General features: G+C 60.0%; 52 protein-coding genes and 1 pseudogene (2 of these 53 cut by a window edge). 22 read left to right on the top strand and 31 right to left on the bottom strand.

Going from position 1 to position 56740, the window contains the following annotated elements:
- The 3 genes from ACIF4X_RS04380 to ACIF4X_RS04390 form a co-directional block, all read left to right on the top strand.
- Window positions 1-66: the end of a hypothetical protein gene (locus ACIF4X_RS04380; RefSeq protein WP_134177877.1), read on the top strand. 168 nt of this gene lie to the left of the window's left edge; 66 of the gene's 234 nt are visible here — the last part of the coding sequence; its start codon lies beyond the left edge, outside the window; it ends in the stop codon at window positions 64-66.
- Window positions 67-234: 168 nt separating this feature from the next.
- Window positions 235-2622, top strand: coding sequence for a DUF3772 domain-containing protein (locus ACIF4X_RS04385; RefSeq protein ID WP_397481088.1), 2388 nt, complete (start codon window positions 235-237; stop codon window positions 2620-2622).
- 108 nt (window positions 2623-2730) lie between these two features.
- Window positions 2731-3192: a DUF3574 domain-containing protein gene (locus tag ACIF4X_RS04390; RefSeq protein ID WP_397481089.1), complete on the top strand. Its 462-nt coding sequence runs from the start codon at window positions 2731-2733 to the stop codon at window positions 3190-3192.
- Between the two features lie 153 nt (window positions 3193-3345).
- Here ACIF4X_RS04390 and ACIF4X_RS04395 read toward each other — a convergent pair whose 3' ends face one another.
- The 21 genes and pseudogenes from ACIF4X_RS04395 to ACIF4X_RS04495 all read right to left on the bottom strand — a co-directional run bounded on the left by ACIF4X_RS04395 (window position 3346) and on the right by ACIF4X_RS04495 (window position 25204).
- Window positions 3346-4416, bottom strand: coding sequence for an APC family permease (locus ACIF4X_RS04395; RefSeq protein WP_397481090.1), 1071 nt, complete (start codon window positions 4414-4416; stop codon window positions 3346-3348).
- A gap of 94 nt (window positions 4417-4510) precedes the next feature.
- Window positions 4511-4744, bottom strand: a pseudogene (locus tag ACIF4X_RS04400) (amino acid permease); the annotation flags it as partial.
- Complete coding sequence (locus ACIF4X_RS04405) at window positions 4734-7121, bottom strand: TonB-dependent receptor plug domain-containing protein (protein ID WP_397481091.1); 2388 nt, start codon at window positions 7119-7121, stop codon at window positions 4734-4736. The gene ACIF4X_RS04405 and the pseudogene ACIF4X_RS04400, both read right to left, overlap by 11 nt.
- 418 nt (window positions 7122-7539) lie before the next feature.
- Window positions 7540-8205, bottom strand: coding sequence for a sulfite oxidase-like oxidoreductase (locus ACIF4X_RS04410; RefSeq protein ID WP_397481092.1), 666 nt, complete (start codon window positions 8203-8205; stop codon window positions 7540-7542).
- A gap of 163 nt (window positions 8206-8368) precedes the next feature.
- Window positions 8369-9424, bottom strand: a complete 1056-nt coding sequence (locus ACIF4X_RS04415; protein WP_397481093.1) for a substrate-binding domain-containing protein — start codon at window positions 9422-9424, stop codon at window positions 8369-8371.
- 23 nt (window positions 9425-9447) lie between these two features.
- The gene (locus ACIF4X_RS04420) at window positions 9448-10473 is read right to left on the bottom strand and encodes an ABC transporter permease (RefSeq protein ID WP_397481094.1); all 1026 of its coding nucleotides are present in this window, start codon (window positions 10471-10473) and stop codon (window positions 9448-9450) included.
- Window positions 10466-12022, bottom strand: a complete 1557-nt coding sequence (locus tag ACIF4X_RS04425) for a sugar ABC transporter ATP-binding protein (RefSeq protein ID WP_397481095.1) — start codon at window positions 12020-12022, stop codon at window positions 10466-10468. Before ACIF4X_RS04425 ends, ACIF4X_RS04420 begins: the two co-directional genes overlap by 8 nt.
- 8 nt (window positions 12023-12030) lie before the next feature.
- Window positions 12031-12702, bottom strand: a complete 672-nt coding sequence (locus tag ACIF4X_RS04430) for a methionine ABC transporter permease (RefSeq protein WP_397481096.1) — start codon at window positions 12700-12702, stop codon at window positions 12031-12033.
- Entirely contained in the window at window positions 12699-13499 is an 801-nt protein-coding gene (locus tag ACIF4X_RS04435) for a methionine ABC transporter ATP-binding protein (protein ID WP_397481097.1), read from the bottom strand. Before ACIF4X_RS04435 ends, ACIF4X_RS04430 begins: the two co-directional genes overlap by 4 nt.
- Window positions 13496-14305 (bottom strand): MetQ/NlpA family ABC transporter substrate-binding protein, encoded by an 810-nt coding sequence (locus ACIF4X_RS04440; RefSeq protein ID WP_397481098.1) that lies wholly within the window; start codon window positions 14303-14305, stop codon window positions 13496-13498. Before ACIF4X_RS04440 ends, ACIF4X_RS04435 begins: the two co-directional genes overlap by 4 nt.
- A gap of 27 nt (window positions 14306-14332) precedes the next feature.
- Window positions 14333-15379: an isopenicillin N synthase family dioxygenase gene (locus ACIF4X_RS04445; protein ID WP_397481099.1), complete on the bottom strand. Its 1047-nt coding sequence runs from the start codon at window positions 15377-15379 to the stop codon at window positions 14333-14335.
- 360 nt (window positions 15380-15739) lie between these two features.
- A complete protein-coding gene (gene catA, locus ACIF4X_RS04450) occupies window positions 15740-16657 on the bottom strand; it encodes a catechol 1,2-dioxygenase (RefSeq protein ID WP_397481100.1) in 918 nt (305 codons plus the stop codon).
- 182 nt (window positions 16658-16839) lie between these two features.
- Window positions 16840-17130: a muconolactone Delta-isomerase gene (catC, locus tag ACIF4X_RS04455; RefSeq protein WP_397481101.1), complete on the bottom strand. Its 291-nt coding sequence runs from the start codon at window positions 17128-17130 to the stop codon at window positions 16840-16842.
- Window positions 17131-17145: 15 nt separating this feature from the next.
- On the bottom strand, window positions 17146-18267 hold the full coding sequence (locus tag ACIF4X_RS04460; RefSeq protein WP_397481102.1) for a muconate cycloisomerase family protein: 1122 nt from the start codon (window positions 18265-18267) through the stop codon (window positions 17146-17148).
- Window positions 18268-18289: 22 nt separating this feature from the next.
- On the bottom strand, window positions 18290-19051 hold the full coding sequence (locus ACIF4X_RS04465; protein ID WP_397481103.1) for a 1,6-dihydroxycyclohexa-2,4-diene-1-carboxylate dehydrogenase: 762 nt from the start codon (window positions 19049-19051) through the stop codon (window positions 18290-18292).
- 19 nt (window positions 19052-19070) lie between these two features.
- Window positions 19071-20084, bottom strand: a complete 1014-nt coding sequence (benC, locus tag ACIF4X_RS04470; RefSeq protein WP_397481104.1) for a benzoate 1,2-dioxygenase electron transfer component BenC — start codon at window positions 20082-20084, stop codon at window positions 19071-19073.
- A 20-nt stretch (window positions 20085-20104) separates the two neighbouring features.
- A complete protein-coding gene (gene benB, locus ACIF4X_RS04475; protein ID WP_397481105.1) occupies window positions 20105-20593 on the bottom strand; it encodes a benzoate 1,2-dioxygenase small subunit in 489 nt (162 codons plus the stop codon).
- On the bottom strand, window positions 20593-21948 hold the full coding sequence (benA, locus tag ACIF4X_RS04480; RefSeq protein ID WP_397481106.1) for a benzoate 1,2-dioxygenase large subunit: 1356 nt from the start codon (window positions 21946-21948) through the stop codon (window positions 20593-20595). The genes benB and benA overlap by 1 nt, the downstream gene beginning before the upstream one ends.
- A gap of 150 nt (window positions 21949-22098) precedes the next feature.
- Window positions 22099-23055 (bottom strand): AraC family transcriptional regulator, encoded by a 957-nt coding sequence (locus ACIF4X_RS04485; protein WP_397481107.1) that lies wholly within the window; start codon window positions 23053-23055, stop codon window positions 22099-22101.
- Between the two features lie 882 nt (window positions 23056-23937).
- Window positions 23938-24861, bottom strand: coding sequence for a GNAT family N-acetyltransferase (locus ACIF4X_RS04490; RefSeq protein ID WP_397481108.1), 924 nt, complete (start codon window positions 24859-24861; stop codon window positions 23938-23940).
- Between the two features lie 67 nt (window positions 24862-24928).
- A complete protein-coding gene (locus tag ACIF4X_RS04495; RefSeq protein WP_397481109.1) occupies window positions 24929-25204 on the bottom strand; it encodes a hypothetical protein in 276 nt (91 codons plus the stop codon).
- 137 nt (window positions 25205-25341) lie between these two features.
- Between ACIF4X_RS04495 and ACIF4X_RS04500 the strand changes: the two genes are divergently transcribed.
- On the top strand, window positions 25342-26178 hold the full coding sequence (locus tag ACIF4X_RS04500; RefSeq protein ID WP_397481110.1) for an AraC family transcriptional regulator: 837 nt from the start codon (window positions 25342-25344) through the stop codon (window positions 26176-26178).
- Between the two features lie 55 nt (window positions 26179-26233).
- On the top strand, window positions 26234-26830 hold the full coding sequence (locus ACIF4X_RS04505; RefSeq protein ID WP_397481111.1) for a LysE family translocator: 597 nt from the start codon (window positions 26234-26236) through the stop codon (window positions 26828-26830).
- A gap of 68 nt (window positions 26831-26898) precedes the next feature.
- On the opposite strand, the gene ACIF4X_RS04510 is transcribed toward ACIF4X_RS04505, so the two are convergent.
- Together ACIF4X_RS04510 and ACIF4X_RS04515 are read right to left on the bottom strand one after the other, a co-directional pair.
- Window positions 26899-27153 (bottom strand): hypothetical protein, encoded by a 255-nt coding sequence (locus ACIF4X_RS04510; protein ID WP_397481112.1) that lies wholly within the window; start codon window positions 27151-27153, stop codon window positions 26899-26901.
- Window positions 27154-27220: 67 nt separating this feature from the next.
- On the bottom strand, window positions 27221-27988 hold the full coding sequence (locus ACIF4X_RS04515; RefSeq protein ID WP_397481113.1) for a helix-turn-helix domain-containing protein: 768 nt from the start codon (window positions 27986-27988) through the stop codon (window positions 27221-27223).
- A gap of 230 nt (window positions 27989-28218) precedes the next feature.
- Here ACIF4X_RS04515 and ACIF4X_RS04520 point away from each other — a divergent pair, with 230 nt between their 5' ends.
- From ACIF4X_RS04520 to ACIF4X_RS04550, 7 genes are all read left to right on the top strand, one after another.
- On the top strand, window positions 28219-29844 hold the full coding sequence (locus ACIF4X_RS04520; RefSeq protein WP_397481114.1) for an APC family permease: 1626 nt from the start codon (window positions 28219-28221) through the stop codon (window positions 29842-29844).
- 22 nt (window positions 29845-29866) lie between these two features.
- The gene (locus ACIF4X_RS04525) at window positions 29867-30793 is read left to right on the top strand and encodes a 4-hydroxyproline epimerase (RefSeq protein WP_397481115.1); all 927 of its coding nucleotides are present in this window, start codon (window positions 29867-29869) and stop codon (window positions 30791-30793) included.
- A 56-nt stretch (window positions 30794-30849) separates the two neighbouring features.
- Complete coding sequence (locus ACIF4X_RS04530; protein ID WP_397481116.1) at window positions 30850-31797, top strand: dihydrodipicolinate synthase family protein; 948 nt, start codon at window positions 30850-30852, stop codon at window positions 31795-31797.
- 71 nt (window positions 31798-31868) lie between these two features.
- Window positions 31869-33461, top strand: coding sequence for an aldehyde dehydrogenase (NADP(+)) (locus ACIF4X_RS04535; RefSeq protein WP_397481117.1), 1593 nt, complete (start codon window positions 31869-31871; stop codon window positions 33459-33461).
- Window positions 33451-34713 (top strand): FAD-dependent oxidoreductase, encoded by a 1263-nt coding sequence (locus tag ACIF4X_RS04540; RefSeq protein WP_397481118.1) that lies wholly within the window; start codon window positions 33451-33453, stop codon window positions 34711-34713. The genes ACIF4X_RS04535 and ACIF4X_RS04540 overlap by 11 nt, the downstream gene beginning before the upstream one ends.
- A gap of 172 nt (window positions 34714-34885) precedes the next feature.
- Entirely contained in the window at window positions 34886-35719 is an 834-nt protein-coding gene (locus tag ACIF4X_RS04545; protein WP_397481119.1) for an oxidoreductase, read from the top strand.
- Between the two features lie 11 nt (window positions 35720-35730).
- Window positions 35731-36669: an AraC family transcriptional regulator N-terminal domain-containing protein gene (locus tag ACIF4X_RS04550; RefSeq protein ID WP_397481120.1), complete on the top strand. Its 939-nt coding sequence runs from the start codon at window positions 35731-35733 to the stop codon at window positions 36667-36669.
- Window positions 36670-36753: 84 nt separating this feature from the next.
- Here the strand turns inward: ACIF4X_RS04550 and ACIF4X_RS04555 are convergent, their stop codons facing one another.
- Entirely contained in the window at window positions 36754-37680 is a 927-nt protein-coding gene (locus ACIF4X_RS04555) for a Gfo/Idh/MocA family protein (protein WP_397481121.1), read from the bottom strand.
- 185 nt (window positions 37681-37865) lie between these two features.
- Between ACIF4X_RS04555 and ACIF4X_RS04560 the strand changes: the two genes are divergently transcribed.
- Together ACIF4X_RS04560 and ACIF4X_RS04565 are read left to right on the top strand one after the other, a co-directional pair.
- Window positions 37866-38915, top strand: a complete 1050-nt coding sequence (locus tag ACIF4X_RS04560) for an NAD(P)-dependent alcohol dehydrogenase (protein WP_397481122.1) — start codon at window positions 37866-37868, stop codon at window positions 38913-38915.
- A gap of 139 nt (window positions 38916-39054) precedes the next feature.
- Complete coding sequence (locus tag ACIF4X_RS04565) at window positions 39055-39750, top strand: tRNA (adenine(22)-N(1))-methyltransferase (protein WP_397481123.1); 696 nt, start codon at window positions 39055-39057, stop codon at window positions 39748-39750.
- A 350-nt stretch (window positions 39751-40100) separates the two neighbouring features.
- On the opposite strand, the gene ACIF4X_RS04570 is transcribed toward ACIF4X_RS04565, so the two are convergent.
- From ACIF4X_RS04570 to ACIF4X_RS04590, 5 genes are all read right to left on the bottom strand, one after another.
- On the bottom strand, window positions 40101-40364 hold the full coding sequence (locus tag ACIF4X_RS04570; protein WP_397481124.1) for a PAAR domain-containing protein: 264 nt from the start codon (window positions 40362-40364) through the stop codon (window positions 40101-40103).
- A gap of 107 nt (window positions 40365-40471) precedes the next feature.
- Window positions 40472-40804: a hypothetical protein gene (locus ACIF4X_RS04575; RefSeq protein WP_397481125.1), complete on the bottom strand. Its 333-nt coding sequence runs from the start codon at window positions 40802-40804 to the stop codon at window positions 40472-40474.
- On the bottom strand, window positions 40805-45466 hold the full coding sequence (locus tag ACIF4X_RS04580) for an RHS repeat-associated core domain-containing protein (protein ID WP_397481126.1): 4662 nt from the start codon (window positions 45464-45466) through the stop codon (window positions 40805-40807).
- Window positions 45463-48387 (bottom strand): type VI secretion system tip protein VgrG, encoded by a 2925-nt coding sequence (locus ACIF4X_RS04585; RefSeq protein ID WP_397481127.1) that lies wholly within the window; start codon window positions 48385-48387, stop codon window positions 45463-45465. The genes ACIF4X_RS04580 and ACIF4X_RS04585 overlap by 4 nt, the downstream gene beginning before the upstream one ends.
- Before the next feature lie 124 nt (window positions 48388-48511).
- Window positions 48512-49027 carry an Hcp family type VI secretion system effector gene (locus ACIF4X_RS04590; protein ID WP_397481128.1) on the bottom strand — a complete coding sequence of 172 codons (516 nt, stop codon included), beginning with the start codon at window positions 49025-49027 and terminating at the stop codon, window positions 48512-48514.
- Window positions 49028-49459: 432 nt separating this feature from the next.
- Here ACIF4X_RS04590 and ACIF4X_RS04595 point away from each other — a divergent pair, with 432 nt between their 5' ends.
- The 4 genes from ACIF4X_RS04595 (at window position 49460) to ACIF4X_RS04610 (ending at window position 52101) form a co-directional block, all read left to right on the top strand.
- A complete protein-coding gene (locus tag ACIF4X_RS04595; protein ID WP_397481129.1) occupies window positions 49460-49675 on the top strand; it encodes a 4-oxalocrotonate tautomerase family protein in 216 nt (71 codons plus the stop codon).
- Complete coding sequence (locus ACIF4X_RS04600; protein ID WP_397481130.1) at window positions 49672-50328, top strand: DsbA family oxidoreductase; 657 nt, start codon at window positions 49672-49674, stop codon at window positions 50326-50328. The genes ACIF4X_RS04595 and ACIF4X_RS04600 overlap by 4 nt, the downstream gene beginning before the upstream one ends.
- A gap of 48 nt (window positions 50329-50376) precedes the next feature.
- Complete coding sequence (locus ACIF4X_RS04605; RefSeq protein ID WP_397481131.1) at window positions 50377-51087, top strand: SDR family NAD(P)-dependent oxidoreductase; 711 nt, start codon at window positions 50377-50379, stop codon at window positions 51085-51087.
- Between the two features lie 93 nt (window positions 51088-51180).
- Window positions 51181-52101: a LysR family transcriptional regulator gene (locus tag ACIF4X_RS04610; RefSeq protein WP_397481132.1), complete on the top strand. Its 921-nt coding sequence runs from the start codon at window positions 51181-51183 to the stop codon at window positions 52099-52101.
- Between the two features lie 75 nt (window positions 52102-52176).
- On the opposite strand, the gene ycaC is transcribed toward ACIF4X_RS04610, so the two are convergent.
- Window positions 52177-52809, bottom strand: a complete 633-nt coding sequence (ycaC, locus tag ACIF4X_RS04615) for an isochorismate family cysteine hydrolase YcaC (protein WP_007916011.1) — start codon at window positions 52807-52809, stop codon at window positions 52177-52179.
- 128 nt (window positions 52810-52937) lie between these two features.
- On the bottom strand, window positions 52938-53534 hold the full coding sequence (locus tag ACIF4X_RS04620) for a TetR family transcriptional regulator (protein ID WP_397481133.1): 597 nt from the start codon (window positions 53532-53534) through the stop codon (window positions 52938-52940).
- Window positions 53535-53673: 139 nt separating this feature from the next.
- Between ACIF4X_RS04620 and ACIF4X_RS04625 the strand changes: the two genes are divergently transcribed.
- The 4 genes in view from ACIF4X_RS04625 to ACIF4X_RS04640 are tightly spaced (at most 60 nt apart) and all read left to right on the top strand, a layout consistent with a single transcriptional unit that may run on beyond the window.
- Entirely contained in the window at window positions 53674-54774 is a 1101-nt protein-coding gene (locus ACIF4X_RS04625; protein WP_397481134.1) for an alkene reductase, read from the top strand.
- Window positions 54775-54834: 60 nt separating this feature from the next.
- Window positions 54835-55617: an SDR family NAD(P)-dependent oxidoreductase gene (locus ACIF4X_RS04630; RefSeq protein ID WP_397481135.1), complete on the top strand. Its 783-nt coding sequence runs from the start codon at window positions 54835-54837 to the stop codon at window positions 55615-55617.
- Between the two features lie 5 nt (window positions 55618-55622).
- Window positions 55623-56462, top strand: coding sequence for an alpha/beta fold hydrolase (locus tag ACIF4X_RS04635; protein ID WP_397481136.1), 840 nt, complete (start codon window positions 55623-55625; stop codon window positions 56460-56462).
- A 56-nt stretch (window positions 56463-56518) separates the two neighbouring features.
- Window positions 56519-56740, top strand: the 5' portion of a protein-coding gene (locus tag ACIF4X_RS04640; protein WP_397481137.1) for an NADP-dependent oxidoreductase. 777 nt of this gene lie beyond the right edge of the window; only the first 222 of its 999 coding nucleotides appear in the window; the start codon lies at window positions 56519-56521; its stop codon lies off the right edge, out of view.

Consider the following 56740-nt stretch of genomic DNA (forward strand, 5'->3'; position numbering starts at 1 on the left):
CCACTGTTCAGCGACGCAGTCGCCGAAGGCGGTTCAGACCGTTTGCTCGAACGCCGCGCCGTCTGAATGCTGCGCTTCAGCGCAGTCACCGAAGAAAGGCCCGACCTCACCCGTCGGGCTTTTTTCGTCTGGAAGCGCTGCGCAGCTGCCATGCTCTGCCGGAAAGTTTTCCTCGCCGATCGGCTCGATCACCTAACCTCATAGACTGTGTGATCCATTCGAGCCGCCGCACCCATGCGCAACACATTGAAGTCGTTGTTTTTTGTCGCATTCATGCTGCTGGTTGGCGGCAGTTCGCCGCTGTGGGCAGCCGATTTGCCGGCGCCGGCCACCACTAACGCCGCCGCGCCGCTGCCGGTGATTTCGCAAAGCGATCTGCAGGCGCTGCAACAACGCCTCGACGGCCTCAAACAACAGATTTCTGCAGCGAACAACTACAACCAGCTCGAAGGTCCACAGGATCGGGTGCAGGCGTTCATTCTGGATGTCGATCGGTTATCGGCGGCGTTGTTGCCGCAGCAGGCGCAACTGGCGGTGCAGTTGGGGGTGTTGGGGGCTGCGCCGGATGCCGATCTGGCGGCTGAGCAGGCAGACATCGTCGCGCAGCGGGCGTCGCTGGCCGAACAAAAGAGCAAGGTCGACGGCACGTTGAAGAGCCTGGCGGCGCTGAAGCAGAGCGCGGCGGATCTGATTACGCAGATCGCCGGTATTCGCCGCACACTGCTTGAAAGTGAGCTGACGCTGGGCACTGACAGCGTGTTGAGCCCGAGTTTCTGGTCGCCGCTGGTGAGTCCGAGTGACGACGACCGTCAGCGTTTACGCTTTTTCGTCGCCCAGGTGCGCGATACCTGGGCCACCGTGTGGGCACCAGGGGAACGTTTTTACACCAGTGTGTTGATGGCGTTGGCGCTGATCATCTGGACATTTGGGCGCAGGCTGGCCGAACGCGGTCTGACCTGGGTGTGCATTCACCGCATGCCCGAGGGCCGCCTGCGTCGCAGTGCATTGGCATTCGCCTCGGCGCTGGCAACCATCGCTACCACCGGCATTGCCTTGCAATTGTTGTTCTACGCCTGCACCCGCCATCAACCCTTGCCGCCAGTGCTGGAAACCTTCTCCGAAGAGTTCGAGAAGGTCGTGTATGCCTGCGTGCTGCTCACCGGGTTGAGCCGCGCGTTGCTGTCGACCGAACACCCCTCGTGGCGCCTGCCGGCAATTGCCGATCAGGTGGCGCTGGCGCTCAGGCCCTACCCGCGTATTTTGTCCTGCACGTTATTGGTGCTGGTGACGCTGGTGCAGGTCAGCAATGCCACGGGCATGAGCAGCCAGATTGTGATTGCCGGGCGCGGGGTCATTTCAATCGTCGTGCTGGCGATCGTGACGGTCCTGCTGCTGCGCGTCGGCAAGGTGCGCAAGGCACTGGTCGCGGCCAATGATGCGGCGGCGGCCAACAGTACGTTCGCCGGGGTGATTTACACCATTGCCAGCCTCTCGATGTTCGTCTCGGCGATCGCTTTGCTCACCGGGTATGTGTCGCTGGCGCGGTTCATCAGTTATGAGCTGGTGTGGGCGTACATTGTCTTGTCGGGTTTCTACCTGCTGATTCAACTGGTCAAGGACGCCTGTGAGCATGTGTTTTCACCCCGACATGCGAGCGGCAAGGCGCTCAAACAGCTGCTCGGCATTGGTGATCGACGACTTGGTCAGATCGAGATTCTGCTGTCGGGTTTCAGTCGGGCAGCGCTGCTGTTGCTGGCGGTCATCGCCCTGTTTGTCGGCGGCATCGGCACGACGCTCGGGCAACTGACGAGCAACATCATGGCGATCCTCGGCGGCGCCGGGCTGCGCAAACTGAACATCGTCCCCGGCCACCTGCTCAATGCCGTCCTCGCACTGATGATCGGCATCTGGCTGATCCGCGCCCTGCGCCGTTGGCTCGACAACGAGTTCCTGCCTAAAACCGACATGGACCCGGGCATGTGTGCCTCGCTGAGCACGCTGTTTTCCAACATCGGTTACGCCTTCGTGATTCTGCTGACGTTGTCGTCGCTGGGGGTGCAGTGGACCAATCTGGCGTGGATTGTCAGTGCGCTGTCGGTGGGTATCGGTTTCGGCCTGCAGGAAATCGTGAAGAACTTCGTCTCCGGCCTGATTCTGTTGACTGAGCGGCCGGTGAAAGTCGGCGACTTGATCAGCATCAGTGGCGTCGAAGGCGACATCCGCCGCATCAACGTGCGCGCCACGGAAATCCAGCTCAGCGACCGCTCGATCGTCATCGTGCCCAACTCGCAACTGATCTCGCAGAACCTGCGCAACGTGACGTTGGGCGGCAGCGCCCAAGGCGTGGCGGGGCTGGAACTGGTGTTCCCGCTGGACATCGATCCTGAAGAGGTCAAAGACCTGTTGCTCAACACTTATCGCGAGAACGAAACCATCCTCGATAAACCCGCACCTTTCGTGCGTTTCAGCAAGTTGTCGCCGGACGGGATTACCTTGTCGGTCACCGGATATGTAGGCAGCCCGAGGATTGTCGGGGTGACCAAAAGTGACTTGTTGTTTGAAATTCTCAAGCGCCTCGGAGCGGCCGGAATCGCATTGGCGAAACCGCCGGGAACGACGTAAGCGGGTTATTCCCGAAGCGCCTAAATGCCTGCCTTTTAGGTCTTTATTGGCGGTCAGACAGCAACCTTATACTCGAGCGGTTTACTCATCGTTCAATAAGGATGTTCCATGCCTCGACGTCTTCTACTGGCGGCGCTGTTCGTCGCCGTCGCCGGTTGTGCCAGCCCTCCTCCTGCCTCCGTTCACACCCATGATCCCGCCAGTTCGACCCTGCAAGGCGATGCTTCGCGGCCGGCGCAGGCGCAGTGGATTCGCACCGAGTTGTACTTCTCCGTGGGCTCGATTGATGGAAAGGAAGGTGCGGTCAGCCCGGCGCGCTGGCGCGAGTTTCTTGATCAGGAAGTCACGTCGCGCTTTCCCGATGGTTTCAGTGTGTTGGATGCTTATGGGCAGTGGCGGGACAAGGGCGCGAAAGAGCCTGAGCGCTTGAGCACCAAGGTGATTGTGATCTTGCATGAGAACAGTGCGAAGAATGGGGCCAGCATCGAAGCGATTCGACTGGCTTACAAGCGTATTACCGGGGATCTGTCGGTGCTGCGGTTGTCGCAGCCGGCGGAGGTGTCCTTCTAGAATCAGAAGCCCCTCACCCTAGCCCTCTCCCCGAGGGAGAGGGAACTGATTGGGGGATATTGGAGAAGTACGCCGACCTGAACGTGGCTCACTGAATCCATAATCGACCTCGACCTGTGCTTGCCTCACTGAATCCATAATCGACTCGGTCTTTCAGGTCGATGTATCACCCAAGACACCTCGGTCGGCCCCCTCTCCCTCTGGGAGAGGGCTGGGGTGAGGGTCCGCTTTCAAACGACTTAATCCAGCCAAAAGCACAGCCCCCACCAGCAACACCCCAATCCCGAAAAACGCCCCAACCCCCACCACCGTCACGCTGGAATACAGCATGTACAGGCACAACCCGAAAAACAGCAGCGGCAACAGCGGATACAACGGCACCTTCACCGGCCTCGGCACCTCGGGGAAACGCCGTCGCAGAATGATCAGCGCCACACTGCTCAAGCTCAAGAACAGCCAATACACCGGGGTCAGGTATTCGACCATGGTGTTGAAGCCACTCTGGGTAAAACTGCCGAACAGCACTAGCAACAACGCCACCGCGCCTTCTGCCAGCAACGCTTTGCGCGGTACACCGTCGCGGTCGTCCCAGTCGCCGAAACTGCGCAGTGGCGGCACATCGCGCGCAGCAGCGTAGGTGGTGCGCACGCCGACCAGCAGGGTCGAGTTGATGGTCGCAATCGCGGCAATGCCGACCATCAGCAAAATCAGCATGACACCCGGTGCACCGAAGGCCCGGTTCAACAACTCAACCGCTGGTGCATTGCTGGCGGCCAGTCCAGCGAATCCCAAGCCCTGAACGAACGCCCAGTTGAGCGCCAGATAGATCGCCATCAACACGCTCAGCGCACCGAGCATGGCGATGAAAATCCCCCGCCGGCCATCACGCACTTCCGCCGACAACGTCGCCGCATCGCTCCAGCCGCCGAACGCCAGAAAGACGAAAATCATCGCCGCCGAAAACCCGGCCATCCCGGTGTTTTCCGCGACGGGCGAGAAATCCGGCGCAGGCGCTTCGATGCCTTGCCAGGCCAAAAACACGCCGGCACTGGCAATGCTCAAAAAACCCAGTGCCAACAGCCCCACCAACAAGGTCTGGGTCATAAAACCAATGTGCTTGCCAGTGAGGTTGAGCAGCACCAGCGCCGTAATCACCGCCCCGGCAAACAGCCCCGAACCGTACTGCCCCAATGGCACCACCGCATTGACGTAATCGGCAAACATGAACGCCGAAGGCTATCCACCCGGTGTGCATCACCGAAAACCGCGACCAGGCGAACAGCAATCCCATGCGTTCGCCGTACGCAGTGCGCAGAAAGTGATAGTCGCCGCCCGGGTGCGGAAACGCTGTGGCCATCTCGGCAAAACACAGCGCGCCCATCATCGATGCGACACCGCCCAGCACCCACACCAGGTAGAAATGCTCCGGCCCAACGTTGAGGGCCACGGTCGGCGCGGTTTTCAGGATATCGGTGGTGATCACCATGCCCAGCGTGATCAACAACGCCTGAAACACCGGCAGATGCCGCCCCGGCCCCGCGTCAGAAACCATAGGTAGCGCGGGCGTAGTAATAGGCGCCGTTGGTGCCGATGGGCGAGAGCACGTCGTACGGCAGATTGCCGCCGTAGTTGATCGCCGAGCCGGAACGTTCCGGGTAGTTGTCGGTGAGGTTGTTGCCGCCCACGGCAAGGTTAAATTTCGGGGTGAATTTGTAAGCCACCTCGGCGTCCAGTTGCCACACCGCGCCGTAGGTTTGCTCTGGTTGCGAGTCGCCGAAATCGAACACACGGGTGGTCTCGCCCTGGCGCGTCAATCGCCCGAGCAGGCCCCAGTGTTCGCTGGCCCAGTTGGCGGAAAAGATGAAGCGATCCTTCGGCGCTGCATCGGTCAGGGTGTTGGTTTCCTCGACGCCAACCAGGGCGTCATTGCCGATACCCAGGGCCGTCAGTTGCGACGGCGTGCCTTTGGTGCTGGTGACTTTGGTGTGGTTGTAGGTATACGCGGTGGTCAGGCCCAGTTGCCCTTCGTAGAACGGCTGATGGTAGTTGAGCACCAGTTCGGCGCCGTGGGTGCTGGTGTCCGCAGCGTTGGTGAAGAAGTTGACGTCGTGCACGCCAGCAACGCCGAAGTTGTCATTGATGTAGTTTTCCAGGGCATCGCTGCCAATGCGTTGCGACAGGGTGATGCGGTCTTTGACGTCAATGCGGAACACGTCCAGCGAGGCGTCGAAGCGCTCGTTCAACTGGAAAGTCAGGCCGAGGCTGAAGTTCTTCGAGGTTTCCGGATCGAGCTTCTCGGCGCCGAGTGCACGGGCGATCGGATCGTTGACCGAGAGCACGCGGATGTCAGTCAGCGTGCCGCCATCGCCAAAGTTGCTGGTGGTGTTCTGAAAGCCGCTTTGGGCCAGCGACGGCGCGCGGAAGTTATTCGAGACCGCACCGCGCAGGGCCCATTGCTCGGTGAGTTTGTAGCGACCACTGAGCTTGCCGGTCAGTTTGCTGCCGGCATCGTCGTAATGCTCCCAGCGGGTGGCGGCGTCGACGAAGAAGCGGTCGGTGAGATCACCGGACAGCTCGGCATAAGTACCGAACACGTTGCGATCCAGATCCGACTCTTCGCTCGGGCGCAGGCCATTGGCGCCGTCGGCACCGGAGCCGATGTAGGAGGCCTCGTCACCGGCGTAGGTCAGGTAGTTTTCGTAGCGGTATTCACCGCCGACCGCCAGTACGAACGAGCGCTCGCCGAGGCGCAATTCGCGGCTGAAATCGAGGTTGGTGGTGGTCTGGCGCAGCTCGTAATCGCCGGTGTCGAACTTCGTGGGTGAGTCTTCGCCGAGGCTGGCGTTAAGCGTGCGCCGGGTCGAGCCATCGAAGCGGTTGCGACCGTGGGTGACGCTGCTGTCGAAGTCCCACTCGTCACCGATCAGGCCTTTGAAACCGGCGGTGGCGGAGACGTCTTTATTGTCGCCGAGCGATTGTGGCAAGTAGCCGTTGGGGTAGAACTGCGGCTGTTCGGACGGGTAGCGATAGAACTCGGCGCCGGTGGTGTGGCGCTGATTGTAGGTGCCGAAGCTGTAGGCTTTGCCGCCGGCCAGCGGCAATTCGCTGTTGAACCAAAGGTTGACGTCCCGCGCGACGCCGTCGCCCATCACATAGTTGCGCTGGCCGGGGCTGTCGGCAAAACCGTCGAAACCGGCGCGGTTGGTCGGATTGCGATCCTTGTATTCGGTGCCGCCACGGATAAACCCGCCCTCTTCGCCCAGGCGCGTACCGATCTTCGCGGTGGTGACGCTGTTCTGGCCGTCGGTGGTGGTCTTGTCGATGGCGTCTTGATGCGTGTGATAGGCGCCATAGCTGGTGGACACTTCGCCGCCCTCGGGCGCGTCGTCGAGAATGATGTTGATGACCCCGGCGATCGCATCGGAGCCGTACTGCGCACCGGCGCCGTCACGCAGCACTTCGATGCGTTTGATCGCGCTGATCGGGATCGAGTTGAAGTCCACCGGTGCTGTCCCGCGACCAATCTTCGAGGAGTCGTTGACCACCGCTGACGTGTGGCGGCGCTTGCCGTTGACCAGCACCAACACCTGATCCGGGCTCATGCCACGCAGTTGCGCCGCGCGCACGTGGTCGGCGCCACCGGAGTTGGATTGGCGCGGCAGGCTGAAGGACGGCAATAACGTCTGCAACGCCGCGCCCAATTCACCGTCAGCGCCGCCGGCGGATTTGAGGTCTTCGGCGGTGAGCACGTCGACCGGCACCGGCGAATCGAGCACGGTGCGCGAAGTGCCGCGAGTGCCGGTGACCAACACGGTGCCGAGTCGGGATTCGCTGTCGGCGCTGACGGAGGTTTCTTCGGCGTTGGCCGGAAGTTGCCAAATGGCGGACACGACGGCAGCCGCCAGTAATGAACGGGAACGGTAATGCATATAACAGCTCCTTGAATCGCAGTTAATATCCGGCCGTTACCGACAATAAAGTTCGGCAAGCAATGCGCGGCAATGTCTGCTGTAGTTTTGGATTTCTGGAAGGCAGTGAAGGCTTTTTTACGGCGAGTTGCAGTTTCCCCAGCGTGAGTCGTTTCCCCTTGAAGCCCGATGCTAGACGAGCTGCCACAGGTCGTAAAAGAACCAATAACGCTTAGGTTAGATCGCTCTAAAGGAGTGTTCTTAGTTCAGCACAAGTGTTGCTGAGCCAACACTTAAACCAACTAACAAACTACTAAATCAACTGTAAACACGATTCCTGTGGGAGCTGGCTTGCCAGCGATGACGGTGTATCAGCCAACAAAGATATCGACTGACAGGACCTCATCGCTGGCAAGCCAGCTCCCACAGGATACGAGGCTTAATCGAACTCTTTTGCCAGCCAGGCATCCTCGGCAATATCCAGTTCATCACCACTGAATCGCTGCTCGGCAAACGGATCAGCGTGCAGATGAAAGCCGTTCTGCTCCCAGAACCCCGGGTGTTCCTGCTCAACGAATTCAAGCCCGCGCAACCACTTCGCGCTCTTCCAGAAATACCGCCCCGCCACCACCAGCCGCAGTGGCCAGCCATGTTGCGCGGTCAGCGGCTGACCGGCGTAATGAGTGGCCAGCAGACTGTCAGGGTGCAGCAAATCCCCAAGTCGCAAGTTGGTCTGGTAATCGTGGTCGGCATGGGCCATGACGAAAGCCGAAGTTGGCTGAATATCGAACGCCTGCAACAGATCCTGCAGATGCACCCCGCTCCACTCGGTGTCGAACTTCGACCAGCGTGTCACGCAATGGATGTCACAGCGCAGTTGTCGTTGCGGCAGTGCCTGCAGGTCGGCGTAACGTAATTCGATCGGCCGTGCGAGCGTGCCGGACAGGCGCAGTGACCAATCGGCGAGGTTGTATTGCGGTATTTCGCCTTCGTGCAGGATCGGAAATCGCTCTGTCAGCACCTGGCCTGGGGGCAGTCGCTCACCGAACGCCGGATCGACTTTCGGCGAACGGCTTTTGCGTAAGCGCGACGCTTTGTTGTGCATGGCAGCTCCAGAATTCTACGTGGCACCTCGTCCGTGTGGGAGCTGGCTTGCCAGCGATGAGGTCATTCCAGTCAATATCTCTGCTGACAGACACTCCGCCATCGCTGCGATGCGGCGACCCGACAAGCCAGCTCCCACAGGTTCCTTTGTTGGATTTGATGATTCAGTTAGCCACCGGAATCCACGACGCCCGCGCGACATTCGCGGTATCACCGAAGCTCGGAAGTTTCTGCGCCAGGTCGCGAACGTTCTTCACATCCAGATCCAGCAACTGTTGACGGGTAATCAGCGTCGGTGGCACCAGCACCTGATGCCCCGGATTTTCACCGGCAATCAACATCGCCAGACTGCGCACGCTGATCGCCCCCGCCACTTGCGGATTGACCGCGGCCGTTGCCGCCCAGGCGCTGTCCGGTTCTTTCATGATCTGAATATCGGCGGTGGAAATATCGGCGCTGTAGATCTTCACCTTGCTCGTCAGCCCCGCTTCATCCACGGCGATTTTCGCGCCTTTGGCGAACTCATCGAACGGCGCGAAAATCACGCTGATGCCAGGGTTTGCCCGAAGCACAGCACTGGCCTGATCGGCGACCGAGTTGGCGATCGGTGGATTCAGCGTGCCAAAGCGGGCCTTTTCGACAATCCCCGGATTGGCTTTCTTCACCTGACTCCAGATCTCGTCACGCCGCTCCATCGGCGTAAAACCGCTGATGTACACATAGCCGGCATCGAACTTCGTGCCGTTATCCTTCACGGCTTGATCAAGGGCCAGACGTGCCAGCGCATGGTGATCCTGCTCGACCTGAGTCACTTGCGGCGTGTTCAGATCGACGTCGAAAGCGACGACTTTGATGCCTTTGGCAATGGCCCGGTCAATCGGTGCTTTCAGCGTTTCCGCCAAGCCGAGCTGGACAATGATGCCGTCGACGCCCAGATCGATCGCCTGATCGATCATCTCGCCCTGACTCGCTGCCTGCTGCCGGGCATCGAATACGCGCAGATGGGCGCCGAGGGCTTCGGTCTGTTTTTCGACGCCGCGCAAATACGCCTCGGGGAAATCCCCGGAAAACAAATACCCCACCAGCGCGATCTGTACCTGTCCTTTGTCGAACGGCGCTGGCGCACCGGGCAAGGCGCTGGCCTGAGCGCTCAGCGCCATTGCCGAAAATAACGCCCCGGCGAAGCAGTGACGGGCGAACTGGGTGATTGAACCGTGCATACAACATCCTTGAATGAAGTGGCTCAACGCGCCCGATGCGCGAGGCCGAACGTGAACATCAGGGCCAGCACCAACACCAGTCCCTTGACGAAATCCTGCGCGTAATACGGTGCGTTGAGCATGGTCAGACCGTTGAGCAGCGCCGCCACCAGCAGCGCCCCGACCAGGGTGCCAAAGGCGTTGGGTTTTTTCGCGCCGAGTACGGCAAAACCGATCAGCGCCGCGCCGAGAGCATCCAGCACCAGACCGTTGCCCGAACTGACGTCACCACGGCCCAAGCGCGCCGCAAGCAACAATCCGCCCAGCGATGCGAGCAACGCCGAAAGCACGTAAGCCAATAACTTGAAGCGCTGCACCGGCGCGCCGGCCAGTCGCGCCGCTTGTTCGTTGCCGCCGATGGCATAGAACAGCCGACCAATGCGCGTGCGTTCGAGAAACAGCCACACCGCCATCGCGATCACCGCCGTGATCAACACCGGAATCGGCACCACCTCCCACAATCGCCCACGCCCTAGTGCGAGAAACGCAGCACTGAACGTACCTTCGGTTTCCTCACCGCTGGGCAGGGTCATGCCGACTGCAATCGAACGCCCGCCCGTGGGAATCAACTGCACGCCGATCACCAGAAACATGCTCCCTAGCGTCGCAAGAATGTCCGGCACCCGTAATTTGACGATCAGCCAGCCGTTGAGCAGGCCGACCAGCGCCCCACCCGCCAGACTGATCAACACCGCCGGCACCGCGCCCCAGCCGAGCACGACCATCACGTAACTGGCGATCATCAGGCTCATCGCCGCCACCGCGCCAATCGAAAGATCGAGGCCGCCGACGGCCATGGTCAGCGTCACGCCCAGCGCCAGCAGCGCGACAATCGACACCGATTGCAGGATGCTGAACAGGTTGCCGACGCGCAGGAATGCCGGCTCGGCAACGCTGAAAAACACCACAATCAGCGCCAGCAGCCACAGCAGGCCGTAGCGGATCAATACGTGCAGCAGACGTTCGGCGCGTGCCGGCTCGGTCGATAACAGTGAACTTGAATCAGGCACTCGCTCTGCTCCTTGGCGTGGCTTGAGGGGAATGTTCGGTCACGTCGCTGCCGGCCAGTGCGGCCACCAGATCAGCACGATTGAGGCCGGCGCGCGGGTACTCGGCAACCACGGCGTGATCGCGCACCAGCAGGATACGGTCGGCGATTTCCAGGGCTTCATCGACGTCGGCGCAAATCACCAGCGTCGCGCGGCCCTTGGCGCTGTCGCGCAGCCGTTGGCCGATGTCGCGGCGGGCACGCACATCGACGCCTTGAAAGGGTTCATCGAGGATCAATACCCGCCCTTCGCCGAGGAGCCAGCGGCCGAGCACGACTTTCTGTTGATTGCCGCCCGACAGCGCGGTCATTGGTTCATCGATGCCGGCAGTCTTGATCCCGAGCGCTGCTACTTGCGCCTTGACCGCTGCTGCTTCAGCGCGGTTGCGGATGAAACCGCCGCGGGTAAAGCGTTCAAGAAACGGCAAAGTCAGGGTGCGACGCAAAGAGAAATCAGGTACCAGCGACTGACTGGCGCGATCTTCGGCCGCGAAGAAAACCCCGCTTTGAATAGCTTGGCGCGGTGAGTCTGCATGCCAGTTAGCGTTATCCAGTTGCACGCGGCCCGAGGTGGCTTTACGCAGGCCGAACAGCACCTCGGCGATTTCACTTTTGCCGGCGCCCAACAGCCCGGTGAGCACCACCACTTCGTTTTCGTGCAGGGTCAAATCGAACGCAGCGGATCGCGGCAGGATTTGCATGGCGTTGAGCTTCAACACCTCGCGCCCGGCCACGCACGGCTGGTAAACATGCTCGGCCAGCGCCTGCCCGAGCATGGCGCTCACCGCGTCGGGTAATTGCCGTGCCGTGAACTCGCCCGCGAACTGGCCATCGCGCAGAACGATGGCGCGATCCGCCAAGCGCTGCAGGTCGGAGAGTCGATGGGAGATGTACAGAATCGCCACCCCGCGACTGCGCAAGGTGTCGATCAAACCAAACAAGCGCTGCGTCTCGGCATCGGAAAGCGCTGCCGTCGGCTCATCCAGAATCAGCAGGCGCGGCTGCAAGGCCAAGGCCCGAGCAAGCACCACCAATTGCCGTTCGGCCTGACCGAGATGTTCGATCGGCTGCTCCAGCGGCAATGTCAAACCCAGCCCCGCGGCGATGCTCGCGGCGCGTTCCAGCAGGCGTTTGCGATTGAGCCAGAAGTCCGCGTCCGGTTTGCACAGTTCATCGAGCAGGAGGTTTTCCGCAACGCTCAAACCCGGTGCGATGCCCTCGTTGATCTGCTGGTGTACCGCGACAATGCCCAAGCGCCGCGCCGACAGCGGCGAACTGAAATGCCGTGGCGCGCCCTCCAGCCAGATCTCGCCAGCGTCGGCGGTCTGGCTGCCCGCCAGGATCTTCACCAGGGTCGACTTGCCCGCGCCATTGGCACCGAGCAGCGCCACCACTTCGGCGGGATGGATGTCCAGGCTGACGGCATCCAGCGCCCGACTCGCACCAAATATCTTGCTCAACTCACGCACACGAATCAGTGGCTCGCGAACTACAGCGACCGGCACACTCATACAATTCCTTAGCGGCGATGCGCCAGCGAACGAACCAATCGATCGCCCAGGCTTTGCACGCCCTGAACGAGGATCACCAACACCACCACCGTGGCGACCATCACTTCATTGTTGAAACGCTGATAACCATAACGAATCGCCAGATCACCGAGTCCACCGCCGCCAATCACTCCAGCCATCGAGGAAAACCCGATCAGCATCACCAGCGTCAGCGTGATACCCGCAAGCAATGCCGGCAGCGCTTCGGGCAACAGCACTTTGAAGATCACATGACCGATGTCACCGCCCATGGCGAGGATGGCTTCGATGCGGCCCTTGTCGACTTCGTCGAGGGCGTTTTCGACAATGCGCGCGAAGAATGGAAACGCGCCGAGGGTGATCGGCACCACAGCGGCGGTGCTGCCCAGCGTTGTGCCGACCACCAGCCGCGTCAGTGGAATCAGGGCGATCAACATCACCACGAACGGCAGTGAACGGCCAAGGTTGACCACGCCACCCAGCGCCGCATTGAAGCGTGGCATCGGCAACAGTCCGTCGCGACGACTGATGAACAACAACACGCCCAGCGGCAATCCGATCAGCAGCGTGAACAGCCCCGCAAGCAGGACCATGTACAGGGTTTCACCGGTGGCATTGAACACCAGTTGCAGGATTTCATCCCAGTTGACCGTGCGGTTCATAAGTGCGCCGCCCGTACGCCGTATTGCTTGAGAAAACTAAGGCCCGGTGCATCGTGACCCAACGGCAATCCGCAGGTCGGTCGCAGTGAGGCGCCCAGTTGCGATTGCGGATCGGCCAGCAGCCGTGGCACCGGCCCGGCTTCGACCAGACGTCCGTTGACCATGAACGCGGCGTGGTCGCAGATCGATTTGACCACGTCCAGTTCGTGGGTAATCAACACGACGGTCACGCCCAGTTGCCGATTGATGTCGCGCAGCAGTTCGAGGATCGACGCGGTGGTTTCCGGGTCGAGTGCACTGGTGGCTTCGTCCGAGAGCAGGTACGCCGGCTCTGCGGCGAGGGCGCGGGCAATGCCGACGCGCTGTTTCTGCCCGCCGGACAATTGCGAGGGAAAGGCCTGCGCCTTGTCACTCAAACCGACCAGTTCCAGTAATTCGCGAACCCGCACATGGCGCCACGGCTTGCCGACATTGGCGATCTCCAGCGGCACCGCGATGTTGTCGAAAACGGTGCGCGAATGCAGCAGGTTGAAGCCCTGGAAGATCATGCCGATGCGCTGGCGTTGTTTGCGCAAGTCCCTGTCGGACAGCGTCAGCAGATCCACACCGTCAATCAGGATCCGGCCGCTGTCCGGTCGTTCGAGCAGATTGAGGCAGCGCAGCAGCGTCGACTTGCCCGCCCCGCTACGCCCGAGAATCCCGTAGACCGCGCCGTCGGGAATGCTCAGCGAGACTTGATCAAGCGCCGGTTGCGTGGCCGACGGGTAGGTCTTGCTCAACTGCTCGACGGCGATCATGGTTTGCCGCCCGCCACTGGAATCACCGAACCGGCGAAGTTGTCGGTGATGTACTTGGCGACCTCGGGCGACGTCAGGTCCTTGGCCAGTTGCGCGATACGCGGGTCGTGCGCAAGCTTCGGCGTGGTCACCAGAATGTTCGCGTAAGGATTGTGCTCGGCTTTCTCCAGGCCCAAGGCATCCTTGGCCGGCACCAGGCCGGCGTCGAGCGCGTAGTTACCGTTGATCACCGCCAAATCGACGTCGTCGAGCGAGCGCGGAATTTGCGGCGATTCGATTTCGAGGATTTTCAGCTGTTTTGGATTTTCGGCGATGTCCTTGGGCGTTGCCTGATCGGCCGCCGGATCGTTGAAGCCGGGTTTGAGTTTGATCAGACCGTTGTCCTGCAACAGGTACAGCGCGCGGCTCAGGTTGGTGACGTTGTTGGGCACGGCGACGGTGCCTTTTACCGGCACATCAGCGAAGCTTTTATGGCGATGCGAGTAGATGCCCAAGGGTTCGATATGCACCGTGGCGGCCACCGCGAGTTTTTCGCCGAGGGCCTGTTCCTGAGATTTCAGGTACGGCAGGTGCTGAAAGTAATTGGCGTCGACATCGCCGTGTACCAACAGCTCGTTGGAGTTCACCCCGTTGGGGATCTCGATGACTTTGAGGTTCAGTTGCGGATCGATTTTCTGGATGTACGCAAGAATCTGCGCGTGGGGCACCGGGTCGGCGGCGACGCGCAGCGGCTCCAGCGCCTGCGCACCAAACGATGTCACCAGCACGCCGAGCACGGCCAGGGTCAAACCAGCTTTCTTGATCATGTGCGGAGTCCTTGAGCGAGTGATGAGTCAGGCGGATTGACGAACGGGCGGTGGCGGCAGCAGCGCATCGGCGTAGTAGCGCTGGGCGACATCGGGATGCGAGCGCAGACGCCCCTTGAGGTAGTTCCAGCCGACATCGCGAAACAGCGGATTGAGCGGATCACTCGCCGGCCCGCGCGCCTCGCGCAACAGTGCGGTGGGCAACGGATACAGCGGCACCACGGCGTCCAGTTGCGCGCCGAGGAAGAACGCGACAGACAGGCGTTCGCTACCCGCCGGTGGCGAAACCACGCGATGCACCGTAGCGCGCAGATAACCGTTGCTGGCCAGCTCGAGCAGTTCGCCGATGTTCACCACCAGGGTGTTCTCGCGCGGCAACGCATCGATCCAGCGCCCCTCTTCGATTTCGACCTGCAGACCGGCCTGTTGGTCTTGCAGCAGGAAGCTGAGGAAACCGGAATCCTTGTGCGCGCCGACGCCCTGGTGGCTCGACTCGCTGGACTGGCCGGGATAGCGCATCAGTTTGATGTGTTCGTTGGGTTTGTCGCCGTACAGCTGATCAAACGCATCGGCGCGCAGCGACAACGCCTGAGCGAACGCACGCAGCAGGCGCAACGACATGTGCGTCATCGCCTCTTGCCACTCGAGCAGCAAGGGCTTCAGTTCAGGCAGTGCCGCCGGCCATTGGTTGGGGCCTTGCAACCGCGCCCAGAACGGGCTGTCCGCATCTAATGGCAACGCCTCGCGCTCGGCACCCAGATCGAACTGCTCACGCAGATCAGGCTGGCCACGGGTGATCTCAGAAGCGGCACGGTTATAACCGCGAAAGTGCGCTGAATTGATCATGCCGACGGCGGTTTTTTCGCTGTCGGGCAAGGCGAAGAACTGCCGGGCGTGGGCCTGCACCTGCTTGAGCAAAGCGCTGTCGATGCCGTGGCCCGTCAGGTAGAAGAAGCCCACGTCGCGGGCGGCGTGGCGCAGGTTTTCAAGAAATTCGTAACGCTGCTGTGCCGTGCCTTCGAACAGCGACAGGTCCAGCGTCGGTAATGCGGTGATATCGAGGGTATGCGGCATGATTCACTCCCGTGTGAATCAAACCTGAAGAACCTGTGATCGATTCAGCGTGTGCCGTCATGGCAATCGGGGGTCTATCGGTTTGATGCGTTTTGATTCGTCGTTAAGACAAAACTAAACGATCTTAAAAACGCTGAGCCAATATCTTTTTCGCATTACCTTAGGCCTGATTTCCCCTCACCCCAGCCCTCTCCCGAGGGAGAGGGAGCCGACCGCGTTGTCTTGGGGTACACATCGACCTGAACAACCGGGTTCGATTCGGCAAATATCGTTCAGGTCGACGTAGCACTCAAGATCATCTCGGTCAGTCCCCTCTCCCTCCGGGAGAGGGTTAGGGTGAGGGGCACAGACGACTCGGTATCAAGCCTCCTGCAACGCTCGCGGTCGCTGACTGCGTTGTTCGGCGATGGCGTCCGGCGCCGGTTGCAACTGGAAGTCGAACTTCAGCTCGGCATAACGCCCCGACACCGCGTCCTCGCGGAACACCACCTCCCCAACCAACCCTTCGCGGGTCGCATAGGCGAAGTCATCCCACAGGTATTGATCACCCGACAGGTTGATCTGCGTGGTCAGGTGTCGATGCCCCGGCGCGCTGATGAAGAAGTGCACATGGGCCGGGCGCTGGCCATGGCGGCCGAGTTGGTTCAGGCACTCCTGAGTCGGGCCTTGCGGGTCGCAACCATAGCCAGACGGCACGATACTGCGAGCGCGGTAACGGCCCTCGGCATTGGTCACGATGCGGCGGCGCAGGTTGTATTCGGACTGGCTCGGGTCGAAAAACGAGTAGGTGCCCTTGGTGTTCGCATGCCACAGATCAACCGTGGCACCGGCCAGCGGCTGACCGTGCAAATCGAACACCTGGCCTTCAAGGCGCATCACGGTGGCGGCACCCTCCTCGCTGCCGTCGTCCATGCGGCACTCGCCTTCGCACAGGGGCGCGCCGGCCACGTACAGCGGGCCTTCGATGGTGCGTGGCGTGCCGCCGGTCAAGCCGACCTGTGCGTCTTTGGCGTCCTGGAGCAGATCAAGGAAATGTTCGAGACCGAGGCCCGCAACCCATAAACCTGCTTCCGAGCGAGCGCCCAAACGATTGAGATAGTCGACCGCTTTCCAGAACTCGTCATCGCTGATTTCGAGGTCTTCGATGATTTTCGCGCTGTCCTGCAAGATGCGCAGGACGATGGTTTTCAGCCGGGAGTTACCGTCGTCGTTGGCAAAACCGGCGGCTTCTTTGAAGAAGGCTTGCAGTTCGGCGGTGTGGGCAATTTTCACGGTCATGGTGGTTACCTCATCTTGTTGTTTTGTGGTTCACGCGAATCTTCAGGACAGACAACCTTCCCCTGTGGGAGCTGGCTTGCCAGCGATTGCGGTGTGTCACCCAGCATTGATGGCGGCTGGTGTATTGCTATCGCTGGAAAGCCAGCTCCCACAGTGTTGAGGGATGGATTCGAAACCCTGGGTCAGCGGTCGTCGCTGTGGATCGACGACGGATGCCGGCAGAGCCCGTCAATCTCGATGTCCATGTAGGGAAACAGCGGCAAGCGCATCAGCGTGTCGTGCAGGGCCTCGACGCTCGGCACATCGAAGACGCTGTAATTGGCGTAGTGCCCGGCGATGCGCCACAGGTGTCGCCACACGCCTTCGCGCAGCAGCCGTTGGGCCAATTCCTTTTCGTCCGCCTTGAGCCGGGTGGCCAATGACGGGTCCATATCGACGGGCAATTTCACGGTCATTTTTACGTGGAACAGCATGGTGACTCTCCTGATTCAGTGGCGGCGAAAACGCGCCAGACGCTCTTCATCCAGCGTCAGGCCAAGACCCGGGGTTCGCGGGATGTGCAAGTGGAAATCGCGGTACTGCGGCGCTTCAGTGACGATGTCTTCGGTCAGCAACAACGGGCCGAACAATTCGGTGTCCCAGGTCAGTTGCCTTAACGTGAGGAAGGCGTGCGCCGAGGCCAGCGTGCCGACGGAGCCTTCGAGCATCGTGCCGCCGTACAGCGCGATGCCGGCGGCTTCGGCGATCTGCGCGGTTCTGAGCACGGCACGCGGGCCGCCGTTCTTGGCGATTTTCAGGGCGAACACACTGGCAGCGCCGTCAGCAGCAAGACTGAAAGCATCCTCGACGCTTTCGATCGATTCATCGGCCATGATCGGTGCCGGGCTGCGCTGATTCAGGCGAATCTGCCCGGAGCGGTTGACCCGCGAGATCGGCTGTTCAATCAGGTCGATGCCGTTGTCACCCAATACCTGGCAGCCGCGAATCGCCTGGGACTCATCCCAATACTGATTGACGTCGACCCGCACACTGGCGCGCTCGCCCAAGGCTTTTTTGATCGCCACGACATGCTTGAGGTCCTGCTCCAGCGGATTGGCGCCGATCTTCAATTTGAAGATGCGATGACGGCGCGCGTCGAGCATCTGTTCGGCTTCGGCAATGTCGCGGGCGGTGTCGCCGCTGGCCAGGGTCCAGGCCACTTCAAGGCTGTCTCGCACGCGTCCGCCAAGCAACTCGCTGACCGGCAGACCCAGGCGCTTGCCCTGGGCATCGAGCAATGCACTTTCGATGCCGGACTTGGCGAAGGTATTGCCCTTGGCGATCTTATCGAGCCGCTGCATCGCCGCGTTGATGTTGTTGGCTTCCATGCCCACCAGCGCCGGGGTGAGATGCGCATCGATATTGGCTTTGATGCTTTCCGGACTTTCGTAGCCGTAGGCGAGGCCGCCGATGGTGGTTGCTTCGCCGATGCCTTCAAGACCATCGCTGCAACGCAGACGCAGGATCACCAGAGTTTGCTTCTGCATCGTATGCATCGCCAGTTTGTGCGGGCGGATAGTCGGCAGGTCAACGATGATCGTCGTCAGGCTTTCAATCAGAATTCGCTGCATGTCTGTGTCCCTTGAAAAGTGCTCAACCGAGGTCACCGCCACCGACTGGCAACGTCACGCCGGTGATGTAAGAGGCGTCGTCGGAGGCCAAAAACAGGATCGCGCCGACTTGTTCGTCGAGGCTGCCGTAGCGTTTCATCAGGCTGCTGTCGAGGGTTTGCGCGACAATTTCCTGATACCAGGCCTGCTCCTGCGCTGACTGTTCGCCGGTATTGCGCGGGATGCGTCGCGGCGGAGCTTCGGTGCCGCCCGGTGCGGTGGCGTTGACGCGAATGCCGCGCTCGGCGTTCTCGAACGCCAGGCACGCGGTCAGTGCATTGATGCCGCCCTTGGCCGCGCCGTACGGCACGCGATTGACGCTGCGGGTGGCTATTGATGAAACGTTGACGATGGCGCCGCGCCCTTGCTTGAGCATGTACGGCAGCGCGGCGTGGCAGCACCACAGCGTCGGGAACAGCGAACGGCGTACTTCGGCTTCAATCTGCTCGACTTCGTAGTGCTCGAAGGGCTTGGCCCAGATCGTGCCGCCGACGTTATTGATCAAGATGTCGAGGCGGCCGAAGGTGTTGATGGCTTCGGCCATGACCCGTGCGCAATCGGCGTATTGCTCAAGGTCAGCGGTCAGCGCGAGTACGCCCTCGCCTTGCAGTTCGTGAACCAGTTCGGAACGGTCAACGGCGACCACTTGTGCGCCTTCGTCCAGCAGGCGTTCGCACACACGGCGGCCGATACCCTGCGCCGCGCCGGTGACCAGCGCGACCTTGTTGGAGAATCTGTTGTTCATGACAACCTCGAAAAGGGGTTCAGGCAGCCGCAGCGGCAAATTTTTCGTAGTAGAAGTTCGCGGGGGTGATGCCCTGTTCACGGATGTATTGGCTGACGGCTTCAACCATCGGCGGTGGGCCGCACAGGTACACGTCGACATCGCCTTCGTTGAGGTGACGCGGTTTGATGTGCTGGGTGACGTACCCCTTGAGCGGGTGCACGCTTTGCGGATTGGCCACGCAGGCGCCGAAGCTGAAATTGGCGATGCGTGCGGCAAAGGACTCCAGCCGATCAAGTTCGACCAGATCGAAGTCATTGGTGACGCCATAGATCAAATGCACTGGGTGCGCACTGCCCTGCTCGGCGATCTTTTCCAGCATCGCGGTGAACGGTGCCAGGCCCGTGCCGCCCGCGAGCAACAGCAGCGGCCGTTTGATTTCGCGCAGGTAGAAGCTGCCCAAAGGACCGGCCAGGTTCATGCTGTCGCCGGCCTTGGCCAACCCGGAGAGGAAGCTGCTCATCAAGCCACCGGGCACGTTGCGGATCAGGAAGCTGACCTCGCCGTTCTTCTGCAACGAGCTGAAGGAATAGGCGCGAGTCTGCTCGCTGCCAGGCACTTGCAGGTTGACATATTGACCCGGCAGAAACGCCAGTTTGCTCAGTGCCTCGCCCTTGATCGACAGCGCGATGGTGCTCTCGGACAACTGCCGGACAGCGCTGATCGAGGCCTGGAAACTGGCCTGTTCGGTCTTGCACAGCTGCGAGCCGGCCGGCACGCGGACGACGCAATCGCTGGCGGCGCGCATCTGGCAGGTCAGCACATAACCTTGCGCGAGTTCGTCAGCACTCAGGGCGTCTTCAATGAAGTTATCGCCCATGTCGTACCGCCCGGCTTCGGCGAAACATTTGCAGGTGCCGCAGGCGCCGTCGCGGCAGTCCAGCGGGATGTTGATGCCTTGGCGATACGCCGCGTCGGCCACGGTTTCATGGTCGCCAGCCTCGATGAAACGGGTAACGCCGTCTTCGAAATTAAGCGCAATCTGGAAATTCATGGTGCACCTCGTCGTGTCGACTAGATGTGGTAGATGTCGATGACCTGACGGACGTAATCGTTTTTTAGCACGACTTTCTTGGCCTTGATCAGCGGCTGTTCGCCACGCAGATCGAGGGTGTAGAAACTGCTGCCGAAATAGCCGTCGGTAACCTGGTAGCGGAAGCTCAGGGTGTGCCAGTTAAAGCGCACCTGGCACTGGCCCTCGCCCTGCTCGACGATTTCAATGTTGCTCAGGTTGTGCGAGGTGCGGGTGTCCGGGAGGGTTGCGCTGGAGCGCTCGGTCTTGATCCGGAAGATGCGGTCTTCGAGGCCGCCACGGTTGCCGTACCAGATCAGCGAGATTTCGCTTTGCGGGTCTTCCGTGAGGGTGTCGTTGTCGTCCCAGGCCGGCATCCAGAAGGTCGCATCGGCGGCGTACAGTTCCAGCCACTGATCCCACTGGCCGTCATCGAGATAGCGCGCTTCGCGATAGAGAAATTCACGCACGGAGTCGTAGAGGTTGCTCATCACACGGCCTCCACGGGGATCAGTTGGGGTTCGGCGGCAGCGGCTTTGAGCATGGTTTCCTGCCAGTACTTGTGTTGCAGCACGAACAGGCCTTCGTCCTCGGTACGCATGCCGGAGAGCAGTGGTTTGAGATCGATTTCCCCGGCGGCGGCATCGGCGCCTTCAACCCAGTGGGTCGCGCCCCGGGACATGTCGTTCCAGCCGCGCCCGGCGCCGTAACCGGTCTGGCACGAGCGGAATTCTTCCAGGTCATCGGGTGTGGCCATGCCGCTGACGTTGAAGAAGTCTTCGTACTGACGAATGCGCTTGGCACGGGCCTCGGCGCTCTCGCCTTTGGGGGCGATGCAGTAAATGGTGATTTCGGTCTTGTCGACCGAGATCGGCCGGGCGATACGAATCTGCGAGCTGAACTGATCCATTAGATAGACGTTCGGGTACAGGCACAAATTGCGTGAGTTCTCGATCATCCAGTCGGCGCGAGCCTGACCGAAATCCCGGGCGAGTTCGTCGCGACGCTCGTAGGCAGGACGGTCTTCGGGGTTGGCCCAGCGCGTCCAGAGCAGCAGATGGCCGTGATCGAACGAGTAGAAACCGCCGCCCTTCTTCGCCCAATTGCCGGCACTCATGGTCTTGATCGCCTCACCCGCTTCACGCTGTTGGCGCTGGTTCTGGGTGGCGGCGTAGTTCCAGTGCACCGAGCTGACGTGGTAGCCGTCGGCGCCGTTTTCAGCGGTGAGTTTCCAGTTGCCTTCGTAGATGTAGGAGCTGGAACCGCGCAGCACTTCCAGACCTTCTGGCGACTGATCGACGATCATGTCGATGATCTTCGCTGACTCGCCCAGGTGTTCAGCGAGGGATTTCACATCAGCATTCAGGCTGCCGAACAGGAAGCCGCGATAGGACTCGAAACGCGCGACTCTGGTCAGGTCATGCGAGCCTTCGCAGTTGAAGCCTTGCGGGTAACCGGCTTCGCTCGGGTCCTTGACCTTGAGCAGTTTGCCGCTGTTGTTGAACGTCCAGCCGTGGAACGGGCAGGTGTAGCTGGAGCGGTTGCCGGACTTGTGCCGGCAGAGCATGGCGCCGCGATGGCTGCAGGCATTGAGGAACGCATTGAGTACACCATCCTTGTTGCGCGCGATGAAGATCGGCTGGCGCCCCATGGTGGTGGTCAGAAAATCGTTGTTGTTGGGCAGCTGGCTTTCGTGGGCGAGGTAAATCCAGTTGCCTTCGAAGATGTGCGCCATCTCCAGTTCGAACAGACGCGGATCGGTGAACATCTCCCGCTTGCAGCGGTAGGCACCTTTCTCCTTGTCTTCTTCAAGCATGGCATTGAGGTAGTCGATTCCCAGGGACATGGCCGGGGCCTCCATTGTTATTGTTCAGGCCAGGTCAGATTAGGGAGGCGATGCACGGGGCAATAGCCGAATCCTGCAGATCGCTATCCGTTTTGTGCAGGATGGCGCGGCAGATGATTCAGCGTGTTTCGGAGGGGTTGGCGCAGTGTTTTAGTGGCGGCGTTTGAAGGTCTGCGACGGCAGTTCGCCGAACTGTTGGCGATAGCTTTCGGAGAAACGGCCCAAGTGCAGAAAACCGTAGTCCAGCGCCAGTTCGGTGAGATTGCGCACCGGGCAGCTGGGATCGCTGAGGCAAGCGTGAATGCGCGCCAGCTTGCGCTGGCGGATGTATTGCATCGGCGTGACGCCGAGTTGACGTTCGAACAAGCTGTACAGCGAGCGCAGGCTCATGCTCGCCTGCGCGGCCAGATGTTCGGCGGGCAAGTCGAGTTTCAGATTGCGTTCAATGTAATCGAGGATGCGCTCGAAGCTGACACTCGGTGCGCTCAGGCACTCACGGCTGACGTTGGTGTTCATCAGCGAGATCAGTTTGCTGCCGATGATCTGCGCGTAATGCTCCTGCACGCGCAGCAACGGATCGCTGGCCTCGGCTTCCTGGCAGATCATCGCCAGCAGGTGGGTGAAGCCTTCCAGCTCATCCAGCCGATAGTGATTGCGCAGGAAACGGATACCGCTTGCCGGACGCTGCCAACGCTGCTCGTCGCACACCGATTCGAGCACGCTGACCGGCACCTTGAGGATGAATTTCTCGCAATCATCCGAGTAAGTCAGGTCGACCGGATCATCCGGGTTGATCAACAGCAACTCGCCGGGCACCAGATGCTGCTCGCGCTTGTGCCCGCGCCACAGGCAATTGCCTTGCAGCAGGACTTGCAGGTGGTACACGGTCTCCAGCGCAATGGAGGTCACGCGCACGCTGCCGCCATAACTGATGCGGGCCAGATCGAGATCGGCGAGTTTGCGATGGTTGAGGCTGGCTTGCGGGTGGGTGGTTCTGGACAGGCCGATGAAGTGCTGACCGACGTGCTGATTGACGTAGTCGGAGACGGCATAAGGATCAGCGTGACGAAACACGCTGCTGCGATCGCTCAGCAGATGGCTGTCCATGGGGCATTGCTCGTTGTTGTCGTTATTTTGGGGTCACGGGTTTTCAGGCATCACGACTCACAGTACGCCGGAGTGTCGGGGTGGGCAATTGGACGAAGGTTTGGGTGCTCGATAATCGAACGTTTTTTTGCGGATTACAGAGTGGTTTGAACAATGCCTACATTTGCCGAAGAAAGGCCCTATAGGCCAAAAAACCTGACGTGGAAAATTCCTACTTATGACAGTTTTACGAGCCAAAAAAAGCCCGTTCCAGTCGAAACTGAAACGGGCTTCTCCCACCTCAACGGTCGTTACTTCAGGTCGTCAAAGTGGTCTCGCAGGAACTCGTAAAAGCGAAATGCTTTAAACAATCTCCATACAAGGCTCAGCGTACGCAGCAAAAGCTTCATACGTTTTGGCCTCCAGGGCTGGGGGCCAAACCTCCGGCAAACTTACCGGACCATGCTTGCCTTCAGCTGGCATGTCATAGCAGCTAGTGAGGCGGCCGGTTGAAAGCCCTCCGAAGTATCATCCCGGCACGGGTGCAAAACCGTGTCAGAGGGAATGAAACCGTTGAGTTGCCAGCCAAACCTCATCGCTGCACAGACATCTGAGCGTCGGCATCATAACCTTCAATCAGCCGATACCTTACAAAGTCATTCAGCGGCTTTGTAAACCGTTATTTCTGTCAGCCTACTCTTTCAAATATCGATATCGGAAACAGGTACCTGAAACAAAATATTAGTGTTGCGACGGTGCGTAAAAATTCATAACATGGGCGCGGTCATAGCAGCTAGTGAAGCAACAAACCTCGGTCGCAAACCAAGGTTTACAAAAGAACCGCCCCGCAAAGGCGGTTTTTTTTCGTCTGCCTTTTCACTGCAACCGATAACGCAAAACAAATCACAGCGCCCGCGCCCACGTCTGACTCACCAGATCCTTGCCAAAGCTGTGAACCGCTTCTTCCTCCACCAGTTCAAACCCGGCCTGCTGATAAATCTTGCGTGCAGCCGTCAGGTTACCGGTCGTCCACAAGGTCATTTTCTGGTAGCCAACCTGGCGGGCGAAACGCAGGCACTCCTCGACCAGACGGCTGCCAATGCCCAAGCCCCGCGCGCTGGCGTCGACGTAGAGCATGCGCAGTTTGGCCGTGGTGGCGTCCTGGCGGACGATGAACACGGAACCAATGACATTGCCGTCCTTTTCCGCAATCCAGCAGCGCTCACAGGTGGGGTCGTAATCACGCAGGTACTTGGCGACCACCTCGGCCACCAGCGCCTCGAACTCCGAGTTCCAGCCATATTCGCGGGTATACAGCGCGGCTTGCTGCTGCATCACCGTGCCCATGTCACCGGGCTGCGGATCGCGCAATACATAGCTCGAATCCTTGTTGCCTTGCAGCAGTGTCTGAATCAGCGTCATGGCGCCGATCAGTTGCTTCTGCTGCGGTTCAGGCAATCGCTCGAGCATGGCGACGATCTGTTCGCGGGAAGCCTTTTCCAGCGGGATCAGAATTTCACGGCCCAAATCGGTTAAGTGCAATTGCGCAGCGCGGGCGTCCGTAGGCGACGGCACTTTCTGGATCAAGCCGCGCTTTTCGAAACCGCTGATGATGCGGCTCATGTAGCCGGCATCGAGGCCGAGCATCTGCCGTAGATCGGCGCTGGTCAGGTCGCCGCGCGAGGCCAGTTCATACAAAATGCGTAGCTCGGTCAGCGAATAGTCGCTTTGCAGCAGATGCTCCTGCAGTACGCCGATCTGATGGGTGTAGAAGCGATTGAAGCCGCGCACGACGTCTGCTTGCTCAAGGAGATCGATTCTGGACATGGCAACTGCTCATTTAATTGCTTAAGGCAACTATATATTTGCCAAAGGCAACCATGTCAACTGAAAGCTATCGGCACTTGGCCAACACCACCTGACAGGTATTCGGCGTGCCTCCAGAGCGACCGGCATAGCGGATGCAGTTGTTCATCGACTTCTGCCGAGCCATGTTCAAACTGGAGCCCCAGGCCAGACCGCCCTCGCCGACCGACGGCAAGGCCTTGGCGTAGCAGGCATCGCCAACACCCGACGGTGGATAGTGTTTTCGGCTGGAGCAGCCTGCCGTCAGCGTAAGGCTGAGGGCGATGAGGGTGAGCGAGACCGTTAGCAGGCATCGGTTGATCATCGTATTTCACCTGCCGCTAAATGGGTCGTAAGCTGCTGAGTCTAGCCCCCTCACCTGCACAAATCTTCTAAACGTCGATGGCCATTGCGCGGTATTTTATGGGGCCGTACCTTTTAACGCCGAACATTGGAGCCCACGTGGATAAACGCAACTGGATCGAGCTGTCCCAGGATGTCGACACCGGGATTGAATCGATTCGTGCGCATTTTCAGGGGCATGCCTACGATCCGCACTGGCATGACAGTTTCCTCGTCGGCGTTACCGAACAAGGTGTGCAGCAATTCAATTGCCGCCGAGTACGCCATCGCAGTACGCCAGGCAACGTGTTCCTGCTGGAGCCGGGGGAAATCCACGATGGGCAAGCGCCGACCGAGGAAGGCTTTACCTATTCGATGCTCTACCTCGATCCGCACTGGCTGGAGCGTGAAATGCATGCGCTGTTCGAAGACGCCCCGGCCGACAGCCAGCCCGGTTTTACCGACACGCTAAGTCAGGACCCGCGTCTGGCCACAGCGATCAGTCACGCTTTCCATGCGTTGCATGACGGCGATCTGCGCATCGTCCGCCAGACCGCCATCGATGGTTTGCTGGGTTCGCTCACGCGCCATCTCGACTGGCGCAAACGCCAGGATTTCGATCCGCGCCTGCCATTGGTGGCGCAAGTGGCACGGGATTATCTGCACGCGCACACCTATGAAGATATCGGCCTTGATGACCTGGCCCGAGTCTGTGGGGTGGACCGTTTTCGCCTGAGCCGCGCGTTCAAGACAGCCTTTGGCCTGGCGCCGCACGCGTACTTGATCCAGCTGCGGCTGGCCAAGGCGCGACAGTTGCTGGCCCGGGGTGAAACGCCGGCGCAGGTCGCCAGCGTGCTCGGTTTTGCTGATCAGAGTCATCTGGGCCGCTGGTTCCGGCGCGCCTACCAACTGACGCCGGCGGACTACCGCAAGCGCTGCTCAAACCTTCCAGACTGATGCACGCCGACTGGCGATCATGGATACCTGTTTTGATTTTCAGGAAATCCGGATCATGGCGTCATTACTGCCCTTTCTGCTGTTTGCTTTCGTTGCCTCGATCACCCCAGGGCCGACCAATATTCTGGTGTTGAGCCACAGTTCGCGCCAAGGCTTGCTCGCCACTCTTCCAATCATTTTTGGCGCCTGCGCGGCGGCGGCGTTGATCGTGCTGGTGGTCGGCCTCGGTGCCGGCGAAACCTTGCTGCGCTATCCGCGCGTACAACAAGCCATGGCCTGGGGCGGTGTGATTTGGTTGAGTTGGCTGGCGTGGCAGATTTTTCGCAGTGCGCCGCCGTCGCTCGACCCGACGGATACGCAGGACGAAAGCTTCAGCGTGCTGGGCGCCGCCATGCTGCAACTGGTCAATCCCAAGGTGTGGATGATGGCGGTGGCGGTGGTCAGCGTGTTTGTTGGTGGGGGTGACAAGACCCTGCGGCTGGTGGTGTTGTCGTTGGCATTTCTGCTGGTGTCGTTGCCGTGCATGACTTTCTGGGCGTTGCTGGGTGTGGGCAGTGCGCGGTTGATGGGATCGCCGAAAGCGTTCAAGCGGATGAACGCGACGCTTGCCTTGTTACTGCTGCTCTCGGCATGGCTGAGCGTATTGGCCTGACAACGCTGTCCTTGCAGGAGCAGCCTGCGGCAGCTCCTGCATCGATGTCGCGATATTGTCGTGCAGCATTACTCATCGTTCTGGCTGGTGTCCCAACCGCGATCCCGATAGCTGGTTTTATCGTGCTCTGGAAAATCGGTCGTCCATACTCCCCAATCCATGTATGCGAAGTACTTGGTCATCGCTTCAAAATAGCTGTCGGCGGTGACTTCCCAGACCAGTTTCGACCCCGGAGTAAGAAGCGCTCGCGCCTCATCGCCATGAGGCCCGGACACCACAAACAACTCTAAGCCATCAGGCTCCAGCCACAGTTCATGATTCAACATTCATCCTCGCTTCTCCAGATCAGGCCAACAGTACTCGAAAAACCGTTTGCGCCTCAGTCAGTCTCTATCCCGTCGCCTGCCGATACTCGCGCGGCGTAAACCCGGTCGAGGCCTTGAACTGGCGCGTGAAGGCGCTGTGATCGGTGTAGCCGCATTGCAGCGCCACATCGGTAATCGGCAGGTCGGTGTGCAGCAATCGATGAGCATGTTCGAGCCGCACTTTCTGGATCATCTGCCGAGGCGTCAGGTGGAACACGCGTTTGCAGTAGCGCTCCAGTTGCGCCACGGAAATACCGGCGATTCGGGTCAACTCGCCTAACGTGACCCGACGATTGAAATGGGCGCGAATGTGCTCATCGACAGCCGCCAGCCGTTCGAATGCCGGGTGCGTTTCACTGGCCGATTGCAGGTCCACCGAAATGCCCGCCAGACCAATGATCAGCCCGTCACGGTTGTACAACGGTTGCTTGTGCGTCAGGCACCAGCCCGGTTCGCGGCTGCCGTACAGATGCAGTTCGAGCTGATCCTCCAGCACCAAGCCCTCCTCCAGCACCTTGCGATCCTGTTCGGTGTAGCCCGGTCCGAGTTGCGCCGGGAACACCTGCGCGCTGGTTTTGCCAAGCAACGGACGCAGATCCTTCAAGCCACAGCGCTGCACCAGCGTGCGGTTGGCGAGCACATAGCGGGCCTGCACATCCTTGATAAAAATCGCCGCATTGGGGATCACGTCAAGCATCGGCAACAGCAGCGCGGCGCCGGCCAAGAGTTCCTCAAGGGTCTGTGGACGATGCCCATCAATGCTTTGAGACAGGATCGAGAACGCCTGTTGCATCAAACAATCCCCTCGTTAGTGGATGGACGAAGCGCCCGCCATACGGGCTTCGCCTGCAGATTGCAGCATGGCTCAAGACATGTCGAGGGCCACGTTTATCCAGCGCGACTGTGCTGATTTCGTCATCGATGCCGCCGCAAAACATCAATCGCCACAGCGTCGCCCCGTTCAAAGTCTGGCCGTCCCAGTGACACAACTGCCTATCCAATAACTCACAAGAAGGCGATGCCATGTCAGGCCAAGGCAAGTTCAAAAAACAGCTTTCACTGATCGACCTCACTTTTATCGGGCTCGGGGCGATCTTCGGTTCCGGCTGGTTGTTCGCGGCCAGTCATGTGTCCGCCATCGCCGGGCCGGCGGGGATTTTTTCCTGGCTGCTGGGCGGTTTTGCCGTGTTGCTGCTGGGTATCGTCTATTGCGAACTCGGCGCCGCATTACCCCGTGCCGGCGGCGTGGTGCGTTATCCGGTTTACTCCCACGGGCCACTGCTTGGCTATCTGATGGGCTTCATCACCCTGATTGCGTTTTCCAGTCTGGTGGCGATCGAAGTGGTTGCCTCGCGCCAATACGCGGCAGCATGGTTTCCCGAGCTGACCAAGGCTGGCAGCGGCGACCCGACAATCCTCGGCTGGATGGTGCAGTTCGGTCTGCTTTGCGTATTCTTCCTGCTCAATTATCGCAGCGTGAAGACCTTCGCCAAGGCCAACAATCTGGTCAGTGTGTTCAAGTTCATCGTGCCGTTGCTGGTGATCGGCGTGCTGTTCACCTTCTTCAAACCGGCCAACTTCCACGTGCAAGGTTTCGCCCCGTTCGGCTTGTCCGGTATCGAAATGGCGGTGTCGGCGGGTGGCGTGATTTTCGCTTACCTGGGGCTGACACCGATCATCTCGGTGGCCAGTGAAGTGAAGAATCCGCAGCGCACTATTCCTATCGCTTTGATCCTCTCGGTGCTGCTGTCGACCTTGATTTATGTGCTGCTGCAAATGGCCTTTCTCGGCAGCATTCCGACCGAAATGCTCGCCAATGGCTGGGCCGGCATCAGCAAGGAGTTTTCCCTGCCGTACCGCGACATCGCCCTGGCATTGGGCGTGGGCTGGCTGGCCTATCTGGTGGTCGCCGATGCGGTGATCTCGCCGAGCGGCTGCGGCAACATCTACATGAACGCCACCCCGCGCGTGATCTATGGCTGGGCGCAGACCGGCACGTTCTTCAAGATCTTCACTCACATCGACGAAAAATCCGGCATCCCTCGTCCGGCGCTGTGGCTGACCTTCGCCCTGTCGGTGTTCTGGACCTTGCCGTTCCCGTCGTGGGAAGCGCTGATCAATGTGGTCTCCGCCGCGCTGGTGTTGAGCTACGCCGTGGCCCCCGTGTCCGTCGCAGCGCTGCGCCGCAATGCGCCAGACATGCCTCGACCGTTCCGGGTCAAGTGCATGGGCGTGCTCGGGCCGGTGTCGTTCATCATCGCCGCGCTGATCGTCTACTGGTCGGGCTGGAACACCGTGTCGTGGCTGCTCGGCCTGCAAATCCTGATGTTCGTGGTCTACCTGCTCTGCGGTCGTTTTGTGCCGACCGCTCACCTGAATCTGGCGCGTCAGGTGCGCTCCTCGGCGTGGCTGATCGCCTTCTATGCGGTGACCATCGTGCTGTCGAAACTCGGCACCTTCGGCGGCCTGGGCATTCTCGCTCACCCGTTCGACACCATCGTCGTCGCTGCTTGCGCCACCGGTATTTATTACTGGGGCGCGGCGACCGGTGTGCCGGCGCACCTGCTGCGTCTGGAAGAGGATGACGAAGAAAGCGAAGTCACCGCCCCTGCCTCGACCGTGGCTGCGCGCCCTGCCGGCGCCTACTGAAATCAGCTAAAGGGATCTATTCATGAAAGAACTACACGTCATTGATTCCCACACCGGCGGTGAACCGACGCGCCTGGTGATGAACGGCTTCCCCGATCTACCCGGCAACACCATGGTGGAAAAACGCGATGCGCTTCGCACTCAGCATGATCAATGGCGCCGCGCCTGCCTGCTGGAACCGCGCGGCAACGATGTGCTGGTCGGCGCGTTGTATTGCGAGCCGGTCTCGCCGGACGCCACGTGCGGCGTGATTTTCTTCAACAACGCCGGTTATCTGGGCATGTGCGGCCACGGCACGATTGGCCTGATCAATTCGTTGCAGCACTTGGGAAAAATCCAACCGGGCATCCACAAAATCGACACGCCCGTCGGCACCGTCAGCGCCACGCTACATGACGACGGAACCGTCACCTTGGGCAACGTGCCCGCTTATCGCCACCGCAAACAGGTGCCGGTGGAGGTGCCGGGATTCGGTCAGGTATTGGGCGACATCGCCTATGGCGGCAACTGGTTCTTCCTCGTTTCCGAGCACGGTCAGACACTGACGATGGACCATGTCGAACACCTCACCGCTTACACCTGGGCGATGCTCAAGGCCCTCGAAGACCAAGGCATTTACGGCGAGGACGGTGCCGTCATCGATCACATCGAACTGTTCGCCGATGACGATCAGGCCGACAGCCGCAACTTCGTCATGTGCCCCGGCAAAGCCTACGACCGCTCGCCGTGCGGCACCGGCACCAGCGCCAAGCTCGCCTGCCTCGCCGCCGACGACAAGCTGCAACCCGGCGCGACCTGGGTGCAGGCGAGCATCACTGGCAGCCAGTTCGAAGGCCGCTTCGAATGGCAAGGCGAACGCATTCGCCCGTACATCACTGGCCGCGCCTACATGACCGCCGACAGCACCTTACTGATCGACGAAGCAGACCCGTTCGCGTGGGGCATCTGAGCCACCGCGCGGGCTTTTCACCTCAATTTGAATGATGTGCCAAGGAGTTAAAAACAATGAGCGACAACATCTTCACCGGTTGCATGCCGGCCCTGATGACCCCGTGCACCGCCCAGCGCAAACCGGACTTCGATGCCTTGGTGGCCAAGGGTCGCGAATTGATCGATATCGGCATGAGCGCTGTGGTTTATTGCGGCTCGATGGGGGACTGGCCGCTGTTGACCGAAGCCCAGCGTCAGGAAGGCGTGGCGCGTCTGGTCGCTGCCGGGATTCCAACCATTGTCGGCACCGGCGCGGTGAATTCCCGTGAAGCGGTTGCCCATGCGGCGCACGCGGCGAAAGTCGGCGCGCAGGGTTTGATGGTGATTCCCCGCGTGCTGTCTCGAGGCGCTTCGGTCACGGCGCAAAAGGCCCATTTCGCAGCGATTCTGCAAGCCGCGCCGAACCTGCCGGCAGTGATCTACAACAGCCCTTACTACGGCTTCGCCACCCGTGCCGATCTGTTCTTTGAACTGCGCCGCGAGTACCCGAACCTGATCGGCTTCAAGGAATTCGGCGGTGGCGCCGACCTGCGTTATGCCGCCGAAAATATCACCTCCAAAGACGATGACGTGACCCTGATGGTCGGTGTCGACACGCAAGTGGTGCACGGTTTCGTCAACTGCAACGCCACCGGCGCCATCACCGGTATCGGCAACGCCCTGCCCCGCGAAGTACTGCAACTGGTGGCTTTGAGCAAACAAGCGGCCAAGGGTGATGCCAAGGCCCGTCGTCAGGCGCGGGAGCTGGAGGCGGCGCTGGCGGTGTTGTCGTCGTTCGATGAAGGCTGCGATCTGGTGCTGTATTACAAACACCTGATGGTGCTTAACGGCGACAAGGAATACACCCTGCACTTCAACGAAACCGATGCGTTGAGCGACTCGCAGCGTCGCTATGCCGAGAAGCAGTATTCGCTGTTCCGTCACTGGTACAAGAACTGGTCGGCGGAACAGAACTTCACCTGATCAACTCCCCCTCACCTGCCGCGATGCGTTGTACAACGCGGCAGGCATTTACCTTTTATCAGGAAGACACCATGACTCTGACGGGCCACATGCTGATCGGACAGCACACGGTTGCGGGCAATCGCGCCGCCATTCACGGGATCAATCCGGCTACCGATGAAGCGCTGCAACCGGCGTATGCCGGTGGAGCGGCCGAGCATGTCGAACAGGCCTGTGCTCTGGCATGGGCAGCGTTCGATGATTATCGCGAGACAACCCTGAATGTCCGCGCCGAATTCATTGAAAGCATTGCTGAGGAAATCGAAGCCCTCGGTGATGAACTGATCGACCGGGCTCACGCGGAAACCGGCCTGCCGCGACCTCGACTGCTGGGTGAACGCGGGCGTACTTGTCAGCAATTGAGAATGATCGCCCGCACGGTGCGAGCCGGTGAATGGCTGGACGTGCGCGTCGATAGTGCGCAGCCGCAACGTCAACCGCTGCCGCGTGCGGATCTGCGTCAACGGCAGATTGCGCTCGGGCCGGTCGCGGTGTTTGGCGCGAGCAACTTCCCGCTGGCATTTTCAGTGGCCGGCGGTGACACCGCGTCGGCATTGGCCGCCGGTTGCCCGGTGATCGTCAAGGCGCACAGTGCGCATCCCGGCACCAGCGAACTGGTCGGTCGCGCGGTGGCTCGGGCCATAAAAAGCTGTGATTTGCCGGAGGGCGTGTTCTCGTTGCTGTACGGTTCGGGCCGCGAAGTGGGCATTGCGCTGGTCACTGATCCACGGATCAAAGCGGTGGGCTTCACCGGTTCGCGCGGCGGTGGCCTGGCGCTGATTCAAGCCGCGCAGGCCAGGCCCGAACCGATTCCGGTGTACGCGGAAATGAGTTCAATCAACCCGGTGCTGCTGTTTCCAGCGGCGCTGGACGACCGCGCGCAGGCATTGGCTGAAGGGTTTGTGGCCTCGCTGACGCTGGGCGCGGGCCAGTTCTGTACCAATCCGGGTTTGGTCATTGCCTTGAAAGGACCGGCGCTGGACAGGTTTATTGCCGCCACCAGCGAGATCATTCAACGCAGTCCGGCGCAGACGATGCTGACACCGGGCATCTTCAACGCCTATGAATCTGCCGTGAATGCGCTGGCCGAGAATGCCAGGGCGAACATCGCAGGTGTTGGTCAGAGCGCCAACGGCCCGAACCAATGTCAGACCCGTGTATTCGTGACCGAGACCGCCGACTTTCTGACCGATCACCGCCTGCAAGCCGAAGCCTTCGGTGCAGCTGCGCTGATCGTGCAATGCGAAAGTGAAGCTGAAATCCGCCAGGTGACCGAACATCTGGAGGGCCAGTTGACCGCGACATTGCATCTGGATGACCAGGATCTGCAACAGGCGCGTGCATTGCTGCCGACGCTGGAGCGCAAGGCCGGCCGCTTGCTGGTCAACGGCTGGCCAACCGGGGTCGAGGTGTGTGATGCAATGGTTCACGGCGGGCCGTTCCCGGCCACGTGCGACTCGCGCACAACATCCGTTGGTACCGCGGCGATCCTGCGTTTCCTGCGCCCGGTCTGCTATCAGGACTTCCCGGACAGCTTGTTGCCGACCGCACTGAAGCGAGCCAATCCGCTGCAATTGCGTCGTCTGCTCGATGGCCACAGGGAAGCGCAGTGCCATGACCAATAACGTCTCCCACGACATCGCCGTGGTCGGCGCCGGCATCATCGGCGTCGCCTGCGCACTGCGTTTGGCTCGTCAGGGTTTGCGCGTGGTGGTCATCGATCAGCAGCAACCCGGCCACGGTGCCTCGTTCGGCAACGCCGGGCATCTGGCGACCGAGCAGGTGTTTCCGATTGCCGACGCGTCCATCCTCAAGCGCCTGCCAGCCATGCTGATGGACCCGATGGGGCCGCTGCGGCTGGACTGGAAATACCTGCCGCGCGCCTTGCCGTGGTTTACGCGGTTGTTGCTGAATCTGCGCCCGACGCCTTTTCAGAACACCGTAGCGGGTTTGCGTGCGCTCAATGAAAGCAGTCTGGAAGCCTGGCAGCGCTTGCTCGCCGACATCCGGCGGCCGGACTTGCTGAAGATCGATGGTTCGTTGCTGGTGTTCGAACGCCCCGAATCGCGTCAGGCCATCCAGGCATTACAGGGCCGATTGCACCAGCAGCAAGTGCCGGTCGATTACTGGCAGTCCGGCGTCATACGCGAAACCGCGCCGCAACTCAGCGAACAGATTCAGGGCGGCTTGTTCTTCCCGCGCACCGGGCACTTTATCGATCCGTATCGCGTGGTGTGTGAACTGGTCGAAGCAGCCAAGGCCAGTGGCGTGAGTTTTGTCCAGCAACAGGTTCAGGGCGGCCATGTGCAGGAACACGGTGTTGCACTGACCACCAGCAATGGTGGTCTGACTGCACGACGCGTGTTGATTGCCTGCGGCGCACATTCGGCGAAACTCACCGCCGCCCTCACCGGCAAAAAAGTACCGCTGGACACCGAGCGCGGTTACCACCTGATGCTGCCGCAGGAACACGACCGACTGCCCTTCCCCGTGACCTCGCTGGAGCGCAAGTTCATCATGACGCCGATGTCCGAAGGGTTGCGCCTGGCCGGCACCGTCGAGTTCGCCGGACTGGAAAAACCACCGAGCATGGAGCGCGCGTGGCAGTTGCATCGGTTGAGTCAGGGTTTGTTTCGCAAGGATTTGAATGCTGAAGCGGCGACGCCGTGGATGGGTTTTCGACCGTCGTTGCCGGATTCGCTGCCAGTGATTGATCAGGTTTGTGAGGGCAAGGTGTTGCTTGCGTTTGGGCATCAGCATCTGGGGCTGACGCAGGCGGCGGTGACGGCGGAGATGGTGGTGCGGCTGGCTGGCGCAGATGCAATCCCGGCAACGGCTTTGCCAAGTGGCGCGCCCTATCGGCTGGAGCGTTTCTGACGGCCACAGAGCAGCAACATCGACGGTGAGCATGCTCAGCGGCGCTGCCACCGTTTTTTCTGAAAATCTCTAGCGCCTGATAGGAATAGGCAATCTTCCAAGATAATCCGGCATAGGTCACCGGTTGGGTGATGGCTACCATGACACCACACTCGAGTCATTGGAGACTGTCATGAAACCAAGCAAAACCTTGTTCATCACCGGCGTCAGCAGCGGTTTCGGCCATGCGCTGGCCAAGGAAGCTATCGCTACAGGCCACCGCGTCATCGGCACCGTACGCAGTGAAGCCGATCAGCAAAGCTTCCAGGCGCTGTCCCCGGATAAGGCTTACGGGGTCATTCTGGACGTCACTGATTTCGAGCGGATCGACAGCGTCGTTGCGCAGGTTGAAGCCACTCACGGCCCTGTCGATGTGCTGGTCAACAACGCCGGTTATGGTCACGAAGGCGTCTTCGAAGAATCATCGCTGCAAGACATGCGTCGTCAGTTCGACGTCAATGTGTTCGGTGCGGTGGCAGTGACTAAAGCGTTCCTGCCCTTCTTCCGCCAGCGCCGTGCGGGGCACATCCTCAATATCACCTCCATGGGCGGCACCATCACCATGCCGGGCATCGCCTATTACTGCGGCAGCAAATTTGCGCTCGAAGGGATCTCCGATACCCTGAGCAAGGAACTGCGACCTTTCAATATCTTCGTCACCGCCGTCGCACCGGGTTCGTTCCGCACGGACTGGGCGGGTCGTTCGATGCAGCGTACCGCCCGCAGCATTGCCGACTACGACGCCGGTTTCGATCCGATCCGCATAGCCCGCGAAGAAAAAAGCGGCAAGCAACTCGGCGACCCGCAAAAGGCTGCCCAGGCGATGCTGCAGATCATCGCCAGCCCGACACCACCGGCGCATTTACTATTGGGCAGTGATGCCTTGCGTCTGGTCCGTGACAAACTGCAGAGTGCGGCCAGTGAGATTGATCAATGGGAAGCGCTGAGCCGGTCCACCGACCATTGAGAGAGGATGTGATGACGCAGGTCGACGCAAGCACGGCGCGCATGGTGCAGCTCATCAAAGCCCTCACACCCGCCGAGGGCTACAACCTCAGCGCCCTCGACGGCGTGCGTTTCCTGCGTTCGAATCGCCCGCTGACACGCACCCCGGTGCTGTATGACCCCGGTATCGTGATTCTCTGCCAGGGCCGCAAACGCGGCTATCTGGGTGAGGACACCTACGTCTATGACGCTCAGCATTATCTGGTGGTCTCGGTGCCGATCCCCTTCACCATGGAGACCGACGCCACCGAGGCCGAGCCGATGCTGGCGATCTACATGCACCTCGACTTTCAGCTCGCCAGCGAGTTGATGCTGCAAGTGGATGATGTGCATGGCCCAAGCGATGCTCCGCCCCGAGGCATGTACGCCTCGCCCATGGATGATTCGCTACGCGCAACGACCCTGCGTTTTCTGCAGGCCATGAGCGTTGCCGGCGAAGCGCAAATCCTCGGGCCGTCCCTGCTGCGGGAAATCTATTACCGCATCCTGACTGGTGAGCAAGGTGGCTCCATGCGCGCCGCGCTCAACCGGCAGGGACATTTCGGCAAAGTGACTCGCGCGATCCGCAAGATCCATAGCTGTTATCAGCAGCGACTCGATGTCGAGCAACTGGCCCATGAAGCGAGCATGAGCGTGCCGAGCTTCCACCTGCATTTTCGCAACGTGACCGACACCTCACCCATGCAGTATTTGAAGTCGACGCGGTTGCATCAGGCGCGCCTGTTGATGTTGCGCCAGGCCATGAGTGCTTCGGCAGCCGCCTTCAGCGTTGGCTACGAAAGTGCTTCGCAATTCAGTCGTGAGTTCAAACGCTTCTTCGGCAGGACACCACAGGCAGAGATTGAATGGATGAAGGCGACGTATGCGCTGCCATTGCCGACCACGCCTTCGGAGTATGTTTCATCGCATTAACGGACAAGCCAAAAACGAAAAAGCCTGCTTTCAGGGCAGGCTTTTTTCGTTTCGCTTCGTGTAGCAGTGAGCGGTGGAGGTGCACTAATCGTAAAACGCCTCAACCAACACCCGACTGCCGACAAAGAAACTGTCCGCCACCAACCGCAACGGCTGCACATCCAGATCGCTGGCCTTGTCGCCAATCAACTGCTGAAAATGCCGATACACCGCCGCGTACTCGCCCTCTTCCGAAACGGCCTGGCGCACACCATCAATGCTCAACAACGCGCCGCCGTTATCCAGGCGCAACACGCCTTCAGCGCAGCGAACCTCAATACTCCACAGCTCATCGTGCCCATGGTCAAAATCAAACTCCGCGCGCACATCGAGGCGGCGGGCGTCAGACATCCGGATCGACGCGGCAATCGGCGACTGGCAATTGTTTGGCACGCGCAGTTCGGCCGATTCGACAAACAGCGGTAGCTTCAGCAAATGGGTGACGATCGACAACGCATTGATTCCCGGATCGAACACGCCGAGGCCGCCGGGCTGCCAGATCCAGGTCTGGCCGGGGTGCCATTTGCGTGCGTCTTCTTTCCAGTCGATCTGCACGCTTTGCAGCGTGCGCGAGGCGAGCCAGTCGCGGGCGGCCTCAATACCGGGCGCGTAGCGTGAATGCCAGGCGAACAACGCGCTGACGCCTTGCTCTGCCGCCTGTTCGACCAAGGCCAGCGCTTCGCCCAATGTGGCACACGGCGGCTTCTCCACCAGCACGTGTTTGCCGGCGGCCAACGCTTGCTGCACCAGCGCAAACCGACCTTGCGGCGGTGTGCAGAAGGCAATCGCATCCACCGGTGGACCGTTCTCCAGCAATTCACTCAAGGACTGGAAATTCTCCACACCCGCGCAGGGCTTGCCTTGAGTGGCGACGGACACCAACTGGAAAGCGGGATTGGCGTTGATCGCCGGGACGTGTTGATCCTGGGCAATCTTGCCGTAGCCCACCAGACCGAGACGGATTGGTTGCATCAATGACTCCGCTTTTGTTTTGTTTTAGTCAGAGCGGGAGATTACCTGCAAACGCCCCGAGCGTCTGTCCGCGCAATGTCACAACAACGCACAGGATCAGGCAAGGATCGCACAGGAATGCACTACTGCCCGGTGCGGCAGAACAGCAAGAATGTCACCACGACGAACCGATTGAGGATGTTCCCATGCTTGTACAAGCCTACGGCGCCCACGCTGGCGACAAACCCCTTGAGCCGATGCAGATCAACCGCCGCGCGCCGGCCGCCCATGATGTGCAGATCGACATCGCGTTCTGTGGCATCTGCCATTCCGATCTGCACCAGGTGCGCGCCGAGTGGGCCGGCACGCAATTCCCTTGCGTACCGGGACATGAGATCGTCGGCCGCGTTTCAGCCGTCGGCACCCATGTTTCGGACTACAAGATCGGTGATCTGGTCGGCGTCGGTTGCATTGTCGACAGCTGCAAACATTGCGATGACTGCGAAGCCGGGCTGGAGAATTACTGCGACGGCATGATCGGCACCTACAACTTCCCGACCCCGGATGCACCGGGCTGGACGCTGGGCGGCTATTCGCAAAACATCGTCGTGCATGAACGCTACGTGCTGCGCATCCGTCATCCCGAAGCACAACTGGCCGCCGTCGCGCCGCTGCTGTGTGCCGGCATCACCACCTATTCGCCACTGCGCCACTGGAACGCCGGGCCCGGCAAGAAAGTCGGCGTGGTCGGCATCGGTGGCCTCGGCCACATGGGCATCAAACTGGCCCACGCCTTGGGCGCTCACGTGGTTGCGTTCACCACCTCTGAATCCAAACGCGAAGCGGCAAAGGCGCTGGGCGCCGATGAAGTGGTGGTGTCGCGCAATGCCGAAGAAATGGCTGCACACGCCAAGAGTTTCGACTTGATCCTCAATACCGTCGCCGCGCCGCACGATCTCGACGCATTTCTGGTGCTGCTCAAGCGTGATGGTGCGTTGACGCTGGTCGGTGCACCGGCCACATCGCATCCGTCGCCGAACGTGTTCAACCTGATCATGAAGCGCCGCACGATTGCCGGCTCTATGATCGGTGGCATTGCCGAAACTCAGGAAATGCTCGACTTCTGCGCCGAGCACGGCATCGTCTCCGACATCGAACTGATCCGCGCCGACCAGATCAACGACGCCTACGAGCGCATGCTCAAGGGCGACGTGAAATATCGTTTCGTGATCGACAACGCGACGTTGGCGGGCTGAGCGTAAACGCCCATTGACTGCTCAGCGCAGTCAATGGGCTATTGAATTCTGTCGCCGGGATTTGACAGGCCCGGCGTTGCTCGCCAGAGTCGCACCCCTTTGCCTGCCATCGCAGGATTGTGCTGAACAGGGGTTGCCGTTGAACGAACATTCATTGTCCATGCGCCTTGAGCGCGTGGCTGCCCACGTGCCGGTCGGTGCCCGGCTGGCCGATATCGGCTCGGACCACGGCTATCTGCCGGTGGCGCTGATGCGTCGTGGCTTGATCACTGCGGCGGTGGCTGGCGAGGTTGCGGCGACGCCGTTCCACGCGGCTGAACGCACCGTGCGCGAGAATGATCTGCAACAGCACATCAGCGTGCGCCTGGCCAATGGTCTGGCGGCGATCAAAGCCGACGACGGCATCACCGCCATCACGATCTGCGGCATGGGCGGTGAGACCATCCGCGACATCCTCGACAGCGGCAAAGACCGTTTGAACGACAAGGAACGCCTGATCCTGCAACCCAACGGTGGCGAACAGCCCTTGCGCCAGTGGCTCATGGACAACGGCTACCGCATCCTCACCGAAGAGCTGCTGCGGGAAAACCGCTTCGACTACGAAATCATCGTGGCCGAGCGCGCAGCCCTCGTGACCTACACCGATCAAGAACTGTACTTCGGCCCGCTACAGATGCAGGCACGCAGTCCTGAGTTTCTGGCGAAGTGGCAACGCATACTGCGCGAAAAGCAAAAGACCTTGGGTCAGTTCGCCCGGGCGCAGCAGGCTTTGCCCGAGGCGAAGGTACGAGAGGTCACGCGCCAGGCTGAATGGATCACGCAGTTGCTGGCTTGAGAAACCGTGGCCGGCATGTGCGCATGCGCCAATTCCGCGGGCAGGCTCGCTTCCAGATTCTGGTATTGAACTTACGTCAACACTTCGCCCTTTCGTCCCTAGGCTTTGCTTTTGTCGCCGTCACACTTGAACGGGAGTCCAAGTGTGACGGTGACGTGATGCTGCCCTCCCTTGAATTACAGTTGAGGATAACGTTGTAAATCTCTGGGGGAGAGAGTTCTGAGTTCGCTTGAAAACCCTGACGTCATTGCCTTCCTCCGCAGCCGCTACCGCCCGCTACATTCAAATTACATGTCTTCACTAAGGTCAAACGCCACGCCGCCGGCTCTCCGTCAGCGGCATTACGGCGCTCAGCTGACGACCGCGCCTTTCGGGCCACTGGCAATCAGCGCAGCGCCACAGGCGGTTTTCATGCCATCAAGCGCGATCGGCGTGCCATCGACGGTGTAGGTGCTGCTGCCCTCGGCAATCGGGAATATCCCTTTGCACAACGGGCAACTGACTTTGTGACCGACCCCGGCAATGGGCTTGCCGTTGAGGTCAGTCTGGGAGAAGGCTTCGAGGACCTTGCCACCGTGAGTGGTGGCGTCGCCCAAGCGGATAGCGTCTTTCATGTTGTCACTCCTTTGACAGATACTGCTTGCCCGCACGCCTTTTAACGTCGTGCGGACGGCGTGAAAACCGGGAGACTCACGCCCCCCTCAGTGAGCAGATTTGCCTGTTACCCCGCCGCCCGGATGAGACCCAAGGCTTTTTCCAGGGGCCTCATGTCAGGCGGGTTCTTCTGTCCGGCCTTGGAGCCCAGCCAGCGCTGCACAGGGTTCTTGGGTCCGCAGGCGAGCCGCTTGCCTTCCCCGGTTATTTCACTGGCCATAATCCTCCGCTTTACCAGCGTTCCACTTGCGTCAGTGACGCGACAAGTGAGAAGACCGTGCTCTTGCAGAAAAACGAAGAGCGCGGTGAATCCGACTTCAACGCTCGCGCTGAACTCTGGCTCGTCCACATAAGCTTCGAGGATCTGATCGATATCCCAAACTGCGTAATCTTCGCTCACTCAATCCCTCCTTTCGACTTTGGAAATCCCGGTAACGGGGACCAGCTCACCCGTTGAGCGAACCCTGATGAAGGTTCCGCCTTTTGCCCGTACGCGCGCCTCTTTTGCCATCTGATCACGTTTATCGGCATTATGACTCGTCACTTCATAGGTATGCGCCTGACCGCCCTCAATGACCGCCGTGTCGATCCTGCGCCGTTCTTCGGTGTCGGGATCTCTTACAGAATTGCCTTTGGCATCACGCAGGTAGCATTCGCATTGAATGATCGCCGTTGGATGCTTGACGCGCATTTCCTCGTTGAAGGCCTGATGCCGACGGTCCCCGTCCACGGCGTTTTTAATTCGCTGCAGGCCCCAAGGATCAACCCAGCCAACCGGGTTCGGGGCATAGACATAGAGGTTCAGACCGCCCAGATAGCCAATCGGGTCCTTGCTGATAAACCGGCCAGTCTGCGGATCATAGTAGCGGTAGCGATTGTAATGCAGGCCCGTCTCGTGGTCATGGTATTGACCCTGGAAGCGCAGCGGATTAGTCAGTCCATGCTGACGTGCCCAATCGGAGCGCCACTCCTGAATCTCTCCCCAGACCTTGTACTGCGCGCTCCAGACAATCTCGCCGTTAGCGTTGGTGATTTCCTGAGGCGTCCCCAGGTGATCACATTGATACCACGCAAGAACTTCAATCTCTGGCGCCTGCGGCGAAAAGCTCCACAGCGGATCCTCGTCCAGACTGTATGGCCCCTCGTAATCCGGCTGATCCGCCAGCCTGATCGTTTGATGTCTTAGCGCCTGAGCCACCGGCACAAAGCTGCCAGGCTCATAGATGTAATGCACGGTGCGCCCGGCGGTGCCATCCAACTGAGCCGGGGTGCTTTCCCACGCCAGATTGTCGCCATCCCAACCATATAGCGTGAAGTTGCATCCCAAGGCCCGCTGGCGACGAGCCTGTTCATCGCGGTTCCATTGCGAACCCGCTTCGGGGCGCTGTTTGACGTGAGCACTGGCGTTTTTGTAAAGGCGCCGACCGAGGGCGTCATAAGCATATTTCACACTCAGCAAAGCGTCGTCGTAACGCACCAGACGATCAAGGACGTCCCATGTCAGTTGGCTCTGGCTGCCGTTTTGCCAGCGCTCCACGAGGTTGCCACGTTCGTCATACCGGTATTGCGTGTCGGCGTATTGATACAGCCGGTCATCGAGTTGCTGGCTGTGAGCCGAATCGAGCTCCAGTGGCCGACGGATTTTGTTTATCTGCTCATCGAGCAGGTTGCCTGCCGGATCGAACGTAAATGTCTCCACCCCCAGTCGGCTGGCAGCAGTAACGATGCGCCCCACAGGATCATAGTGGTACGCCAACGGGCCACGGCGATTGTCGTTGATATGGGTCAGTTGCCCAGCGGCGTCGTAGAGGTATTCACGCTTGATCAGCGTGTTTTTATCATCGCGGCGACCCAACATCTGTTCATGAAGGTGCCCCGCAGGGTTCCAGCTCTGGGTCTGCAGCAGATTGTTGCCTTGATGCCGGGCAATCTCGCGGTGCAGGTCATCACGCTCGTAACCGACCAGGTCGTGCTCATCCAGGCGTAACCCCAATACGTGGCCACTGCCATAGGTGAGCCAACTGACCCGATGGCCATCAGGCCGGACCGTGGCGGTTCGCTGGTTCAGTGCATCATATTCGTGCTGCCAGACGGCGATCTGCGGTGTTTCCAGGCTGAGATAGTGCTGATGTTCGCGCACCAGGTTGCCTGCGGCATCATGGAACCATTGCAATCGACTTTGCGCATTACCCGCCAGGATCAGGTGACCGTTGCCGTCATAATCAAAGGTTTCACTCAGCACCTGTTCGCCAAGACTGGCGCGGCGCTCGACCACCCGCCCCATCGGATCGAAACGGAATTCGATGCTGCGATTGCCATCGACCGTGCGAGCCATTCGCCCGGTCTCGGCATCGTATTGATAACGCGTTACACGCCCGTCAAATCCGCTTTCTTCCAACACCCGCCCTATCGGGTCGTAATGAATGTGTGCACGGCGCTCGTTTTCGTTTTCAAGCGTGGTCAGACGCCCCAACAGGTCCCAGCGGTAGCGCAGCGTCTGTTCGGCCGCATCAATACGCTCAGCCAGCAGGCCCGCAGCGTTGTAGCTCCAGTTCGTACAGCGGCCCAGACCGTCGATATGTGCCAGCAATCGCCCTTCGGCGTCGCTCTCGAAATGCTCCTCGGTATTGTCCGGATGCTTGATCAGCACCCGTTGACCTAGCCGGTATTCATATTCGGTGCTTTGCCCCGCCGGATCGGTGAAACAAATCATCTGTCCGCGGTCGTCGTATTCCCAGGTACTCGTCTTGCCGGAGCAATCGACGTGTTTGATCAACTGTCCGGCGTCGTTGTATTCAAGTGTCTTTTCGTTGCCAAGTGCGTCCTTGATCGCGGTGGGCAGGCCGGCTGTGTTGTAGGCGTACTCAGTCTTGTTGCCCAGCGGATCAATGAGCTCGATCAGATTGCCGCGGTCGTCGTAACCTCGCAGCCACAGGCCGCCTTCGGCATCACAGACCTTGATCAGTTGATCCTGATCGTCATAGGCGAAATGTACGACCGTGTCATCGGCCTGAATGTGTTCAAGCAGATTGCCGCGCTCGTCATAGCGGTAACGGTCTGTGGTGCCATCGCTGTGAATGTGCCGCACGACGTTTTTCGCTTCATCGCGGAACAACCATTCCGATCGTTCATCGGCATGACGGATGCGGTAGGTGTAGCCAAGGATGTCGTAGTAGTGCCACGTCTCATTGCCATGAGCATCCGTGACGTAAGTCAGGCGAATGTTTTCGTCCCACTCCAGACGCGTATCGAAACTGCCGTCATCGGCCCATTCGCGCACTGCTTTGGCCTTGGCATCCGAGCCCTGCCACTGCAGGTTCATGCCGCGCCCGGTGCGATCGGTATACCGGGTCATCAGGTGATGCTGATATTGGTACGACCGGGCGGCGCCATTCTCGTCCTGTGATTGAATCAGGTCGCCGTACGCGTCGTATTGATAGGCACAGAGCTGCCGTTGCACCTGGCCGTTCCTGATCTCCCAAAGACCGCTCAGCCGCCCGCGTTCATCGATCATCGTGCCCACGTGCAAATGGACGTTGGCGAGATCGTCCTGATAAGTGATCAGGTCTGAGAGTACGGGGTTATCGTTGTGACGGTGCTCATAGTGCAGCATGATCCCGGCACCGTTGCGCAGTTCCACCTTGATCAGCACAAAACGCCGGCCATGGCGCAGATAGGTTTCCTTGCGCTCGACACCACGGTGCAGCAGCAAGGTGTCCTCGGTGGCGCGAATCAGGGTCAGGTTCTCGATGGCATCGTAGTGGAACTGTTCAAGGCGCGGCAGCGGGTACGCATGGCTGCGACCGTCCAGATCATGGAACATCAGCCCCTCATCGACACAGTCCAGATAACGGGTGAACTCGCTGATCCAGCGAGCCCCCAGGTTGCCTTGGTCATAGGCATCGAGACTTGAGCAGTAGGTGCGCGTCCACTCGATGGGGAACGGCCCGGGCAGGTAGAAGTCTGCGTGTTCAAGAATCTCCGAGCCCATCGCAAACGTGATGGTGTGTTTCGTACCGACCGGGACACGGTTTTTCGGGCATCCCGGAACGCCCTCAGCTCCGGCCTGATGACTGGTTTTCTCAAGGCGCCCGTCAGCTGCCTGACGTCGCGCTTGCGTGGTCTTGTCCGGCTTTATCCCGGCACTTTGCCCGGCGCCCTTGCGCTTGCGAAAGCTGGTCACCGCGCCGGCGAGCATCGAAACCAGCCAGCCAATGGAATGCTGAGTTGCAGGGTCCGCCAGTTTGTTCAACTGGCGACGCAATTCCGGGCCAAGGGGACGCAGCATCTTCGTATTGGTGAGCACCAGTTCCCTGGCTTTCTCGGGGATCAGATTTTTCGCTGCGCTATTCGCCACACCTTTGCCAGCGGCCTTGTATGCGCTGAAGGCGGCACCGAACATATTTCCGATGGCGGCCTTGGGGTCATGCAACAGCTGGCCGCCAGCGGCGCTTATTTTTGCACTCGCGGCGTTCAGATCGCCCTTGGCATCGAGCTTGCCGTTGACCGCAGTCTCCAGGCCCTTGGCGATCTCGGTGACGGCGCCCTCGCCAATTTCTCCAGCCTTGTCGAGTATCCCCGCCAGTTTGGGTTGTGCCTTCTGCACGAAATCATCAATGGTCCCGACAATCGTGGAGTTCAAATGACCCAGCAGCACTTCAATCAATGAGTCACCGAGCAGCATCTTGGCACTGTTGCGCAGTTCCTGACGAACCAGAAACAAGGTCGGGCGCAAACTCATCCGCGCCGCTGCCATATTGGGCGGCGCGGGTACCACGCCGATCAGGTTGATGCCCAGACTGACCCAGTCGAGCATCTCGCGCTGCTTGCTCTTGACCAGGGTCACAATGTCGCCCAAGGCATCAACCAGCGCCATGATGTTGCCGACAACCGGCAAGGCACCGGCCACGTTCTTGATTCGGTCAAGCGTAACGATACCGCCGCTGACCGACTGCAACCATGCATCGAATTTCGCGGCGCCGCGCCCGACATCCTTGGCGTCAACGGTATTGAGCGGGACGACGGCGACCTGGGGCTCGCGGGGTTTGCTCGTCTCGGTCATGACATCACCTCACCGGGCAACAGGCTGGAAAAAGGAGCCGGACCGGGTGCCCCCAGCGGAGTCTTCGGCAGCGATACCGTTGGCAGGCTCGGCAACTTACCCGCCCTGCTCGCCGCCCCCAGAATCCCCGAAGCACTCGGCATGGCCGCACTCGCCAGCTTCGGCAACCCGGCCACCCCGCCCTGCACAACACCTTTCACTTGCTGTGCTGTTTGCATTGCACCTTGCGCGGTCTGCACCGCACTCATCCCTGTCTGCGCCATGTCCTTGCCCTTCTCCAACATCTCCCAACTCTTGCTCGGCAACACCTGCGCGACCATCGCCTGCACCTGACTCGGCACGTCTTCGGCCCCCGGTGGATTCAACGGCCACTCCGGCTTACCGATGTAACTGCCATCGCTCCAGGTGTCCGCCGGATCCTTGCCGAACAGCACACGTGCCGGCCCCGGTGCGGCGCCGGCAACGCTGGCAAAACCTTTGCCATCGAGCTTGCCCTTGATGCTTTTGCCCAACGCATCGATGACTTCGTAATCGCCTTCCTTGATGCCCTGTCGCCCGGCGTATTGGTTGAACAATTCCAGGTTGCCCTTGCCCGGTTTCGGCGGTTCCGGGAATACCCCGGCCAAAGATTTCGCGCCGGTGTAGGCGAAGTTCGCCGCGTGCGCGGTGTACGGGCCGCTGGTGGCATGGGTGATGCCGCCGGCGTTGTAGGTCGTGGCACTGCCGCCGCCCTGGATCACCAGTTCGGTCTTGGCGGTGATGGTGATGCGGTCGGCGTTGGCGGTGATGTTGAGTTTGGCCAGCAGGTTGATGCTGTCCTTCAGCGCACGCACATCGATGTCGCCGGACGCCGCGACCAGCCGCCAGCCCATGCTCTGCACGAACAGGCGCATGCCGCGACTGGCGCTGGCCAGCAGGCGTTTGCCGATCGACAGGCTGGTGTGGCCGGTGCTGCTCAGCGCCAGGTGTTCGCCGGTGGCGATGTGGCTGGATCGCGGCGTGGTCAGGGCGATGCCGGCGGGACTGGCGAGGACCAGATGCGGCTCGGTGAATTCCGGGAATTCGTTGGCGGTGAGGTTCGCCGGACCCGAGCCGAGAACGCCTTGATGCTGGGCGTGCAGCGCTTTGGCCACGTCGTCCTGATCGCCGGCCTCTTGGGCCTGAAGCTCTTTGGCCTGCACGGCAAAACCGTCCTGCTGATCGCTGGCCGTGGCGAGGCGTTCAGCGGTTTCCGGCAAATCCTTGTGGTGCTTGGATTCGTTCGGGCGCGGTTCGGTGGTTATGAGCAGGCCGGCGGCCGCACGCACCGCACCGTGGCGGTCGGTTCTTAACTCAAACCCTTCACCGCGCGGCTGCCCACCGCTCGGGCGCGGATGAGTCAGATAACCAAGGTTAATCGCACTCGCACCATGATCACTGCGCAGCGCGATGCTGATCTCGCTGGTGGTGTCGTCGATGCGCAGTTCGTTGGAGCGGCTGCCCTTGTATTCCTTGCTCTTGACCGTGGCTAGGGTCTTGAAATCCGGCAGCTTGTACGGCGGCAGGTTCGCGCCGTGGTACAGGCAACCGGTGATCAGCGGCTGATCGGGATCGCCCTCAAGGAAGGTGATCAACACCTCCATGCCAACACGCGGAATGTTGATCGAACCAAAGGTCTCGGCCGCCCAGCTCGACGCGACACGCATCCAGCAACTGGTCATGTCGTCGTGCTTGCCTTCGCGGTCCCAGAAAAACTGCACCTTCACCCGGCCGTACTGGTCGCAGTAAATCTCTTCGCCTTCAGGGCCGCAGACCACCGCGCTCTGTGTGCCGAGGACTTTCGGTTTCGGGTGATCAAGCGGCGGACGGTACGGCACGTCCCACGGGATCGCACTGAAGCGGTTGCGATAGCCCTGGTGGAAATCGTCCTTGAGGTCGGTGGTGTCGCTGGTCACCGACTCTTCCAGCACTTGCGGCTGTTTGCCTTCGTGGAAGATTTCGGTGAGCAGCCACAAGTCATTCCAAGTCGGGTTGGCGTGGTCGGTCAGGGCGAGAAAATGACCGGTGACGAGGATCGGCTGATCGCTGTTGCCCTCGGCCAGACGGTAGTCGCTGCGATGGCGTTCCAGCGCGCGATTGGCCAGGTGTTTACCACGCTCGCGATCAACGAAACGGCCCGGGTAATCGTAGTCTTCAAGGTCTGGCTGAGCCGAACTCTTGGCGTCGCTTTCCAGTTCGATCTTCGGTTTGACGAAGTCGTAATCGCGGCGCGTGGTGCGGCTGGTGCGCGTGGCCAGGCGCAGGCCGAAACGCTTGACCACCGGTTTGTCGGCGACCAGCCCGGAATCCTGCTGATAGGCCACTGGCGCGAGTTTCGGGAACACCGTCTGGTCATCGCCGAAGGTCAGTTTGTGCCCGCTCGACGTGTGCTGGAAGTGGTAGTGAATGCCCTCCTCCTCACACAGGCGCTGAATGAAATCCAGGTCCGACTCGTCGTACTGCACGCAGTAAATACGCTCGGGGTAAATCGCGCTGAGCTGGAAGTGATAATCGCTGGCGAGGATGCCGTGTTCTTCCAACACCTTGCTGATGATCTGCTGCACGGTCATCTGCTGGAAGATGCGCTGATTGACCCGGTGCGCGAGGTACGCCAGTTGCGGGCGCAAGGAGATTTTGTAACGGGTCAGGCGCTTGCCCGCCTCGCCCTGGACGATGCTGTAGACCAGCCCGTGAATCCCGCTGCCGCTCGGCGACAGCTGAAGAAACGCCAGTTTGTGCAGCACGCTTTCGAGGTTGATCGAAGCCTTTTCGCTGACCAGTTCCAGCTCGAATTCGAACGGCGTGTTGAGGGCCTCACGACCGGTGAACGACAGCACCTGGAAGTCGCTGTCGATGCCATCGACGGTCAGATTGAAATGAGGCTGGTTGGCCGGTGAGAACATTCCTTGTCCCTCGTGCAGATGTGCAACGCGCATCAGATTGAAAGAATCCGATGCGAAAAATCCTGGATCAAGCAGTGAACTCGACCAGCAGCACTGGTCGAGTCGGTATCTTCATCAGCCGCGATTAAACGACTGGAGCACGCCAGTCATCGGAACCCGAAGTACCGGAGACTTCGTGGGTCCAGGTGATTTTGCGGTAGGTGAACTGCACTTCTTCCAGGTGGGTGAAGTGCGCGTTGCCTGGATCCTGGCAGTTGTGCATTTTGTTGTTGATGGCGACGATGATCGCGTCTTCCAGTTTGGTGGTGTAGTAGTGCTCTTGGGTGCCTTGCGCCGAAGTGCGATACCACTGGATAACGATTTCGCTCATGCGCTCGCCAGAAGTCAGCGCCGCTTGCAGCAGCGGCGAAGCCTTGTCGTAGACCTTGGTGATCACAACTGGCTTGTGCACGCGCTGACCGGTTGGCTGACCGGATTGCGGGTCACGCGGGATGATCACGTCGTGGGTGAAAGCCTGAACCATGACCTGGTCTTCGTGGCCTTCCTGGAAGGTGTTGCCTACGGAGTCAGCGGTGAAAGCGCCGGCAGTGATCAGGCCTTGTTTTTCGCCGGTAATCGACATGTACGCTGGTGTTGCCATGGGGTGCTCTCCTTGCTCAAAACACACAACCGACAGGCACCATTGCCTGTCCGGGCAGGCTTGAGCTATCAAACTCCATGCCAGTTATCACAAAGCCATTACTCTTCAACGCCTTAAACAAACAGCCCGTACGCCGACCTTTGAATAAACGAGATTAAACAGATAAAAGTGCGCAACTTTTTGCGCAGTACTGTGCAAAAAGTTGCGCAGTTGGCTGCAAGCCACGGTTCATAAGGCCTGAATAGACTTTTTGGGATGAAAACAGGCCGGGGACTGCGCAACTTCTTGCGCACTTCTGCGCAAACACCCATTTGATACACCACATCACAAATGATGTACCTCAAGGCCTATTTATCAATCTTGCGCAGCTTCTTAAAGTTCATTCCAACAGCGGCCCATCATCCTGACGGGTTGGCCAGTGGAGCGATTCCCATGCCTTTCATCAGCGTACGCATCACCCGTGACGGCGTGACCCGGGAACAGAAAGCCCAGATCATCAAAGAGATCACCGAAACGATGGAGCGGGTTCTGCACAAAGACCCGAAACTCACCCACATCGTGATCGAAGAAGTCGACACCGATAACTGGGGTTATGCCGGCATCACCACCACCGAGTATCGCCAACAGTTAACGGATTCGCAGTCGTGAGCCGTACAGTGAAAATCGATTTCGTCTCGGATGTCGTTTGCCCCTGGTGCGCATTGGGCGCCACCGCGCTGGAGCAGGCGATCCACAATCTGGCGGGCGAAGTCGACGTGGAACTGACTTACAAACCGTTCGAACTGAACCCGGACATGCCCGCCGAAGGTGAGCACGCCATCGAGCACATGATGCGCAAATACGGGCGCAGCGCTGAGCAAGTGGCGGATCGCAACGCGATGATCATCGAACGCGGCGAGCAGATCGGTTTTCACTTCGACCTGGAAAAACGCAGCCATTTTCACAACACCTTTGACGCCCACCGACTGCTGTTCTGGGCCGCCACACAAGGACGTCAGCGTGAGTTCAAGCAAGCCTTGCTCAAGGCCTACTTCACTGACGGCGAAAACCCGAATAACCGCACCACGCTGGCAACTCTGGCAGGTGCCGTAGGGCTCGACAGCCAGCGTGCGCATGAAGTGCTGGCAAATGCAGAGTTCAGCCAACAGGTGCGCGAACTCGAGCGGTTTTATCAGCAGCGCGGCATCGACTCGGTTCCGGCCATGGTCCTCGATGACAAGCAGGTCATCCCCGGTTCCCAGTCCATTGCTTATTACGAGCAAGCGTTACGTCAGGCTGCACAGGTTGCGGCGCACGCCTGAAAACCGAAATCCGTTTTTCAAACCATTCAGATTGCATGAGGAAACATCATGAACACGTCCAAGAAAGTTGTTGTGATCACCGGCGCCTCGCAAGGCATTGGTGCAGGCCTGGTCAAAGGTTTCCGTGAACGCGGCTATCAGGTTGTCGCGACGTCCCGCTCGATCAAACCGTCCACCGACCAGGATATTCTCGCCGTCGCCGGTGACATCGCCGACCCGCAGACCGCCGAGCGCGTGATTCGCGAAGCCGTTGCACGTTTCGGGCGTATCGACACGCTGGTCAACAACGCCGGAATTTTCGTCGCCAAGCCGTTCACCGAATACAGCAAGGAAGACTACGCACAAGTAGTGGCGACCAACATGAGCGGCTTCTTCCACATCTCGCAATTGGCCATTGCCGAAATGGAAAAAAACGCCAGCGGCCACATCGTCAGCGTCACCACCAGCCTGGTTGATCACGCGATTGACGGCGTGCCGTCGGTGCTCGCTTCGCTGACCAAAGGTGGCATCAACGCAGCGACCAAATCGCTGGCCATCGAGTACGCCAAGCGCGGCATTCGGGTCAACGCGGTGTCACCGGGCATCATCAAAACGCCGATGCACGGCGAAGAAACCCACGCCGCCCTCGGCAGCCTTCACCCGGTTGGCCATATGGGTGAAATCGACGACATCGTGCAAGCGATCCTCTACCTGGACGGCGCAAACTTCGTCACCGGCGAGATCCTCCATGTCGACGGTGGGCAGAGCGCTGGCCACTGAGACCGCCCCGCCGCACTGCCGGTGTGTACCGGCGGTGCCGCTTCATGAGATAAGGCGGAGGATGAAATGTCAGTTGATCCTCGGTGTACTCACATGAAGCGCCACTTTGAAGACTTGCAGTTAGGCAGCATCGAACTCTTTTGCCTCGCCGCTGAAGCCGGCAGCTTCACCGCCGCCGCGCAGCTCGCCGGTGTAACTCCGGCCGCCGTGAGCCGGTCGATTTTGCGTCTGGAACAGCGCTTGGGTTCGCGCCTGTTTGCCCGAACCACGCGCAGCATTCGCTTGACCGAAGCGGGCAGAAACTTTTTCGTCCAGTGCAGCCAGGCGCTGACGCAACTGGTCGAAGCGCAACAAGAAGTCATGGGCGCACAGTCGTCACCCTCAGGGCTGTTGCGCATCAGCCTGCCCACCACTTACGGGCATCACCGTATCCTGCCGCTGCTGCCAAAATTCCGCGCGCTCTACCCTGATGTCACCGTCGACATCCACTTGGGCAACCGCAATATCGACTTTGTCGGCGAAGGCTACGATCTGGCGATCCGCGTCCGCGCCCAACCGGATTCGACCATGGTCGCGCGCCTGCTGGAGGATGCAAAACTGGTGGTGGTGGCCTCGACCGATTATTTGAAAAAGGCTGGCACACCGCAGACGCTTGAGGATCTGGTTCAACACGAGTGCATTCAGTTTGAACTGCCGAGTAGCGGGCGGCGGATCTCCTGGCTGTTCCAGGAGGATGGCCATGATCGTGAAGTGTTTTCCGACGGCGGTTACTCCTGTTCCGATGACGTGCTCGGCGGCGTCACCCTGGCCAAACACGGCGCGGGTGTCTTCCAGACCTACAAGTTCATCGTCGAAAAAGAGCTGGCCGACGGCAGCCTTGTCGAGGTTCTACAACCTTACGCCGGCCGCTCGCGACCTTACACCCTGCTCTACCCGCACGGCCGATATGTGCCGCAACGGGTCAGGGCGTTTGTCGACTTTCTGTTGCAGTTTCGTGATGAGTGGGCCAGTTAACGCTGATTAAATCGGCGCAACAAAAATGATAAAAGCCTGCTTTTCAGGGCAGGCTTTCGTTTGTATCGCGCAGGCTTACTTCTGCTGAGCAGTCAGCGCCGAGTAGCTGTTCATCAGGTTGCGATAGTTGGGAATCCGCTGCGACAGCAGGTTACCCAGTCCTTCAATGTCGTTGCGCCAGTCGCGGTGCAGCTCACAGGCTACCGAGAACCAGTTCATCATCTGTGCGCCGGCCTGAGTCATGCGGCTCCACGCGGCTTGTTGCACGGTGGTGTTGAAAGTGCCGGACGCATCGGTCACCACGAACACATCAAACCCTTCCGCCAGCGCCGACAAGGTCGGGAACGCCACACACACATCGGTCACTACACCGGCAATGATGATTTGTTTGCGGCCGGTAGCCTTGATCGCTTTCACAAAATCTTCGTTGTCCCACGCGTTGATCTGACCTGGACGAGCGATATACGGCGCGTCCGGGAACATCTCTTTCAGTTCCGGCACCAGCGGGCCGTTCGGGCCTTGTTCGAAACTGGTGGTGAGGATGGTCGGCAGCTCAAAGAACTTGGCCAGATCGGCCAGGGCCAGCACGTTGTTCTTGAACTCGTTGGGCGAGAAGTCCTGCACCAGGGAAATCAGGCCGGTCTGGTGGTCGACCAGCAACACGATGGCGTCGTCTTTGTTCAGGCGGTTGTAGGTTGGAGTGGTCATGGTCTGCTTCCCTTTTGAGTTTTTGAATTTGTTGTTGCGTTCAAGTTGGGTACAGATTACTGACGCACAGGGACGGGATAAATCGGCTGAAAAGCGTTTCACCGTCAACTCAAAAAGGACAATGCCTATCAGCCCCCCTCTGCTTCACTGTTGGCAGAAAGCGACAATGAGGCGGTCATTTCAGCGTGGCACACCGCAAGTATTTCATCGGCCAGCGCTGAATCATCCGGGCAGGCCCGCGACAGGATAATCGCGCCAACCGCACGCGCCAGCATGTCGATCATTTTCACTCGCCCCTCACCAGATGCCGCGTCGGGCCCTGTCGGGTACTTGTCGCCAAGCGTCTGCAGCGTGCGCTCGATGCCATCGGCAAAGGCGGTTTTCACATCGTCGGACTGACGCGCTGCGTCACCGCATAAGGCAGCCATGGTGCAACCGCTGCCCCGTCCATCCCGATGTTCTCTCGACACATAGACGTCGACAAAGCCCTGAACATCGAGCGTTTCGGCACCGACCAATGACCGAGCAAGGCTGTTGGCCGAGGCTTCGGACATCAGGTCGGCCTTCGAGCCGAAGTGTTTGTAGAAACCGCCGTGGGTGAATCCGGCCGCCGCCATGAGATCCGCGACGCCGACACCGTCAAAACCGCGCTCGCGAAACAATACCGACGCGGTCTCGACGATGTGCTCGCGGTTCGCCTGCGCCTGGGCTTTGGTCACTCTCACGTGCAATACCTCCACTGAAAATCATGCGCCGATGATACATAGATGTCAGCCATAATCAAAATCATTGACAGCTTAGATTTCGATCATCATCCTAATTGCAGGCATTATCGCTACTCATCCACAGGCACGGATCAAACCCATGACCGATCAAACTCTGTTCTCGCCGTACACGCTTGGCTCCCTGACGCTGGCGAATCGAATCGTTCTCGCGCCGTTGACCCGTAATCGAGCGGGCGAAGGCTTCGTGCCCAGTGAATTCGCGGCCACTTATTACAGTCAACGCGCCTCCGCCGGCCTGCTGATTTCAGAAGCGACGCAGATCTCCCGACAGGGCCAGGGCTATCAGGACACCCCGGGGATTTACACGCAGGCGCAGATAGATGGCTGGCGCAAGGTGACCGCAGCCGTACACGAAAAAGGCGCGAAGATCTTCCTGCAACTTTGGCATGTCGGCCGCGTTTCACACGTTGACCTTCAGGAAAACGCTGCCGCGCCTGTCGCCCCTTCGGCGTTGCGCGCGGCGACCAAAGTATTCGTCAACAACCGTTTTGCGGACGTTTCAGCGCCGCGCGCGCTGGACATCAGCGAGCTGCCGGGCATCGTCAACGATTTCCGTCAGGCAGCAGCCAACGCTATTGCTGCAGGTTTTGACGGGGTGGAAATCCACGGTGCCAACGGCTATTTGCTCGATCAATTCATCAAGGATGGCGCCAACGTGCGCACCGATGCCTACGGCGGCTCGATCGAGAATCGTGCGCGCTTGTTGCTGGAAGTGACGGCCGCGGTCGTCGCCGAGATCGGCGCAGATCGCACCGGCATTCGTCTCTCGCCCGTGTCGCCGGCCAACGGGGTGTCGAGCAGCGACCCGCAAGGACAATTCGATTACATCGTCGAGCAACTCGACGCGCTGGGCATCGTTTATCTGCACGTGGTCGAAGGCGCTACCGGTGGACCGCGCGATGTCGCGCCGTTCGATTTCGGTGCTCTGCGCCAGCGCTTCAAAAACACTTACATCGCCAACAACGGCTACGACCTCGATCTTGCAAACGTGCGGGTCGCCGAAGACCAGGCCGATCTGATCGCCTTCGGTCGCCCGTTCATTGGCAATCCCGATCTGGTCGAGCGCCTGGCGGCCGGTGCGCCGTTGGCCGGTTTCAACCCCGCCACCCTGTATGGCGGCGGCGCAGAAGGCTACATCGACTATCCGACCCTGGCTGAATGGAGCGCTGCTGCCCAATAAGCCGAGCACCAGCGCATTTACTGCCTCTCCTTAATCGATTTTTTGAAAAGAGATGACCCTATGAACGCCCACCCTGCTGTTCTGATCACTGGCGCCTCTACCGGCATCGGAGCGGTTTACGCCGAACGCTTCGCCCAACGCGGGCATGATCTGGTGTTGGTCGCCCGCGACCTTGAGCGCCTGAAAACACTCGCCGCGAAACTGCGTAACAAACACAGCGTCGCCGTGGATGTGCTGCAGGCAGACCTGACCCAACTCAGCGATCTGCACACCGTCGAAGCACGCCTGCGCGACGATGCGCGTATTGGCATCCTCGTCAATAATGCGGGTGCCGCGCAGTCCGGCACCTTCATCGAGCAGAGCACCGACCAAGTGGCCAATCTGGTCGCCCTCAACACCACGGCACTGGTGCGGCTCGCCAGTGCCATCGCTCCCCGTTTGGCCAAGGCCGGTGACGGCGCGATTATCAACATCGGCTCGGTGGTCGGTCTGGCCCCGGAGTTCGGCATGTCGGTGTACGGCGCGACCAAAGCGTTTGTCCTGTTCCTGTCTCAGGGGTTGAGCCTGGAACTGTCGCCACTGGGCGTCTACGTGCAAGCCGTACTGCCGGCCGCTACCCGCACGGAAATCTGGGACCGCGCGGGCATCGACATCAACACCTTGAGCGAGATCATGGAAGTCACCGATCTGGTCGATGCGGCGCTGGTCGGTTTCGATCGTCGTGAGCCGGTGACCATTCCGCCGCTGCACGAAGGTGAGCGCTGGGATGCCTTGCAAACCGCGCGGCAGGGCCTGCTGACACAGATCCGCCAGTCGGCCGTCGCGCAGCGTTACCTGGCGTGAGTCCGATGCAACCAATGCCTTTCGTCAAAGCCGCCAACCAATCAATTTTGGTTGGCGGCACGGCCTTCGCCTATCGAGACCTCGGCCTCAAGTCGGCGGTGCCGCTGATCCTGCTCAATCATTGGGGCGCGACACTCGACGATTTCGATCCACGGATAGTCGATGGTCTGGCGCGAACCCGACGTGTGATCGCCATTGACTATCGCGGTGTCGGTGGCTCAGGCGGCACCGCGCCCCTGACCGTCGCGCAAATGGCCGACGACGTTATCAGCCTGATCGCTGCGCTGGAATTCAACAGCGTCGATCTGCTGGGTTTTTCCCTCGGCGGATTCGTTGCTCAGGATATTTCGCTCAAAGCCCCCGCTTTGGTGCGGCGCCTGATTCTGACCGGCACCGGACCTGCTGGCGGAGTCGATATCGCCAAGGTCGGTGCGGTTTCCTGGCCACTGATGTTCAAGGGTTTGCTGACCCTGCGCGACCCGAAATTCCACCTGTTTTTCACCACAACCGCCAACGGACGGCGGGCCGCGACAGACTTTCTGCACCGTTTGAAAGAACGCCGCAAAGATCGCGACAAGCGCCCGACACCCAGCGCTTTTCTGCGCCAGTTGAAAGCCATCAAGGCATGGGGCAAACAGGCACCACAGAACCTTGGAGGCCTGCAAATCCCGACACTGGTGGTCAACGGTGACAACGACATCATGGTGCCCACGGTCAACTCGATTGATCTGGCGAACCGGATTCCCTACGCGCAACTGATCATTTATGAAGACGCCGGACACGGCGCGATTTTCCAGAACTACGCTGACTTTGTCAGTAAAGCGCAGGCGTTTCTCGACAGCTGAGTCGATCTGCTCAGACAACGCTGCCCTCCCCCAAAACTGTGAGAGCCGTCCCCACCATGAAAGCTTATTTTATCGATCGCTACGGCAAGCAGAACGGGCGTATTGGCGATGTCTCCGAGCCTGTGTCCGGCGCCCACGACGTGCTGATTGAAGTCCATGCGGCCAGCGTCAACGTACTCGATTCAAAGATTCGCAGCGGCGAATTCAAACTGATTCTGCCGTATTCATTCCCCTTGGTACTGGGCAACGATTGTGCCGGCGTGGTGATTGAGATTGGC

It is taken from the genome of Pseudomonas sp. NPDC085632, assembly GCF_044541255.1.
Classification (GTDB): Bacteria; Pseudomonadota; Gammaproteobacteria; order Pseudomonadales; family Pseudomonadaceae; genus Aquipseudomonas.

Excerpts from the sequence above, each read along its gene's own strand:
- ACIF4X_RS04385 (WP_397481088.1), top strand. The coding sequence starts at position 235 with ATGCGCAACACATTGAAGTCGTTGTTTTTTGTCGCATTCATGCTGCTG.
- ACIF4X_RS04390 (WP_397481089.1), top strand. The coding sequence starts at position 2,731 with ATGCCTCGACGTCTTCTACTGGCGGCGCTGTTCGTCGCCGTCGCCGGT.
- ACIF4X_RS04395 (WP_397481090.1), bottom strand. The coding sequence starts at position 4,416 with ATGTTTGCCGATTACGTCAATGCGGTGGTGCCATTGGGGCAGTACGGT.
- ACIF4X_RS04405 (WP_397481091.1), bottom strand. The coding sequence starts at position 7,121 with ATGCATTACCGTTCCCGTTCATTACTGGCGGCTGCCGTCGTGTCCGCC.
- ACIF4X_RS04410 (WP_397481092.1), bottom strand. The coding sequence starts at position 8,205 with ATGCACAACAAAGCGTCGCGCTTACGCAAAAGCCGTTCGCCGAAAGTC.
- ACIF4X_RS04415 (WP_397481093.1), bottom strand. The coding sequence starts at position 9,424 with ATGCACGGTTCAATCACCCAGTTCGCCCGTCACTGCTTCGCCGGGGCG.
- ACIF4X_RS04425 (WP_397481095.1), bottom strand. The coding sequence starts at position 12,022 with ATGAGTGTGCCGGTCGCTGTAGTTCGCGAGCCACTGATTCGTGTGCGT.
- ACIF4X_RS04430 (WP_397481096.1), bottom strand. The coding sequence starts at position 12,702 with ATGAACCGCACGGTCAACTGGGATGAAATCCTGCAACTGGTGTTCAAT.
- ACIF4X_RS04435 (WP_397481097.1), bottom strand. The coding sequence starts at position 13,499 with ATGATCGCCGTCGAGCAGTTGAGCAAGACCTACCCGTCGGCCACGCAA.
- ACIF4X_RS04440 (WP_397481098.1), bottom strand. The coding sequence starts at position 14,305 with ATGATCAAGAAAGCTGGTTTGACCCTGGCCGTGCTCGGCGTGCTGGTG.
- ACIF4X_RS04445 (WP_397481099.1), bottom strand. The coding sequence starts at position 15,379 with ATGCCGCATACCCTCGATATCACCGCATTACCGACGCTGGACCTGTCG.
- catA (WP_397481100.1), bottom strand. The coding sequence starts at position 16,657 with ATGACCGTGAAAATTGCCCACACCGCCGAACTGCAAGCCTTCTTCAAA.
- catC (WP_397481101.1), bottom strand. The coding sequence starts at position 17,130 with ATGCTGTTCCACGTAAAAATGACCGTGAAATTGCCCGTCGATATGGAC.
- ACIF4X_RS04460 (WP_397481102.1), bottom strand. The coding sequence starts at position 18,267 with ATGCAGCGAATTCTGATTGAAAGCCTGACGACGATCATCGTTGACCTG.
- ACIF4X_RS04465 (WP_397481103.1), bottom strand. The coding sequence starts at position 19,051 with ATGAACAACAGATTCTCCAACAAGGTCGCGCTGGTCACCGGCGCGGCG.
- benC (WP_397481104.1), bottom strand. The coding sequence starts at position 20,084 with ATGAATTTCCAGATTGCGCTTAATTTCGAAGACGGCGTTACCCGTTTC.
- benB (WP_397481105.1), bottom strand. The coding sequence starts at position 20,593 with ATGAGCAACCTCTACGACTCCGTGCGTGAATTTCTCTATCGCGAAGCG.
- benA (WP_397481106.1), bottom strand. The coding sequence starts at position 21,948 with ATGTCCCTGGGAATCGACTACCTCAATGCCATGCTTGAAGAAGACAAG.
- ACIF4X_RS04485 (WP_397481107.1), bottom strand. The coding sequence starts at position 23,055 with ATGGACAGCCATCTGCTGAGCGATCGCAGCAGCGTGTTTCGTCACGCT.
- ACIF4X_RS04490 (WP_397481108.1), bottom strand. The coding sequence starts at position 24,861 with ATGTCCAGAATCGATCTCCTTGAGCAAGCAGACGTCGTGCGCGGCTTC.
- ACIF4X_RS04495 (WP_397481109.1), bottom strand. The coding sequence starts at position 25,204 with ATGATCAACCGATGCCTGCTAACGGTCTCGCTCACCCTCATCGCCCTC.
- ACIF4X_RS04505 (WP_397481111.1), top strand. The coding sequence starts at position 26,234 with ATGGCGTCATTACTGCCCTTTCTGCTGTTTGCTTTCGTTGCCTCGATC.
- ACIF4X_RS04515 (WP_397481113.1), bottom strand. The coding sequence starts at position 27,988 with ATGCAACAGGCGTTCTCGATCCTGTCTCAAAGCATTGATGGGCATCGT.
- ACIF4X_RS04520 (WP_397481114.1), top strand. The coding sequence starts at position 28,219 with ATGTCAGGCCAAGGCAAGTTCAAAAAACAGCTTTCACTGATCGACCTC.
- ACIF4X_RS04525 (WP_397481115.1), top strand. The coding sequence starts at position 29,867 with ATGAAAGAACTACACGTCATTGATTCCCACACCGGCGGTGAACCGACG.
- ACIF4X_RS04530 (WP_397481116.1), top strand. The coding sequence starts at position 30,850 with ATGAGCGACAACATCTTCACCGGTTGCATGCCGGCCCTGATGACCCCG.
- ACIF4X_RS04535 (WP_397481117.1), top strand. The coding sequence starts at position 31,869 with ATGACTCTGACGGGCCACATGCTGATCGGACAGCACACGGTTGCGGGC.
- ACIF4X_RS04540 (WP_397481118.1), top strand. The coding sequence starts at position 33,451 with ATGACCAATAACGTCTCCCACGACATCGCCGTGGTCGGCGCCGGCATC.
- ACIF4X_RS04545 (WP_397481119.1), top strand. The coding sequence starts at position 34,886 with ATGAAACCAAGCAAAACCTTGTTCATCACCGGCGTCAGCAGCGGTTTC.
- ACIF4X_RS04550 (WP_397481120.1), top strand. The coding sequence starts at position 35,731 with ATGACGCAGGTCGACGCAAGCACGGCGCGCATGGTGCAGCTCATCAAA.
- ACIF4X_RS04555 (WP_397481121.1), bottom strand. The coding sequence starts at position 37,680 with ATGCAACCAATCCGTCTCGGTCTGGTGGGCTACGGCAAGATTGCCCAG.
- ACIF4X_RS04560 (WP_397481122.1), top strand. The coding sequence starts at position 37,866 with ATGCTTGTACAAGCCTACGGCGCCCACGCTGGCGACAAACCCCTTGAG.
- ACIF4X_RS04570 (WP_397481124.1), bottom strand. The coding sequence starts at position 40,364 with ATGAAAGACGCTATCCGCTTGGGCGACGCCACCACTCACGGTGGCAAG.
- ACIF4X_RS04580 (WP_397481126.1), bottom strand. The coding sequence starts at position 45,466 with ATGACCGAGACGAGCAAACCCCGCGAGCCCCAGGTCGCCGTCGTCCCG.
- ACIF4X_RS04585 (WP_397481127.1), bottom strand. The coding sequence starts at position 48,387 with ATGTTCTCACCGGCCAACCAGCCTCATTTCAATCTGACCGTCGATGGC.
- ACIF4X_RS04590 (WP_397481128.1), bottom strand. The coding sequence starts at position 49,027 with ATGGCAACACCAGCGTACATGTCGATTACCGGCGAAAAACAAGGCCTG.
- ACIF4X_RS04595 (WP_397481129.1), top strand. The coding sequence starts at position 49,460 with ATGCCTTTCATCAGCGTACGCATCACCCGTGACGGCGTGACCCGGGAA.
- ACIF4X_RS04605 (WP_397481131.1), top strand. The coding sequence starts at position 50,377 with ATGAACACGTCCAAGAAAGTTGTTGTGATCACCGGCGCCTCGCAAGGC.
- ACIF4X_RS04610 (WP_397481132.1), top strand. The coding sequence starts at position 51,181 with ATGAAGCGCCACTTTGAAGACTTGCAGTTAGGCAGCATCGAACTCTTT.
- ycaC (WP_007916011.1), bottom strand. The coding sequence starts at position 52,809 with ATGACCACTCCAACCTACAACCGCCTGAACAAAGACGACGCCATCGTG.
- ACIF4X_RS04625 (WP_397481134.1), top strand. The coding sequence starts at position 53,674 with ATGACCGATCAAACTCTGTTCTCGCCGTACACGCTTGGCTCCCTGACG.
- ACIF4X_RS04630 (WP_397481135.1), top strand. The coding sequence starts at position 54,835 with ATGAACGCCCACCCTGCTGTTCTGATCACTGGCGCCTCTACCGGCATC.
- ACIF4X_RS04635 (WP_397481136.1), top strand. The coding sequence starts at position 55,623 with ATGCAACCAATGCCTTTCGTCAAAGCCGCCAACCAATCAATTTTGGTT.